The sequence below is a fragment of the Mucilaginibacter aquariorum genome, assembly GCF_024498135.1.
In the GTDB taxonomy this organism is placed as follows: Bacteria; Bacteroidota; Bacteroidia; order Sphingobacteriales; family Sphingobacteriaceae; genus Mucilaginibacter; species Mucilaginibacter aquariorum.
On sequence record NZ_JANHOH010000002.1, the window covers coordinates 519,044 to 576,714 of the forward strand.

The 57,671-nt window shown below is 42.9% G+C and carries 50 protein-coding genes and 1 tRNA gene (2 of these 51 running past the window's edge); 32 read left to right on the forward strand and 19 right to left on the reverse strand.

The window, feature by feature from the left end; all coding sequences use genetic code 11:
- Together bla and pgmB are read right to left on the reverse strand one after the other, a co-directional pair.
- Positions 1 to 722, reverse strand: partial view of a subclass B1 metallo-beta-lactamase gene (gene bla / locus NPE20_RS13380; protein ID WP_256539170.1) — the 5' portion only. Its footprint begins 4 nt before the window's first position; 722 of the gene's 726 nt are visible here — the first part of the coding sequence; it begins with the start codon at positions 720 to 722; the stop codon falls past the left edge of the window.
- 2 nt (positions 723 to 724) lie between these two features.
- The gene (gene pgmB / locus NPE20_RS13385; RefSeq protein WP_256539171.1) at positions 725 to 1,411 is read right to left on the reverse strand and encodes a beta-phosphoglucomutase; all 687 of its coding nucleotides are present in this window, start codon (positions 1,409 to 1,411) and stop codon (positions 725 to 727) included.
- Between the two features lie 63 nt (positions 1,412 to 1,474).
- On the opposite strand from pgmB, the gene NPE20_RS13390 reads away from it, so the two are divergent.
- Positions 1,475 to 1,843: a hypothetical protein gene (locus tag NPE20_RS13390; protein ID WP_256539172.1), complete on the forward strand. Its 369-nt coding sequence runs from the start codon at positions 1,475 to 1,477 to the stop codon at positions 1,841 to 1,843.
- A gap of 122 nt (positions 1,844 to 1,965) precedes the next feature.
- On the forward strand, positions 1,966 to 2,496 hold the full coding sequence (locus NPE20_RS13395) for a ferritin (protein ID WP_256539173.1): 531 nt from the start codon (positions 1,966 to 1,968) through the stop codon (positions 2,494 to 2,496).
- On the opposite strand, the gene NPE20_RS13400 is transcribed toward NPE20_RS13395, so the two are convergent.
- On the reverse strand, positions 2,493 to 2,747 hold the full coding sequence (locus NPE20_RS13400; RefSeq protein WP_256539174.1) for a (2Fe-2S) ferredoxin domain-containing protein: 255 nt from the start codon (positions 2,745 to 2,747) through the stop codon (positions 2,493 to 2,495). The two genes, NPE20_RS13395 and NPE20_RS13400, sit on opposite strands and share 4 nt — an antisense overlap.
- 98 nt (positions 2,748 to 2,845) lie before the next feature.
- Here NPE20_RS13400 and NPE20_RS13405 point away from each other — a divergent pair, with 98 nt between their 5' ends.
- The 6 genes from NPE20_RS13405 to NPE20_RS13430 all read left to right on the forward strand — a co-directional run bounded on the left by NPE20_RS13405 (position 2,846) and on the right by NPE20_RS13430 (position 8,087).
- Positions 2,846 to 3,199, forward strand: a complete 354-nt coding sequence (locus NPE20_RS13405) for a VOC family protein (RefSeq protein WP_256539175.1) — start codon at positions 2,846 to 2,848, stop codon at positions 3,197 to 3,199.
- Positions 3,200 to 3,374: 175 nt separating this feature from the next.
- Positions 3,375 to 3,944 (forward strand): thermonuclease family protein, encoded by a 570-nt coding sequence (locus tag NPE20_RS13410; protein ID WP_256539176.1) that lies wholly within the window; start codon positions 3,375 to 3,377, stop codon positions 3,942 to 3,944.
- Positions 3,945 to 4,010: 66 nt separating this feature from the next.
- Positions 4,011 to 6,443: a penicillin acylase family protein gene (locus tag NPE20_RS13415; RefSeq protein ID WP_256539177.1), complete on the forward strand. Its 2,433-nt coding sequence runs from the start codon at positions 4,011 to 4,013 to the stop codon at positions 6,441 to 6,443.
- Positions 6,444 to 6,447: 4 nt separating this feature from the next.
- The gene (locus NPE20_RS13420) at positions 6,448 to 6,795 is read left to right on the forward strand and encodes a hypothetical protein (RefSeq protein ID WP_256539178.1); all 348 of its coding nucleotides are present in this window, start codon (positions 6,448 to 6,450) and stop codon (positions 6,793 to 6,795) included.
- 2 nt (positions 6,796 to 6,797) lie between these two features.
- Entirely contained in the window at positions 6,798 to 7,673 is an 876-nt protein-coding gene (locus tag NPE20_RS13425; protein WP_256539179.1) for a DUF7003 family protein, read from the forward strand.
- Between the two features lie 63 nt (positions 7,674 to 7,736).
- Positions 7,737 to 8,087, forward strand: a complete 351-nt coding sequence (locus NPE20_RS13430) for a cupin domain-containing protein (RefSeq protein WP_256539180.1) — start codon at positions 7,737 to 7,739, stop codon at positions 8,085 to 8,087.
- A 24-nt stretch (positions 8,088 to 8,111) separates the two neighbouring features.
- On the opposite strand, the gene NPE20_RS13435 is transcribed toward NPE20_RS13430, so the two are convergent.
- Positions 8,112 to 8,438 (reverse strand): hypothetical protein, encoded by a 327-nt coding sequence (locus NPE20_RS13435; protein WP_256539181.1) that lies wholly within the window; start codon positions 8,436 to 8,438, stop codon positions 8,112 to 8,114.
- A gap of 159 nt (positions 8,439 to 8,597) precedes the next feature.
- Between NPE20_RS13435 and NPE20_RS13440 the strand changes: the two genes are divergently transcribed.
- Positions 8,598 to 9,098 (forward strand): RNA polymerase sigma factor, encoded by a 501-nt coding sequence (locus NPE20_RS13440; RefSeq protein ID WP_256539182.1) that lies wholly within the window; start codon positions 8,598 to 8,600, stop codon positions 9,096 to 9,098.
- Between the two features lies 1 nt (position 9,099).
- Positions 9,100 to 9,771 carry a hypothetical protein gene (locus NPE20_RS13445; RefSeq protein WP_256539183.1) on the forward strand — a complete coding sequence of 224 codons (672 nt, stop codon included), beginning with the start codon at positions 9,100 to 9,102 and terminating at the stop codon, positions 9,769 to 9,771.
- 54 nt (positions 9,772 to 9,825) lie between these two features.
- Here the strand turns inward: NPE20_RS13445 and NPE20_RS13450 are convergent, their stop codons facing one another.
- Together NPE20_RS13450 and NPE20_RS13455 are read right to left on the reverse strand one after the other, a co-directional pair.
- Positions 9,826 to 10,500 (reverse strand): lipid-binding SYLF domain-containing protein, encoded by a 675-nt coding sequence (locus NPE20_RS13450; protein WP_256539184.1) that lies wholly within the window; start codon positions 10,498 to 10,500, stop codon positions 9,826 to 9,828.
- Positions 10,501 to 10,588: 88 nt separating this feature from the next.
- The gene (locus NPE20_RS13455) at positions 10,589 to 11,068 is read right to left on the reverse strand and encodes a DUF1203 domain-containing protein (protein WP_256539185.1); all 480 of its coding nucleotides are present in this window, start codon (positions 11,066 to 11,068) and stop codon (positions 10,589 to 10,591) included.
- Between the two features lie 234 nt (positions 11,069 to 11,302).
- On the opposite strand from NPE20_RS13455, the gene NPE20_RS13460 reads away from it, so the two are divergent.
- From NPE20_RS13460 to NPE20_RS13470, 3 genes are all read left to right on the forward strand, one after another.
- Complete coding sequence (locus NPE20_RS13460; RefSeq protein WP_256539486.1) at positions 11,303 to 11,968, forward strand: Type 1 glutamine amidotransferase-like domain-containing protein; 666 nt, start codon at positions 11,303 to 11,305, stop codon at positions 11,966 to 11,968.
- Between the two features lie 97 nt (positions 11,969 to 12,065).
- The gene (locus NPE20_RS13465) at positions 12,066 to 13,052 is read left to right on the forward strand and encodes a LuxE/PaaK family acyltransferase (RefSeq protein ID WP_256539186.1); all 987 of its coding nucleotides are present in this window, start codon (positions 12,066 to 12,068) and stop codon (positions 13,050 to 13,052) included.
- 64 nt (positions 13,053 to 13,116) lie between these two features.
- The gene (locus NPE20_RS13470) at positions 13,117 to 13,770 is read left to right on the forward strand and encodes a PH domain-containing protein (protein ID WP_256539187.1); all 654 of its coding nucleotides are present in this window, start codon (positions 13,117 to 13,119) and stop codon (positions 13,768 to 13,770) included.
- Positions 13,771 to 13,816: 46 nt separating this feature from the next.
- Here NPE20_RS13470 and NPE20_RS13475 read toward each other — a convergent pair whose 3' ends face one another.
- From NPE20_RS13475 to tyrS, 4 genes are all read right to left on the reverse strand, one after another.
- A complete protein-coding gene (locus NPE20_RS13475) occupies positions 13,817 to 14,701 on the reverse strand; it encodes a GLPGLI family protein (RefSeq protein ID WP_256539188.1) in 885 nt (294 codons plus the stop codon).
- 88 nt (positions 14,702 to 14,789) lie between these two features.
- Positions 14,790 to 15,242, reverse strand: coding sequence for an RES family NAD+ phosphorylase (locus NPE20_RS13480; RefSeq protein WP_256539189.1), 453 nt, complete (start codon positions 15,240 to 15,242; stop codon positions 14,790 to 14,792).
- Complete coding sequence (locus tag NPE20_RS13485) at positions 15,243 to 15,737, reverse strand: Xre family toxin-antitoxin system antitoxin (protein WP_256539190.1); 495 nt, start codon at positions 15,735 to 15,737, stop codon at positions 15,243 to 15,245.
- 37 nt (positions 15,738 to 15,774) lie between these two features.
- Positions 15,775 to 17,058 carry a tyrosine--tRNA ligase gene (gene tyrS, locus NPE20_RS13490; protein WP_256539191.1) on the reverse strand — a complete coding sequence of 428 codons (1,284 nt, stop codon included), beginning with the start codon at positions 17,056 to 17,058 and terminating at the stop codon, positions 15,775 to 15,777.
- 179 nt (positions 17,059 to 17,237) lie between these two features.
- Between tyrS and NPE20_RS13495 the strand changes: the two genes are divergently transcribed.
- The 5 genes from NPE20_RS13495 (at position 17,238) to NPE20_RS13515 (ending at position 22,583) form a co-directional block, all read left to right on the forward strand.
- Positions 17,238 to 17,915 (forward strand): hypothetical protein, encoded by a 678-nt coding sequence (locus NPE20_RS13495; protein WP_256539192.1) that lies wholly within the window; start codon positions 17,238 to 17,240, stop codon positions 17,913 to 17,915.
- 213 nt (positions 17,916 to 18,128) lie between these two features.
- Entirely contained in the window at positions 18,129 to 20,138 is a 2,010-nt protein-coding gene (gene rpsA, locus NPE20_RS13500; protein ID WP_256539193.1) for a 30S ribosomal protein S1, read from the forward strand.
- A 232-nt stretch (positions 20,139 to 20,370) separates the two neighbouring features.
- The gene (gene pyrR / locus NPE20_RS13505; protein WP_256539194.1) at positions 20,371 to 20,916 is read left to right on the forward strand and encodes a bifunctional pyr operon transcriptional regulator/uracil phosphoribosyltransferase PyrR; all 546 of its coding nucleotides are present in this window, start codon (positions 20,371 to 20,373) and stop codon (positions 20,914 to 20,916) included.
- A gap of 96 nt (positions 20,917 to 21,012) precedes the next feature.
- A complete protein-coding gene (locus NPE20_RS13510) occupies positions 21,013 to 21,936 on the forward strand; it encodes an aspartate carbamoyltransferase catalytic subunit (protein WP_129875537.1) in 924 nt (307 codons plus the stop codon).
- On the forward strand, positions 21,933 to 22,583 hold the full coding sequence (locus NPE20_RS13515; RefSeq protein WP_256539195.1) for a DUF3885 domain-containing protein: 651 nt from the start codon (positions 21,933 to 21,935) through the stop codon (positions 22,581 to 22,583). The genes NPE20_RS13510 and NPE20_RS13515 overlap by 4 nt, the downstream gene beginning before the upstream one ends.
- 74 nt (positions 22,584 to 22,657) lie before the next feature.
- On the opposite strand, the gene NPE20_RS13520 is transcribed toward NPE20_RS13515, so the two are convergent.
- A complete protein-coding gene (locus NPE20_RS13520; protein ID WP_256539196.1) occupies positions 22,658 to 23,959 on the reverse strand; it encodes a flavin monoamine oxidase family protein in 1,302 nt (433 codons plus the stop codon).
- A gap of 258 nt (positions 23,960 to 24,217) precedes the next feature.
- On the opposite strand from NPE20_RS13520, the gene NPE20_RS13525 reads away from it, so the two are divergent.
- The 7 genes from NPE20_RS13525 (at position 24,218) to NPE20_RS13555 (ending at position 35,310) form a co-directional block, all read left to right on the forward strand.
- Positions 24,218 to 26,539, forward strand: a complete 2,322-nt coding sequence (locus NPE20_RS13525) for a glycoside hydrolase family 65 protein (RefSeq protein WP_256539197.1) — start codon at positions 24,218 to 24,220, stop codon at positions 26,537 to 26,539.
- Positions 26,540 to 28,249, forward strand: coding sequence for an alpha-amylase family glycosyl hydrolase (locus tag NPE20_RS13530; RefSeq protein ID WP_256539198.1), 1,710 nt, complete (start codon positions 26,540 to 26,542; stop codon positions 28,247 to 28,249).
- 193 nt (positions 28,250 to 28,442) lie between these two features.
- Positions 28,443 to 30,887, forward strand: a complete 2,445-nt coding sequence (locus NPE20_RS13535; protein WP_256539487.1) for a glycoside hydrolase family 31 protein — start codon at positions 28,443 to 28,445, stop codon at positions 30,885 to 30,887.
- A gap of 265 nt (positions 30,888 to 31,152) precedes the next feature.
- Positions 31,153 to 33,330, forward strand: a complete 2,178-nt coding sequence (gene glgB, locus NPE20_RS13540) for a 1,4-alpha-glucan branching protein GlgB (RefSeq protein ID WP_256539199.1) — start codon at positions 31,153 to 31,155, stop codon at positions 33,328 to 33,330.
- A gap of 1 nt (position 33,331) precedes the next feature.
- Positions 33,332 to 33,523 (forward strand): hypothetical protein, encoded by a 192-nt coding sequence (locus NPE20_RS13545; RefSeq protein WP_256539200.1) that lies wholly within the window; start codon positions 33,332 to 33,334, stop codon positions 33,521 to 33,523.
- A 113-nt stretch (positions 33,524 to 33,636) separates the two neighbouring features.
- Positions 33,637 to 34,536 carry an AraC family transcriptional regulator gene (locus tag NPE20_RS13550; protein ID WP_256539201.1) on the forward strand — a complete coding sequence of 300 codons (900 nt, stop codon included), beginning with the start codon at positions 33,637 to 33,639 and terminating at the stop codon, positions 34,534 to 34,536.
- A gap of 51 nt (positions 34,537 to 34,587) precedes the next feature.
- On the forward strand, positions 34,588 to 35,310 hold the full coding sequence (locus NPE20_RS13555) for an SDR family oxidoreductase (RefSeq protein WP_256539202.1): 723 nt from the start codon (positions 34,588 to 34,590) through the stop codon (positions 35,308 to 35,310).
- Between the two features lie 391 nt (positions 35,311 to 35,701).
- Here the strand turns inward: NPE20_RS13555 and NPE20_RS13560 are convergent, their stop codons facing one another.
- The 4 genes from NPE20_RS13560 to pfkA form a co-directional block, all read right to left on the reverse strand.
- On the reverse strand, positions 35,702 to 35,971 hold the full coding sequence (locus NPE20_RS13560; RefSeq protein WP_256539203.1) for a hypothetical protein: 270 nt from the start codon (positions 35,969 to 35,971) through the stop codon (positions 35,702 to 35,704).
- Between the two features lie 115 nt (positions 35,972 to 36,086).
- Positions 36,087 to 37,082, reverse strand: coding sequence for a type I glyceraldehyde-3-phosphate dehydrogenase (gene gap / locus NPE20_RS13565; protein WP_256539204.1), 996 nt, complete (start codon positions 37,080 to 37,082; stop codon positions 36,087 to 36,089).
- A 6-nt stretch (positions 37,083 to 37,088) separates the two neighbouring features.
- Entirely contained in the window at positions 37,089 to 37,937 is an 849-nt protein-coding gene (locus NPE20_RS13570; protein ID WP_256539205.1) for a hypothetical protein, read from the reverse strand.
- Entirely contained in the window at positions 37,938 to 38,924 is a 987-nt protein-coding gene (pfkA, locus tag NPE20_RS13575) for a 6-phosphofructokinase (RefSeq protein WP_256539206.1), read from the reverse strand.
- Between the two features lie 129 nt (positions 38,925 to 39,053).
- Here pfkA and NPE20_RS13580 point away from each other — a divergent pair, with 129 nt between their 5' ends.
- Positions 39,054 to 39,749 (forward strand): NUDIX hydrolase, encoded by a 696-nt coding sequence (locus NPE20_RS13580; protein ID WP_129875548.1) that lies wholly within the window; start codon positions 39,054 to 39,056, stop codon positions 39,747 to 39,749.
- A 121-nt stretch (positions 39,750 to 39,870) separates the two neighbouring features.
- On the opposite strand, the gene NPE20_RS13585 is transcribed toward NPE20_RS13580, so the two are convergent.
- Positions 39,871 to 40,731 (reverse strand): N-acetylglucosamine kinase, encoded by an 861-nt coding sequence (locus NPE20_RS13585; RefSeq protein ID WP_256539207.1) that lies wholly within the window; start codon positions 40,729 to 40,731, stop codon positions 39,871 to 39,873.
- A 502-nt stretch (positions 40,732 to 41,233) separates the two neighbouring features.
- On the opposite strand from NPE20_RS13585, the gene NPE20_RS13590 reads away from it, so the two are divergent.
- Together NPE20_RS13590 and NPE20_RS13595 are read left to right on the forward strand one after the other, a co-directional pair.
- Positions 41,234 to 41,307: transfer RNA gene (locus NPE20_RS13590), tRNA-Arg, on the forward strand.
- Positions 41,308 to 41,478: 171 nt separating this feature from the next.
- Positions 41,479 to 42,735 carry a DUF4062 domain-containing protein gene (locus NPE20_RS13595; RefSeq protein ID WP_256539208.1) on the forward strand — a complete coding sequence of 419 codons (1,257 nt, stop codon included), beginning with the start codon at positions 41,479 to 41,481 and terminating at the stop codon, positions 42,733 to 42,735.
- A 253-nt stretch (positions 42,736 to 42,988) separates the two neighbouring features.
- Here NPE20_RS13595 and NPE20_RS13600 read toward each other — a convergent pair whose 3' ends face one another.
- Complete coding sequence (locus NPE20_RS13600; RefSeq protein ID WP_256539209.1) at positions 42,989 to 43,150, reverse strand: hypothetical protein; 162 nt, start codon at positions 43,148 to 43,150, stop codon at positions 42,989 to 42,991.
- A 119-nt stretch (positions 43,151 to 43,269) separates the two neighbouring features.
- Here NPE20_RS13600 and NPE20_RS13605 point away from each other — a divergent pair, with 119 nt between their 5' ends.
- The 4 genes from NPE20_RS13605 (at position 43,270) to NPE20_RS13620 (ending at position 55,383) form a co-directional block, all read left to right on the forward strand.
- Positions 43,270 to 43,611, forward strand: coding sequence for a hypothetical protein (locus tag NPE20_RS13605; protein ID WP_256539210.1), 342 nt, complete (start codon positions 43,270 to 43,272; stop codon positions 43,609 to 43,611).
- A gap of 300 nt (positions 43,612 to 43,911) precedes the next feature.
- Entirely contained in the window at positions 43,912 to 50,583 is a 6,672-nt protein-coding gene (locus NPE20_RS13610; RefSeq protein ID WP_256539211.1) for a polyketide synthase, read from the forward strand.
- Position 50,584: 1 nt separating this feature from the next.
- A complete protein-coding gene (locus NPE20_RS13615) occupies positions 50,585 to 54,610 on the forward strand; it encodes a non-ribosomal peptide synthetase (protein ID WP_256539212.1) in 4,026 nt (1,341 codons plus the stop codon).
- Positions 54,611 to 54,642: 32 nt separating this feature from the next.
- Positions 54,643 to 55,383: a 4'-phosphopantetheinyl transferase family protein gene (locus NPE20_RS13620; RefSeq protein ID WP_256539213.1), complete on the forward strand. Its 741-nt coding sequence runs from the start codon at positions 54,643 to 54,645 to the stop codon at positions 55,381 to 55,383.
- Between the two features lie 150 nt (positions 55,384 to 55,533).
- Here the strand turns inward: NPE20_RS13620 and NPE20_RS13625 are convergent, their stop codons facing one another.
- Together NPE20_RS13625 and NPE20_RS13630 are read right to left on the reverse strand one after the other, a co-directional pair.
- On the reverse strand, positions 55,534 to 56,934 hold the full coding sequence (locus NPE20_RS13625; RefSeq protein WP_256539214.1) for an alpha-L-fucosidase: 1,401 nt from the start codon (positions 56,932 to 56,934) through the stop codon (positions 55,534 to 55,536).
- Positions 56,935 to 57,415: 481 nt separating this feature from the next.
- On the reverse strand, positions 57,416 to 57,671 hold the 3' end of the coding sequence (locus NPE20_RS13630) for a ClpP family protease (protein WP_256539215.1). 434 nt of this gene lie beyond the right edge of the window; only the last 256 of its 690 coding nucleotides appear in the window; its start codon lies off the right edge, out of view; it ends in the stop codon at positions 57,416 to 57,418.

Genomic DNA, 57,671 nt, shown 5'->3' on the forward strand with positions numbered 1-57,671 from the left:
TTTTTACTAAGGATCTGTAGCGTGTGGCTTAGCTGTTTTGTGCCACCCTGCCATCCCAGGTGCCCGGGAATTAAATACCGCGCGGTTTTATATCGGGAAGCGACATTTTTAATGGTTATGGGCCATTGCGTAAGGTCGGCATCGCCGGTAAAACCTTTTGTAGTGGCCTCTAAACTTTTAACCAGGCAGCCACCAAAAAGTATCCGCTCGTGCGGCAGCCAAACCACAATATTATCCTGTGTATGGCCTGCACCCGGGTAATAGGTTTGCAAGGTTAAGCCGGCAATATTAAAAGTGGTATCGCGGGCAAAGATGTATTGCGGCAGCTCGTTATTTTCTTTTTTGGCAAGCGCATAGGTTTGTTTGCTGCTATAGGTTTTAGCCCCCTGTTTTTTTAACACATCTAAGCCACCTACACAGTCGTCATGAAAGTGGGTTGCAACACAAAAAATTATCTTTTTGTTAAAGCGCTGTTTAACGCTATCTATCAGTTGTTGGGTTTGTTCATCGCCCCAGGGAGTGTTAACCAAAACAACGCCTTTGTCGGTAACTGCAAATAAACTGTTGGCAGGGTACGCAGGCGATTTATCATCTGGATAACCGTATGATGTGCACACGTAAAAATTTTTGGTTAAATGTGTTATGCTGATCTTTTGTACGGGCTTCTGGGCAAAAGCTATAGCCGAAACAAATAAGCATATTATAAACATCCTGATCTTCATCCTTACAATTTATCTAATATATCCAACGTCATTTTATCTAAACCGCTTACCACCATATCCGCGCGGGTAAGCATGTCCGGCGAGCCTATTCCCACGGTTTTCATGCCTCCGTTTATGGCTGCTTCTATACCGGCAAGGGCGTCCTCAAAAACTACACAAGCCGATGGTTCAACGTTTAATTCTTCGGCACCCTTCAAAAATACTTCAGGATCGGGTTTGGGGATGCTTACACTGTTGCCATCAACAACGGCGTCAAACAAAGGCAGTAGTTCCAGTTTAGCCAATATAGTAGGGGTGTTTTTACTGGCCGAACCAATGGCTGTTTTTAAACCGGCATCGCGGCAGGCCTGTACAAACTCACGGGCACCGGGTAATATTTCGGCAGGTGTCATCTGGCCAATCATCTCGGTATACCAGTCGTTTTTGCGGGTGGCCAGCTCCAGCTTTTCAGCTTCGGTTTTATTGGTAACGTTTCCCCAACCCAATATTAGTTCTAACGATGCCATACGGCTTACACCTTTCAGCTGCTCGTTCTGGTGTTCGGTAAAATCAAAGCCCATTTCATTGGCAAGGCGTTTCCATGCTTTATAATGATACACTGCTGTATCTACAATTACACCGTCGAGATCAAATAGGCAGGCTTTAATATTCATGGCGATAAAGGTATAAGTTGCCTTGTTAATAATCATTATAAATAAATTTCTAATATTATTTGGATTAATTATAAATAATACCCTCTTTTGTAACGTCAAATGGTTACAACTCTAATAGATCCGCAAACAAGTACCTGGGTAGATGTATTCAGCACCAAACAAGGCGCTGTTTATCAAAGTGATGCTGAACGTTGCTGGTATGTTGATTTTGCCGGTAAAGTTGCCAAATTTGATTATCGTTGTTTACTTAAGCTTAAAAAAGCGGTATATAATGTAGATATCGAAGCAAAGCTGCTCGAAACCTCTAAAGACCCCGACGTAGAAATTATCTTTATCTGCGCCTGCGACCACACTTACATTCTTACTTTGATGCAGATCATCGCTCTTAAAGAGTTGATGGAAGGCACATTTGTAATGCTGCAATTGAACAGCATTTTACAAGATCGCCTGTATCGTATTGCTGTTTAGTAATTTAGACTGAATTCATATTGCCTTTATTTTCTCTATCCGCTACTTTATAGGCGTATATTGTATCATTATTTAAGTCGGCACGTTTGTTGTCTATCTTAATAGTCCTAAAAATATATTATATGAAAGATCTTATCCGCGTAAGAAGCCTTATTTCTGCAGAAGTAGAAATGCTTTTAAATCAGCAAGTTAAAAAAGAAGCATACTCGTCATCAATTTATTTATCAATGGCATCATGGTGTAACCGCAATGGTTTCGATTACTCGTCTGATTACTTTTTTAAACAAGCCGAAGAGGAAAGACAACATCAGCTAAAATTTTACAAGTATATATTGGATATGGGCGGCAATGCCGTATCACCCGAAGTTACCGGCATTAAACAGGAGTACAACTCATTCCGCGAAGTGTTTGAAGAAGCGCTTGACCAGGAAATCAGCGTTACCCAGTCAATCAAAAATATTTATGCCCGCTGCTTAAAAGAACAGGATTTTGTAACCAACGAATTTTTAAACTGGTTCCTGAAAGAGCAACGCGAAGAAGAGTATAAAGCACGCCGCGCACTGGAGCTGTTCGAAGTTATTGGCGAAGAAGGTACCGGCAGATGGCAGATTGATAAGCACGTTGGCGATATCAAATACAACAGCGAGGCTTAATCTTTAGCTAACAAAAGCTTTAAAACATCTTTCTCCGAATATTCCTTCAACCAGATATTTCCCGGAGATATAGTACAGACCGGTGCATAATCACACCGGTCTGTGCATTCTATACGTATCACTTCAATATCCCCCTTGCTGTGTTTGGCAAACTTTTCGGCAATTTTATACATGCTTTTACCGCCACGTTTTGCGCATTTACTCCCTGTACATACAAACAGCACTTTATCCGGTACGGTAAATTTACTCATGTAAAAAATATCGTTTTTATTAGATAACTTACAAATATCAGCTTTATTTTTGATACAAGTTGTTATTACACAAGCATGAATATTAAACCTATAATTTTATGAGATCTATAGAAATAATTTCCATCCCGGTTACTGACCAGCAGGTAGCAAAAGAATTTTACCTGAACATGGGCTTTAGTTTAATTGTTGAAGCACCGTTTCAGGGTGGCAGCAATTGGATCCAGCTGGGCCTGCCTGATGGTGGCACAACCATAACATTGGTAAACTGGTTCCCCGAACTAACCCCCGGCAGTATACAAGGGTTTGTTATAAAATGCGACGACATTGACGCATCCATAGCAGACCTCGCAGCGAAAGGCATAGAAACAGGCAAGGTTGATAAAACCCCATGGGGCCGTTTCGCTACTGTAAAAGATCCGGATGGTAACTCGTGGAGCCTGCATAGCAATTAATACTTTAATTGGTAACAAAAAAGCCATCCCTGGGATGGCTTTTTTGTTTGTAAACAACGCTATGTATCATATGATTTTTGCGTCTTAACCTCTTTGCGTAAAAAACTCTGTGTACTCTGTGCTTTTCTCTTTGTGCCCTCTGTGGTAAAATAACACAAATTGATATCTTAGCCCCATGCTCAAAAAGTCCTTTCTCCTTTGCCTTTTCGTCTTTATCCTTTCTATCGGCTGTAATAAAAATGAAACTCTTTATAAAGTTGTGGGTGTAAAAGATGGCGATACTTTGGTACTGTTATCGCCCGATAACCAAAGCATCACCGTAAGGCTATCAGAAATAGATTGCCCCGAAAAAAGCCAGGCGTTTGGCCAGGCGGCAAAGCAGTTTACATCCGACCTGTGTTTTGGTAAAAGGGTGAAATTGACAGGCAATCAGCACGATAGGTATGGCCGCACAGTAGGACAGGTAGAACTGGAAAACGGGGTTAACGTAAACTACGAGATCGTAAAGCAAGGCTACGCATGGCAATACCGGGCTTATTCAAAAAATATGGAACTGGCTTCATTGGAGCAGCATGCCCGCGAAAGCCACTTGGGTTTGTGGCAGGATGCTAACCCAACCCCGCCATGGAACTTTAGAAAGGAAGCTAAAACCCAGCGGGTAGAAAAGAAAGTGAAGAAAGCCAAAAGGCCATACAAAAAACGCAGGTCAAGAAAGCAGCGCGATACGGTGGCATTTGAGATTTAACAACTTTTTGAATTTGTAAAATCTTTAGGTGCGTTTTATGTAACTTGCTTGCAAATACCCAACCTAATGAAAGTATTTAAAGCCATCCTTTCTATCGTATTTACCGTGGCGCTTATCTGGGCCTTACAAACAAAATTTGGCGATGTACCGCCGCTTGGCGAGTTCTTAAATCCATCAACCGGTTTCTGGCAAAATGCCGAAAGTAAGAACATCATTCCCACAGAAAAATTAGAGCTTAAGGGCTTGCAGGGCAAAGTGACCATCAAATACGATGAGAACATGGTGCCGCATATTTTTGCAGAGAACGATCACGACCTTTACTATGCGCAGGGATATTTAACCGCCAAAGCCCGCCTTTGGCAAATGGATATCCAAACCCGCAGCGCTGCAGGCAGGTTATCAGAAGTTGTTGGCCCTAAAGCTTTAGAACTCGACCGCTACCACCGCCGAATGGGCATGACCTATGGCGCAGAACATACACTGCAAGGCATCATGAAAGACCCGGTGATGAGCAAGGTGATCAACGCCTATAGTGATGGCGTTAACGCTTACATAAAACAACTTAAACCCGGCGGTTATCCTATTGAGTTTAAATTATTGAATTATGCGCCCGAAGAGTGGAAACCTATTAATTCGGCATACCTGTTAAAACTAATGTCGGAAACCCTGGCAGGCGGTTCTAACGAATTGGCCATGACCAACGTGCTTGATAAATTTGGCGCACAGGTAACAAAAGATCTGTTCCCCGATTATCCAACCCGCGAGGATCCCATCATCCCCGCAGGGACAAAATGGAATTTTAAACCTTTGCCCATACCCGCACCACCCGCCGCCTTTAAAGCGCAGATGCTGGCCAGTATGAAAGATAAGGAAAAGATAGAGGGCATTGGCAGTAATAACTGGGCGGTTAGTGGTTCAAAAACGGCAAGTGGTTACCCTATTTTAGCGAACGACCCGCACCTGGACCTCACGCTACCATCCATTTGGTATCAAATGCAAATGTCAGCCCCCGGAGTAAATGTGTATGGGGTTACCTTACCGGGCGCGCCTTGTGTTGTTATTGGTTATAACCAAAAAGTAAGCTGGGGCGTTACCAATGTAGATGCCGATATACTGGATTGGTACCAGGTGAAATTTAAAGATGCTAACCGCAACGAATACTGGTACAACAATAAATGGAATAAGGTTAATCGCAAGGTTGAAGTGATAAAGATACTTGGCCAAAAGCCCCAAACTGATACCGTTTTATATACGCATCATGGCCCGGTGGTATATGACAATGCCGATATGGCTAAAAAAGGTCGGATAAATGTACCGGTGGGCAATGCCCTGCGATGGATAGCGCACGATGAAAGCGACGAGTTTAAAACCTTTTACCTGCTTAACAGGGCAAGCAATTATACCGATTATCGCGAAGCCTTAAAATATTATACCGCTCCGGCGCAGAACTTTATTTTCGCTTCCGCGGACAACGATATTGCCATTACACCAAATGGTAAATTGCCGCTGAAGTACAAGGATCAGGGTAAATTTATTATGGATGGCGGCGATCCGGCAAACGATTGGCGCGGCTGGATCCCATTTGAGCAAAACCCTACGGTGAAAAATCCGCCGCGTGGTTTTGTAAGTTCGGCCAACCAATCATCAACAGATCAAACTTACCCGTATTATATTAACTGGAAGTTTGAGGGCTATGAACGTGGCAAGCGCATAAACGACCGCCTTACCGCCATGAGCAAAGCCACGGTTGACAGCTTGCGCCTTTTACAAATGGACGATTACAGCATCCGTGCGCAGGATATACTGCCCACTATGGTAAAATATTTGGATGCCAGTAAATTGGATGATACGCAGCTGGCAGCCTTAGATAGCCTAAAAAAATGGGATAAATATTGTGACGCCAAATCTGTTGGGGCCAGCATTTTTAGCAGCTGGTGGATTAAGTTTTACAACTTTACCTGGCGGGATAATTTTGAGGATAAGAAAACACTGTTGTATTATCCTACAATGGACAGGACAGAAACATTATTGATGAAAGAACCAAATTCCAAATGGTTTGATAATAAACGTACCCCAATTGTAGAAACCGCTGCCGATGTATTAAGCAGTTCTTTTAATGCCGCTGTTAACCAACTGGCAAAAGAGCATGGTAAAATTGGAGAAGGTTGGCAATGGGGTAAAGTAAAACCCTTTGAAGTTACTCACCTTGGCCATGTGCCGGGCTTTGGTTCAGGTAATTTCGTATCGGGTGGTACAGGCTCAACTGTAAACGCGCTGATAGACGGGCACGGTCCCTCGTGGAGAATGGTGGTGCAATTGGGGCCGCAGGTAAAGGGTTATGGTATTATCCCCGGCGGGCAGTCTGGTAACCCGGGCAGTTTTTATTATGACGATATGTTAAAAACCTGGCAGGATGGTAAGCTAAAAGAATTGCTGTTCCTGCAATCGGCCACAGAAACATCGCCCCGAATTAAAAAGACGTTAACCTTAAGCAAATAAACTTATGCTGTTCCCTGTAATATTGTTATTGGCATTTATAAGCGGTTACCTTTTCCCGTGGTGGGTGGGTTGTATACTGGCCTTTGGCGCCGCCCTCATCTTCGGCAAAAGATCAAGCTGGGCATTTTGGTCGGGCTTTGCGGGTTTGTCATTGGCCTGGATAGCGTTGGCCTTATTAAAAAGCTTCCCTAACGAACATATACTGGCTACACGCGTGGCACATATGTTTCATTTACCAAACTGGGGTTTGTTGCTGGCTGTAACCGCTTTAATTGGCGGCTTGGCGGGCAGTATGTCGGCGTTGTCGGGTTGGTTGGTTAAGAGGGCATTTGAGAGAGAAAAAACCACATAAGCATGCTAACGGAAAAACAAATACTGTCTAACCTTGATGATACTTACAAATTTGGAGATTATTTTCAATTTATTCAGCTCGGACATCCTTATTCATGCCTGATAGATAGTCGATTAAATGTTTTTCGGGGCGATGATGACAGGTGGGCAATTGCTGCAGAGCGGTTAGGTTATAATGAACGGGCAAGCGAAATTGAACTTGAAATTTATTATTACGGCAATTGCCTGGTAAATTTGGAAGAGTATAATAACCAGCAAACTAATTATTACACCTTACGCAATATTGATTCTGATAGTTTTTTTAAAACCACAGATGGGCCAGACCTACTTCCCGATGCAAAATACTGGTTGCTAAAAAGCGAGAAAGTTAACTTATCTGTTGATGTGTCAACTTATGCGGTTAATGGAATAAAATTAAAAGAGTACGAGCCCGGTCAAATTGGTGTTGAAGATGCAGCCAGATTGGCTGTTATTTCGCAAGGCGATCTGTTTAGAGCGAGTGATGACGAACTTAATAAATCTCTTCCCACAGGTTTAAAAAAAATTTTAGTGTTAAATGAATGGCATCATAAAGACTTTTTAGAGGTAAACCATCCCGTAATATCAGATGAGCATTTAAAATACACTTACGAGTATAATAAAGAACTTAACGGAAGTGTGGCGGATGTGGACTTTGAGACATTTGCTAAGTTGTTACGACAACAGGAACAGCGCACGGCAAATAGCAATAAACGCAATAGAAATAAAAAAAGGCCGGGTTCTTATGAGACATGGAAACAAATAGCCAAAGTAATTATTACAGGAAATACTTCATTTTATGAACCTACATTACCGGCAAATACGCATTGGAAAAACTGGCCCGATTCAGGGAGTTTATAATTTCCATCCTCGTTAATGTTGTCCCCAACTACCCGTTACGCATCAGCACAAATTATTAATCAAATGAACACGCAAAATTTAACCATAATTGATATTACCAAAGAGGCCATAACAAACGAGGCATACAAAAATATACCTGTTGCCAAAGTGAATGATCATGTTGTTAGAATGGGCGTAATGACGGAGCCTTATTTTTGGCATTTGCACCCGGAATCTGATGAGAGTTTTTTAGTGATTGAAGGCTCCTTATTTATTGATCTGGAAGACAGAACTGTTGAGTTGTTTCCCAATCAGTTATTTACCATACCCAAAAACGTGATCCATCGCACCAGGCCAAATGGGGATAGATCTGTTAACCTCACCTTTGAAAGCAGCAATATGACAACAGTGAGGGTTGAGAATTTGAGCACCTAAAATATTGACCAAGTAAACGCTATATTACCTGTTAAAGTATATCGTATCTTTTGAGTTCCTCCTAATCAGCATTAATCTATTATCACCCTTGTACTTTATAAGCGTGTCGCCAATATGAATTTTGGTCCCAACATTCCATATCATGTGAAAAGCATTATATTCTTTTCTATCTATTGTAAATATTGGGCGATATTGAGGACTGTATTTAATGGTTTGAACCGGCCCATTAAATTGCCATTCAACAGTTTCTTTTCGCGCATGTCTTAAAGCAATAGGTGTACCTATTGCCATTGCTATTAATAGGATTAAACCGCTAAATTTCCAAGGAATCTTATTTATTAAAAGTGTCATTGGGTATAAAGTAACCAAACCAATAAATTAAAAACTATTTGGTTGACTAATGTAAATAAAAAGCTCTGGTAACCATCAATGCGCTTCCCGAAAAACTTTTTTATATTGTTTGTGATTATTCGCCCCCTTTAGCGAATAATGGTGTAAATAATAATCGCAATGAGTTTGCAGGCAAACAAAGACCAGTTTTTACACCTTATACAGCACAATAAAAAGCTCATTTTTAAAGTATGCAATACCTATTGCAGCGACCCCGAAGACCGTAAGGACCTGGTTCAGGAAGTGATCATTCAGCTTTGGCGCTCATATGCCAATTACAACAACAAGTACAAGCTATCTACCTGGATGTACCGCATCGCGCTTAATACTGCCATCTCTTTTTATCGCTCCAATAAAAAACACAGCCAAACTTCACCCATCAGCGATTTTATACTGGAGATCCCCGAGGACGCAAGCTCTCATGATCTGGATGATAAGGTTATGCAGTTATACCAGTTCATTAATCAGTTAAACAAGCTGGATAAAGCCCTGATGATACTTTATCTGGATAATAACAGCTATAAAGATATGGCCGAAATATTAGGCATCAGCGAAACCAATGTGGCAACCAAAATAAGCAGAATTAAACAACATCTTAAACAACAATTTATACATCAATAAAATGGAATTACAAGAATTAAAAGACATCTGGAGCGAGTACGACCGCAAGCTTGACAGAAACCTGCAGTTGAATATGCAGTTATTAAAACAACTAAACCTTGATAAAGCAAAAAATAAGCTAAACCGGTTATTATGGTTTAAAGGGATAGAAGTGGCGGTATTCATACTGATAGCCCTTTGCATGGGTAGCTTTATCGCTAATAATTGGCCCGCTTTGCAATTTACCATACCGGGCTTGATTTTAGCCGCGATATTAATTATGTGGATCATATCTGTAGTAAAGCAATTAGCCATTATTGCCGATCTGCAGATGGGTTATGCCGATGCTATTGCACCTGTTCAAAAGAAAATAGAGCGACTGAAACTGCACATCGTAAACTATACAAAATACTCGTTTGTGCTTTTACCACTTTACCCGGTAATGATGCTGGTTGCCGGCAAAGCATTTTTACATGTGGACTTTTTTGCAGCACAACACAGGTTATATTTCCTGTCGAACGTGGCAGTAGGCCTGGTTTTAATACCCGCAGCATTGTGGTTTTTTAAACTGCTCAGCGCAAAAAATATTAGCGAAAGCGTGAGTAAAAACCTGCTGGTAGGCACTGGTTGGCGGCAGGCAGATTCGGCACATAGCTTTTTAAACGAAATAGAAAAATTTGAAAAGGAAGCATAATAAAAATCCCCTGCCATTATCTGACAGGGGATTTTTGTTAAATCTGTTTTTAAATTACAATGCCTTCAAAGCTGCTTTTAACGCTGTAACGGCTTCGCTTTTATCTGTCGATCTTGCAAAAAGATCGGCAGAGGCAGAGCTATCACCATAGTAAGAAGCATTAGCGCTTTTGTTAATAGCCAGGTTTGAACCGTTTATGCTGATACCGGCAAACAAACCTTTACTGCGCGAGTAAGAATAAACTTCTGCCTGTAGTTTGTAATCGGTGCTGGCGGTAGAGCTTCGGCCAACCGGGCCTGCTGCTGCAGATACATCACCACCAATAGTAAAATCGCCGTTTTCAACTTTAGCCAGTACGCCTTTATTGCGGAAAACCAAAACCATATCAACAGATTGTACGCCTATTTGGAAGCCGATACTGCCACCTGTTAAGGTTATAAATACAGGGTCGCTCCATTGGCCGTTTTCCAGTTTAACCATAGCAACGCCTTGCCCGCGTTTGCCGCCGATACCAAAACCGGCATTGATCAGTTTTGGAATAATAACAATACCCTCATACTCTTCAATCAGCTGATGCGGGATGCTTTCTTTCATTTTACTAAACTCTTTTAAAACCTTGGTAGCATCGTTTATTTTGGCGGTGCCTTTATCGTCAACAGGCTTTGCTGATGCAAGTATAAAAAACGCGCTCAGCAGCAGGGGGAAGCTTAAAAATTTTAATGTTTTCATGGGATAGATATATTATGATTGTATTATTTATACAAGCAAATATAACTCCAAAATGAAATATTTATTTCGGTCTTACTGCAGGTGATTGTCAAAATCTTTCAATTTTACATATAAAGCAGCAGGCCTGTGCGTTACGCGCATGCAGGTATTCAATATCTGCCCGTTGGTCAAATATTGTTGTTATCAGTTCATCAACATCGTTATCGCCCACGGTTTCTGTTAAAACCATCATTTGTTGTTTATTGTAGCCAATAAGTGTTAATGGGAAACTCTTTTTATTGGCCTTTATCTCTGGCGGGAAACGGTGAACATCGCTATATTCTTCCACGTCATCCCCATTTATAAATACCGGGCCGGGTTGGTTGTAAGCATTTTCGATATCAAAAGGCGAGTGCTTAAACAAAAGGCGTTTATCAACTCCTTTTTTAAACGGTTTTAACGATACCCTACATGGGCCAAGGCCGGTAGCTAATTGTTCAATAACCGGGTTGCCAAAATCATCAACCCTTGTTGATCTTATTTTTTGCACGAATGATTTTGAAAGCGGTACAATTTTAAATGTGTTCATGATATTTTTATTTTCTTCAAATCTCCGCCAAATTCACCTCCGGCAAAACCCGATACTTGCGCACTTAATTAATTAACCTGTTGCGCCGTTTATCCGGCGGGTGCTTTGCATGGTTGACCTAAATACTTTTGAGAGTTATAAATTTAATTTCAACCTTTGAGTTAATACTGGTATTAACAACTATAATAAACAGGCTTATCACGCAGGGCGATGATATGGTCAATGAAAGAAATCATGAAACTTCTTCTCACTTCCGCAGGCATCAGTAACACAAGCATCCGTAACGCACTGGTTGAACTTCTGGGCAAACCGATTGCCGAGGCGAGCGCTCTTTTCATACCTACTGCGATATACGCCATACCTAACGGTGCTGACCTATCACGTAGAGTAATTCGCGGATCATTGGGTGACCCTTTCTGCGAGTTAGGGTGGAAGTCGCTGGGAGTGCTGGAGCTAACGGCCTTACCCAGCATCAAACAAGAACTTTGGGTTCCTATGCTCCGGGAAACTGACGCCTTGCTGGTTGGGGGCGGCGATTGCCAGTATCTGTGCTATTGGATGCAGCAGTCTGGCCTTGCAGATCTGTTGCCATACCTATTGCAGAAGACGGTCTACGTAGGCCTAAGCGCCGGTAGTATGATCATGACCCGCTTTGGAACCACCTATGGTAACCATACTCTGCCGGCAGAAAGCGACAAGTCGTTGGGGCTGGTTGATTTTGCACTTCATCCGCATCTGGATCATGAGTGGCTTCCGGATAACTCTCTGGCCAGCCTGGAAAAATTGGCCGCTACGCTACCCGTGTCGTCATACGCGATTGATGACCAGACCGCCATTAAAGTTACCGACGGCACCGTCGAAGTTATCTCCGAGGGCTATTGGAAGCTGTTTACACACTAAACGCATTACCAAGTTGCAAAACGGTTAAGTTACATTTTACATTCATCTGCAATTTGCATATCTGCACATCTGCATATTCGCATTATCTTTGCTTTGTATGATACAGCCGGATAAACAACAGGTATTCACTTTAAATGACGAGCAAGATTTTATCGAAACTACTTTACAGGTATTCCAGCACCAGGCGGCTAATTGCGGTGTTTATAAAGAGTTTATTAACGGTTTAAAGATTGTTACTGCTGATATTGAATCGATTGAACAGATCCCATTTTTACCTGTAGAGTTTTTTAAATCGCATACGGTTGTTACATCCACTAAGCCCGACGAGGTTGTTTTTACAAGCTCGGGTACTACAGGGATGATCACCAGTAGCCACTACGTTACCGATGTAAGCTGGTACGAAGAAAGTTTCCGCAGGGCGTTCAATTTGTTTTATGGCGATATAAAAGATTATAACGTATTGGCCCTGCTGCCTTCATATCTGGAGCGCGAAGGTTCATCGCTGATCTATATGGCACAAGATCTGATCACGCAATCGGGTAACCCAAATAGCGGCTTTTTTCTATATAATCACGAAGAACTTTACAAAGTGCTGCAAGTGCAAAAACAAGCCAATAAGCCAACCTTACTGATAGGTGTCACCTTTGCTTTGTTGGATTTTATTGATAATTATAAAATTGATTTTCCTGAACTGATCGTGATGGAAACGGGAGGTATGAAAGGCCGCCGTAAGGAAATGATCCGCGAAGAATTGCATGCTGCCTTGTGTGCTGGGTTTGGTGTTAACGCTATTCATTCGGAATATGGTATGACGGAACTTTTATCGCAGGCTTACTCAAAAGGAGAGGGTATATTTAATTGCCCGCCATGGATGAAGATCATCACTCGCGATACCAATGATCCTTTTACATTGGTGGGTGCCGGCAAAACGGGTGGCGTAAATATTGTCGATCTGGCAAATATTAACTCCTGCTCGTTCATAGCCACGCAAGACTTAGGAAAAGTTTATGAAGATGGATCCTTTGAGGTATTAGGCCGTTTTGATAACTCCGATATCCGGGGCTGTAATTTGCTGGTAAGCTAAAAGTTAAATTTACAAAGTGTTATAATAATATTCTTATTTTTGCCCAATAAAGAACATTAATATCATGATCGATAAATTCTTACGCGACGAACAAGATCCCAAAGCTGTTGAAAAAGTTTACAGCCGATTGGTTGATCTGCTTACAACAGGCGAGGAAATAATATATATAGCGGTACAAAAAAAACCTATTGTTAACCTTTTTCCTGACTGCATAGCGCTTACTAACAAGCGTATCCTGTTCTTTACCCCGGCCAACCTGGGGCTATCCATCAAGTTTGTTGATTTTGTATGGAAAGATATTGTTGACGTTTACACCAAAGAAGAAATTATAGGTGCTGTATTCAGCGCTAAAACTACCATAGGTACCGAAATGGGAGTAGATTACCTGCCTAAAGTACAAGCCCGTAAGCTATACCAATACGCCCAGGAACGTAAAGAGGCCGAGCGTGAAGCCCGCCGCCTGCGCGAACTGGAAGAAAAACGTGCCGAATCTGGTTCAGTACAAATTGACCATGCCCAACAAGCCACGCATCAGCCGTTTACACAACAGCAACAGCCCGTTGTGCCAACCCCACCGCCCGCTCCTGTGGTTCATGAAGAACCCAAAAAGGACGAGCTGACAGAAAAATTGAAAAGACTTAAAACCCTTTTCGAAAGTGGGCTAATCTCGCAGGAAGAATATAACCACAAAAAACTGGAGCTGTTAAGCGACTTTTAAGTCGATACCAAGACCTTAAATATTAAAATAGGCCTGCATTGTGGGCCTATTTTTTTTCGGGCAATTCTATCGGGTTATTGTTAACCTTCGAATTACTATCAGTCGCTTTTACAACATTAATACTTGATATCTTACTGGGGTCTATATTATCCATCGCCGTTGCTATTCCCCTTCTTTTTCCCGTGCTACCGCCGCGAGATGCCTTGTTAAATCCGGCAGGGTCTTTAGCTCTTGCTTCCTTTAACCTTGCAAGGTCTTGCGGAGTAGTTTTAATATCATCTACAGGGGGGGAAATGGTTTGATTTAGGTTACTGATATCTTCAAAGCTGTTAAACTTAAATATCACCTCCTTTTTAGTGTCCCATGCTTCTATGATCAGTCCCGGTAAGCCATTAAGTTTCCATGGGCCGGCATGAAAGGGCAGATCTGTACAAAACCAGGCTTCATAATCCCGGCCTTTAAAATGCCCGGTTGCTTTCTGGCAATGCAATGCCCCAATGCTTAAAGTGTCTTTTAGTATTATCCATTTAATAACCGGTAAAGGTTCTTCCACCAAATAATAGTTAACTATCTGTTCTTCGGTATACAGCTTTTTATCATTTGTATATTGATAATATTCCTCGCTGCTTACCACACCACTGCCGGTAATAGTAAGGTTAAGATGGTTGGGATCGGTCGCGCTCTTTACCTGGTTGGCTATTTGGTTAGCAAGCATTTCTTCCTGCTGTTGTTTGGTAATGCTGCGGTAGGCACTTGCATTGCGGCCCAATATCAAAGCCATGGTTTCTTTGTATGGCTTATCGCGGTTAGCAGTGTCGCGAACGTGGATAAACTCGTAGGTGGCTTTACCAATAGCAACATCCGCCTTTTGCGCTACAGAGTTAATGGTCAATAACAGTAAAAATGCGAAACTTAATAATAGCCTTTTCATAGATCACTAATTGGTATCCGGTAAAACTAAATATTTAGTTTATAATAAGAAGGGCTTTACTATAATTTATTTATTACGGATGGTATGGCTAAAGCAGCCTGTCGTCGAAGCTAAAAGGGTAGTTGTTTAAAATTTTAACCTTGCTAATATCGGTATGTCGGGGGTTAAGCAGGTAGTTATGTTCCTCGGGCACAACCGATGATGGCACCTTCATCAATAAGTATTTCGTTTCCTTAATAAATTGATTGCCTAAAGTTTTTAATTGGGTGGGGGATGAGGCGTCCTGCCAGTTATTTGGCAGTGATTTAATATCGAGGGTTAAAATACTATTATCGGGTACTTCAATTTCGGCAAGGCAAAAATTGGATGGGGTAAATAATGGCTGCAGGTGTACTAAAACTTCTAACACTGCCAAAGCCCGGGATGATGCAAGGTATACAACCGCGTTACCCTTACTGTTCCAACGCGCGCCGTACAAGCGCGCACCCATCCCATCAAGGTTGGTAATATAATTACAATTAGCAATACGATAAAGAATCATTTATACAAAAATGCCATGCTCTATGCGGCCCAGTTCGTTAAAAACCATATCAAAGCCTGCAGAAGTATCTAAAAATGTAACCGGTGCCTCGCCATTAAATATAATGCTTGGGGCTTTTATCCAAAGCTTAAACTTATCCATTGACCCAAAAACCTCTTCGCCGCGGGTATACAGGCGGGCAAGCTCAACGGCCTTTTCGGCGTACTCGGTTTTGATGATGGCATCATCCTCGTAACGTTGCAAAGTACGCTCAGATATGTGCAAAATGCTGGATAACTCCTGGATGTTTAAAGATATTTTTTTTGCTAAAGCCAAAAGGGCCTTTTTAGGAAAACCCTGGCGTGCCAAATTAATGAAGTCAAAATCAGAAGAAGATTTTGCTGCTTTGGCACCGCCTAACAAATTATAAAACGGGGTTGATGAAACCTGGGTAATGTACATTGCCATAGGTTCATTAACCTCGCTTTTTACTGTATGTTTTATTTTGTACGACATTTATACAAATATAAATACCATTTGTCGGATAATCAAATTATTCAACAACAATTAAAAAATAATTTCTCTTACCTTTTTGCGCCACTAAGTACTTGTTATTTATCAGTTTATCGCTTGCGTAAATATCATCGGCTGTTGTTACTTTTTCTTTGTTTATAAATACGCCGCCACCTTGTATCATTTTTTTTGCTTCGCCTTTTGATGGGAATATTGTGGTTTTTGTTGCTAATAAATCTGAAATATTTACCCCTGCTTCAATTTCACTTTTAGCTACAGCAAAGTTTGGTACGCCGCTAAATATGGCTAATACTTCTTCGTCATTCAGCTCACTCAAAAACTCGATGCCGGTGTTCCCAAATAAAAACTCGGTTGATTTTATCGCTTTTTCAAATCCGGCTTCGCCATGTACACGCAGGGTTATATCTTTCGCCAAAGCTTTTTGCAATACACGCGTATGCGGTGCTGCATCGTGCTCGGTTTCCATAGCTTCGATAACCTCACGATCAAACAAAGTAAATATGCGGATGTATGCCTTAGCATCAACATCAGTAGTATTTAACCAAAATTGGTAAAATTGGTATGGTGATGTACGCGCAGGATCAAGCCAAACCGCGCCGCTCTCGGTTTTACCGAACTTGGTGCCATCCGCTTTTTTTATTAACTGTGTTGTTAAGGCGTAAGCCTCGCCTGCATCTTTACGGCGGATAAGCTCGGTGCCGGTAACAATGTTACCCCACTGGTCGCTGCCGCCCATTTGTAATACGCAGTTTTTGTTTTTCCACAGGTAGTAAAAATCGTATCCCTGTACCAGTTGGTAAGTAAACTCGGTGAACGACATGCCGGTTTCACCCTCCAGTCGTTTCTTAACCGAATCCTTAGCCATCATATAATTAACGGTAAGGTGTTTGCCTACATCACGTATAAAATCTAAAAAGGTGAAGTTTTTAAACCAGTCGTAATTGTTCACCATTTCTGCGCTGTTGGCGCCGCTGTTAAAATCCAGGAATTTTTCCAGTTGTGCCTGTACCGATTTAAGGTTGTGGTTCAACACATCCTCCGATAATAAATTACGCTCGGCCGATTTGCCCGATGGATCGCCAACCATACCGGTAGCGCCGCCAACCAGGGCATAAGGTTTATGGCCCGCACGCTGGAAGTGTATCAGCGTCATTATCTGGGTTAAGTGGCCCACGTGCAACGAATCGGCAGTAGGGTCAAAACCAATATATCCCGAAGCCATGCCTTTATTCAACAGTTCTTCGGTGCCGGGCATGATATCGTGCAGCATGCCTCTCCAGCGTAATTCTTCAACAAAATTCATCTTGTATACTTTTAAAACCGATTTTATCGGGATGGCAAAGATAATAGAATAATTATTTGATGGGATAGTTGTTAAAATAGAGTTATTAAACGGTCATTATATTATAATATCTGTTGCCCATCCATAATTTTTAGCCCGATTTTTGTAATTTGTTCCGAACAGACGTACCAGCATCGCCTATGAATTTTCTTTCGCACTATTATTTTGACCGGGATACCACCGATTGCTACTTTACATTAGGCACCGTATTGCCTGATCTGTTAAAGAATGCAGACAAAACTATAGTGCTGCACCCCGAGAAACTGGTGCATGCCGATCCAAAAGTTAACTCGATTATACAAGGCTGGAACAAACATTTGCTGGTTGATAAACACTTCCACTCTGCCGATTTTTTTCTGACCCACTCGCATAACCTGAAAAACCTGCTTGCACCAGTTATTGTAGAGTCGCCGGTTAAGCCTTTCTTTTTGGGGCATATCGCCATCGAGTTGATATTGGATAACCTGCTTATCACCACAAATGAGATAATTGTAAGCGATTTTTACGACCACCTGGATAATTGCGAATTAGCAATTATTCGTGAGTTTTTGGTTTTTGCAGAAATGAAAAACCCGGATGTGTTTTTTAAATTTTATGAAGAGTTTAAACGCAGCCGCTATTTAAACACCTATATTAATATAGATCAAATAACTTACGCCCTTAAACGTATTTGCATGCGGGTATGGCGTAATCCTTTTACCCTGCAGCAGGAAGCCGAAATGACAGGTATTTTACTTGATTACCGCTTAGGATTGATAGCAAATTTCATGAGCATATACAACGAGATAGGGGCGAAGCTGAATAATCCGGAAGCATAATCAGGAAAATTACTAAAAATGATGCCTTGCATTTGCAAAAAGTTGGGGCTATAATTACATATCTGCATCAACATCTTCTCAAAATCATTAACTTTTTTAATAAAAGTGCTTAAAAACCAATATTTAACATTAAATATATTTTTATAGATAAAAATTATATCCGTACCTTTGCAGTCCCAATTAAGTGTTGGGAAAAAGGAGTAAAATTTATTAATGGCAAAAAAACAAGAAGCAGAAAAAGAATTAAAAGCTAAGGAAGCTGAGCTGGGTACAGTTACGGCAACCGCAGAAAAAGAAACAATTGAGTCAGAAGCTGATTCAATATCAATCGAAGAGATCAAATCTCAAATTGCAACTACACCTGATCAGGATTTTGACTGGGATGCAGATGACAAAAAATTTGGTAACTACAGCGATAGCGACCGCGAGAAATTAGAAAAACTTTACGACGGAACATTCAGTTCAATCACCAAAGGCGAAATTATCTCAGGTATTGTTGTAAATATCAATAACAAAGATGTGGTATTAAACATCGGATTTAAATCTGACGGTTTGGTATCTGTTTCTGAGTTCCGTGATACACCAGACCTTAAAGTTGGTGATAGCGTTGAAGTATTTGTAGAATCACAAGAAGATGCTAACGGTCAGTTAGTACTTTCTCGTAAACGTGCAAAAACTCAAAAATCATGGGAGCGTATTAATTCGGCACTGGATAACGATGAGATCATCACAGGTTTTGTTAAGAGCAGAACTAAAGGTGGTTTAATTGTAGATATAATGGGCGTTGAAGCCTTTTTACCAGGTTCACAAATTGATATCAAACCTATCAGGGATTATGATATCTATGTGGGTAAAACAATGGAATTCAAAGTTGTTAAGATCAACCACGAGTTTAAAAACGTAGTGGTATCGCACAAAGTGCTGATCGAAGATGATTTAGAAAACCAAAAAACCGAAATTGTGGCCAAACTTGAAAAAGGCCAGGTATTAGAAGGTACCGTTAAAAACATTACCGACTTTGGTGTATTTATTGACCTTGGTGGTGTTGACGGTTTACTACACATTACAGATATATCTTGGGGCCGTATCGAGCATCCAAGAGAAGTTCTTGCATTGGATCAGAAGATCAACGTTGTTGTTCTTGATTTTGATGACGAGAAAAAACGTATCGCTTTAGGCTTAAAACAATTAACTCCACACCCTTGGCAGTCATTAGATGAAAATCTACAGATCGGTTCAAAGGTTAAAGGTAAAATTGTAACTGTTGCTGATTACGGCGCATTCTTAGAGATCATCCCGGGTGTTGAAGGCTTAATTCACGTGTCAGAAATGTCATGGTCTCAAAACCTGCGTAACCCTCAGGAATTCCTGAAAGTTGGCGACGAAGTTGAAGCTCAGGTATTAACCTTAGATCGCGACGAGCGCAAAATGAGTTTAGGTATTAAGCAATTAACTCCTGATCCATGGCAAAACGCTGGCGAGAAATACGCCATTGGTACTCAGCACATCGCTACAGTTAAAAACATGACCAACTTTGGTGTGTTTGTTGAACTGGAAGACGGAATTGACGGCTTGATCCACATCTCTGACCTATCATGGTCTAAAAAAGTAAACCACCCTAACGAATTTACTAAGGTTGGCGAGAAATTAGACGTAGTAGTATTAGAGCTTGATATCGATAACCGTAAATTAAGCTTAGGCCACAAACAACTTGAAGAAAACCCTTGGGATACTTTTGAAACCATCTTCACTATTGATTCAATACATGAAGGTACCGTGTTAAAAGTAACTGATAAAGGTGCTATCGTAGCTTTACCTTATGGTGTTGAAGGCTTCTGCCCAACCAAACACCTGGTTAAAGAAGACGGTAAATCTATCAAAGCTGAAGAAACTGCTGAATTCAAGATCATCGAGTTCAACAAAGAAAACAAGCGTATTGTAATTTCACACTCACGTATATGGGAAGAAGCTCGTACTGATGCTCGTGTACAAGAATTCGAAAACCGTAAAAAAGAAGCAAAATCTGCTAACAACGCGGTTAAGAAAGTGAAAGAATCAGTGGAGAAATCAACTTTAGGTGACCTTAGCGTTCTTGCTCAGTTAAAAGAGCAAATGGAAGGTGCAGAAAACAAAGCGGCTAAAAAAGCCCCTGTTGCTGCTGCCCCAGCTAAAAAAGCAGAGCCAGAAGCTCCTGCTGCTGAAACTGAAGAAGAAGAAGCATAAGCTTTTCAGATATTCAAATACCAAAGCCCTTCCGAATAAACGGAAGGGCTTTTTTTGTACACCTCTTTTTATATCCCCTTTTGGCGGTGTCCTCACCGCCATTATACCAGGCGTCATCGACACCGACGGTATTATCACCGCATCATCCTTAATATACTTCCCGTTTTTTATTAACTAATCACTATTCTCTACTTACAAATTTTTTTTACCTTTGCCCAAATCCACCCATACGATGCAAAATCTAACGCTGCTCGACGGTCAAAAATTTCAAATAACAATTCAGCGTTTATGTCGTCAATTAATTGAAAATCATAACGATTTTTCCGGCTCGGTTTTAATTGGCATACAGCCCCGGGGAATTTACCTGGCCCAACGCGTAGCCGAAGAACTGAGAAAAATATTACCCGATAACAAAATTGAACAGGGCGACCTGGATATTACGTTTTACCGAGACGATTTTCGCAGGCAGGGATCACCGTTGGTGCCCAACCAAACTAAAATAAATTTTATTATAGAAGGTAAAAAAGTGATCATGATGGATGATGTGCTGTGGACAGGCCGTACTATCCGCGCCGCTATGGATGCCATGCAGGCATTTGGCAGGCCCGAAAAGGTAGAACTGCTGGCACTTGTAGACAGGCGGTATTCACGGCATATTCCGGTATCGGCAGACTATGTAGGCATTGAGGTTGATTCTATCGCATCGCAAAAAGTAGTAGTGAGCTGGAAAGAAACCGACGGCGAAGACAGGATAGTATTAGTATCGGAAGCTAAGTAACAAAGCGTCATTGCGAGGAACGAAGCAATCTCACGATAGACGATAATGAATAGGGCAAATAGAAAATAAATAAATTCGATATCCGAAATAAATAAAATGGCATTAAGCACAAGGCATCTGTTAGGAATTAAGGACTTAAATAGGTCAGATATTGAATTGATATTTGAAACAGCCGATAATTTTAAAACGGTGTTGAACAGGCCTATAAAAAAAGTGCCCTCGCTGCGCGATGTAACCATTGCCAACATCTTCTTCGAAAACTCTACCCGTACCCGTTTATCATTTGAACTGGCCGAAAAAAGGCTTTCTGCAGACGTAGTAAACTTCGCGGCTTCATCATCATCGGTAAGCAAGGGCGAAACCCTGATAGATACCGTAAACAACATACTGGCCATGAAAGTGGATATGGTAGTGATGCGCCACCCTTATGCAGGGGCGGGTATCTTCCTGTCAAAACACGTAAAGGCTCAGATAGTAAACGCCGGCGATGGTGCTCATGAGCACCCAACCCAGGCATTACTGGATGCTTTCTCTATCCGCGAACGTTACGGTGATGTAGCAGGCAAAAAAGTGGTGATAGTAGGGGATATCCTGCACTCGCGCGTAGCACTTTCCAATATACTTTGCCTTAAACAATTAGGTGCCGAAGTAATGGTTTGCGGCCCAACAACGCTTATTCCCAAATACATTGGCTCGCTTGGTGTTAAGGTAGAACATAACCTGGTAAAAGCACTCAACTGGTGCGATGTTGCCAATATGCTGCGCATCCAGCTGGAACGCCAGGATATTAAATACTTTCCATCATTGAGAGAATACACCATGATGTACGGATTAAATAAACAGATCCTCGATTCACTCGACAAAGAGATAACCGTTATGCACCCCGGCCCTATAAACCGCGGCGTGGAAATTACCAGCGATGTAGCCGACAGCAAACAATCTATCATATTAGATCAGGTAGAGAATGGCGTAGCTATACGTATGGCGGTGCTGTACCTGCTGGCTGGGCAAACGCCATGAAAGATGGCATAAAAGAATATCATCAGTTTTTGGCCGACAATTTTCCGGGCTTGAAACTTAATAAACCTTTATTTTATAATTGGGGTAAAGCTTTACGTTTTGATCTTGAACGTAACTTTGATAATGATTCCAATTCGGTATTATATTTTGACGAAGTTATCAAAAGAGCTGTCACACTTTATGAAGCATCTTTTAAGCCTAACGACAACGCTTTTTTTATTTTGAGGCAGTACAAATTTAAGAAGGGTAAAATAAGGACTGGTAATTACTTTTTTAAACAATTAACGGGTTTAAACAAAGTTGATGTAAGTTATTGCTCTATCAAATCTTTTAATTACTCAAAAGATACATTTAACATAGCCATAGGTGAAACGTTGGTCAAGCAAATAAATATCAGCAATATTTTATCGGCAATTGCGCTTTCTAATATGCCTCGTATTAAATCGTTCGAAAAATTTTATAACATCGATTTGCCGTTTGAAATATATTTTATCAATAAAGATAAAAAGCTAATTTTTCACATGTATGATAATCGTGGACTTGATATTCTGGGCGACAATGTTGAAGCTATCAGACCAATGTATACAACCTACAACAATTGGATATTGGATTATGATAGGAAGCAAATGAACAGTTTATTTGAATAACGCAGATTTAAACGTTTAACACAGCCCATCAAATAAATCTGCTCACTCCTGAGTTTACAAACGGAACAAACCAACTACTTCAGCATTCTTTTCGCAACATCCAATCCGCTTGTTAAAGCGGCTTCAACTGTGCCCATTTCTGCACCTTCGTATAGATATTCGCCTGTAAAGAATAGGGTATCCTCAACAGGGGTATTCAATGTTTTTCGGGCGGCTGGAGCTTCAACAGTATCATAAGCATACGAGCCGCGGGCAAATGGGTCGGCCGTCCAGTTCATAATGCGATAGGCTATCAGTTTGCTTTTCAATTCCTCAAAATCTATCTTAAAAATATTAGCTAACGATTGCAGGCCCTGTTCCAATACATCAGTATCGGGCGTATTAGTTTTATCGGCAGCTGCCGGGCCGCCTATCCATCCGGTTAGCATGGTAGATTCATCGGGTACCTGCGTCCACCAGGTTGGTATTTCTTCATCGCTGAACAGGTAGCCCATCTTGCCTATGTTTTTGCCGGCCAGAATGCGGGTTTTATCATCCAGCCAAAAAGCGGTGTCAAACTCAAACAAAAGTTTTATTACCGCTCCAAAGCCCATTTGCTGTATAGCCTTTGCATGAACGGGTATTTGCGGGTTAAACGTAACAGCGCCTGTTTCGCCCTCTGGTGCCTGTAATACGCCCAGTGGTATGGCTATCAGCAATTGTTCTGCTTCGTAAGTGGTGCCATCTTCAGTTATTGCTTTTACGCTGCCGTTTTGCCACTGTATCTCTTTTACAACCGCGTTCAGGAAAACCCGCCCGCCCTTGGCTTTACACTCATTCGCCAGGTAATTCATCATGGAACAATAGCCGCCGTTAATGCGGTGTTGGGCGTCCTCCTGCTCGTGCTGCCACTCGTTGCGCAGGGCAAACGCGCTGGCATCGCGCGGGTCGGCAGTATCATAGCCGGATACATATGCCCATGCTGCATTGCGCAGTTCTTCATACTTATTCCCGGGGAATTCCTTTTGTAAAAAATCGTAAATATTGGTATCCTGTTCCAGTTCGTTCAGACGTTTTATCAGCAGGTCCCAATCTTCTATGATCATGCTGTTTTCTTCAAACTTACCCTTCTCATAACGCCACATCTCGGCATTGGCGCTTCTATAGCCAATTTTGGCTCCTTTTAAAAGTTGCAGGGTAACAGGCAGGTCGCCATGAATAAATTCGGCCCCCAGTTCGGTATTTGTAAAAAAAGAAGCATCGCTTAAACTATGGATACGGCCACCCATACGGTTGCGTGCCTCCAGCACGGTAACTTGTTTGCCGGCATTGCTGAGGGTACGTGCGGCCATTAAACCGGCTGCACCAGCCCCAATAATTAAGATGTTGTTTTTCATAAACAGGTACTGCAAGGTAAAAGTTATGGGCGGAAGATGCAAGGATTTACTCACCCGCTTTGCTTCGCTCGCGGCCCTCCCTGCTTCGCAAAGAAGGTGAAAATTGCAAAGCCCTCTTTGCGCGCAGCGAAGAGAGGGCAGTCGAGCGTAGCGATGACGGGTGAGTAAATTTACCGCCGTGTAATTTCTACACCTACTTATAAATGTTTCTCTTATTTTAGCCAAAACTATTGTAGGCTGGTACTGTATCCATAAAGCATGAAAGAATATTTTAAGGTTGACGAGTGGAAGATCATAGAAGAGGGTTTCGATCCACATTACAACATGGTTGCCGAAAGCGTTTTTAGTTTGGGCAACGGCCGTATGGGGCAGCGCGCCAACTTCGAGGAAGCGTACAGCGGGGAAACCTTGCAGGGCAACTATGTGGCCGGTGTTTATTATCCCGATAAAACCCGTGTAGGCTGGTGGAAGAACGGTTATCCCGAATATTTCGCCAAAGTTTTAAATGCTGCCAATTGGATTGGTATCGACATATGGGTAGACGATGAACAACTCGATTTGGCCAAATGTGATGTGCTGAGTTTTCGTCGCGAGTTGAATATGAAGGAAGGTTACCTGCAAAGGAATTTCCGCGCTAAAACAGCATCAGGAAAAGAAGTTGAGGTAGAAGCTATCCGTTTTTGCAGTATGGTTGATGACGAGGCCGGCGTAATAAAGTATAGCATTACCCCGATAAATTTTGAGAGTGAAATAACCATAACCCCATTCATCGATGGCGACATCATGAACAAAGATTCTAACTACGATGAGAAGTTTTGGGATGAGGTAAGCAAAGCAATTGATGCAGATAACGGCTATGTGCAATTGCGCACTAAAAAAACAGGTTTCGAGGTAGCTACCGCGATGAAATTCACCATTGAACAAGATGGCAAACCACTGGAGACAAAATCAAACCCCATCCAAAAGAAAAAATATATAGCAGCTGAAATTAAATTGCAGGCTAAGCAGGGGCAAGATATTACGCTTACCAAATATGCGGTGAATGTGTCCTCGCAAAATTATTCCGCTGCTGACCTAGTAGCGCGCTCGACGGATGTGCTTGCTACCATCAGTGCCAAAGGTTTTGATACGATGCTTGCCGAGCAAGCCGCTGCCTGGGCCGAAAAATGGAAACATAACGATATTATTATTGAGGGCGACGCTGCCGCTCAGCAGGGTATTCGTTTCAATATATTCCAGTTGAATCAAACTTATACAGGTGAGGACGACCGCCTGAACATTGGTCCTAAAGGTTTTACAGGCGAAAAATATGGTGGATCTACCTATTGGGATACAGAGGCATATTGTGTGCCTTTTTACCTGGCTACCGCCGAACAAAAGGTAGCCCGTAACCTGCTTTTATACCGCTACAAACAATTGGGTAAGGCGATAGATAACGCCAAACTTTTAGGTTTTAAAGATGGCGCGGCATTGTACCCCATGGTTACTATGGATGGCACCGAATGCCATAACGAATGGGAGATAACCTTCGAGGAGATTCATCGTAATGGAGCAATTGGTTTCGCGATATTTAATTATGTACGCTATACCGGGGATGAAGCTTACCTGACTGATTACGGTCTCGAAGTGCTTATAGCTATTTCTCGTTTTTGGGCGCAGCGGATCACCTGGTCGGCCGAGCGGCAACAATATGTTATGCTGGGCGTTACCGGGCCAAACGAATACGAAAACAACGTTAACAACAATTGGTACACCAGCACCATTGCGGTTTGGTGTTTAAAATATACGCTTGAGGTTATCGGAAAAATGAAACAAGCTAATCAGCCTAAATACAACGACCTCACTGTTAAAATAACCTTCAAAGAAGAGCAGGAGTGCGAAAGATTCGCGGATATCATTGGCAAGATGTATTTCCCTCACGACGATAGACTGCAGATCTTTTTACAACAGGATGGCTACCTGGATAAAGAACAGATCCTGGTAAAAGACCTGCCCGCATCCGAGCGCCCGCTGGTGCAAAAATGGAGCTGGGACAGGATCCTTAGATCCGTTTACATTAAACAGGCTGATGTGTTACAGGGACTATATTTTTTTGAGGATAACTACGATATAGATACCATCCGCAGGAATTACGATTTTTATGAACCGAGGACGGTGCATGAGTCATCGCTCTCGCCCTGCGTACACGCTATATTAGCCGCTAAGCTGGGCGATATCGACCGGGCCTACCAGTTTTACCTGCGCACGTCAAGATTGGATATAGACGATTATAACAACGATACCGAGGATGGCTGCCACATCACCTCAATGGCCGGTACGTGGATGAGTGTAGTGGAAGGTTTTGGCGGTATGCGGGTTAAGGATGGCGTGCTGTCGTTCAATCCACTGTTACCTCATCAATGGCGGGCGTTCTCTTTCCAGGTTGGGTTTAGAGGGGCGTTGCTGAATGTAAGGGTGAGTGGGGATGGGGTTTCTATTAAAAATACATCGGCACAAAATATTGCCGTAAAGGTTTACGATGCCAGCCATGCAATTAATGCCGGTTCCGAAGCACTTATTAAATCAAATTCTGCAAGCTAAATGCCCAATCATAAATTAACTATATACCAGTTGCTGCCGCGATTATTCGGCAATAAAAATACCACCAATAAGTTTTACGGTTCGGTTGAAGAGAACGGCGTTGGTAAACTAAACGATATTACCGATAAAGCCCTTGCCGGGATCAAAACAATGGGTTTTAGTCACGTTTGGTATACGGGTGTTATTGAGCACGCCACCATGACGGATCACTCCGCTTATGGCATCAAAACCGATGATCCGGATGTGGTGAAAGGTCGCGCCGGTTCACCTTACGCCATAAAAGATTATTATGATATAGCGCCCGATCTGGCTGTTGACGTTCCTACTAGGCTGAACGAATTTCAGGACCTGGTAGCCCGTACGCATCAAAACGGGTTAAAAGTGATCATTGATTTTGTACCCAACCACGTGGCCCGTACCTACGCCTCGGATGCCCGCCCGCAGGGTGCACGCGATTTTGGTGAGGACGATGATAAAACGCAGAACTTCTCCCAGCAGAATGATTTTTACTATATCCCCCGTCAGCCATTTGTAGTGCCGGGCGGTTACAACCCGGGTGGCGATGAATTTACCTCGCCGTTAAAAGATGGCAAATTTGACGAGTTCCCGGCTAAGGCAACAGGTAACGATGTGTTTAGCCCCGCGCCATCCATAAACGACTGGTTCGAAACCATTAAGCTAAACTATGGCGTTTACTATCTGGATGGTAAAAAAACTTACTTTGGCCATGTGCCGCCACTTTGGTATAAAATGCACCATATCTTAACTTATTGGGCCGAAATGGGTGTAGATGGTTTCCGTTGCGATATGATAGAGATGGTACCGGTTGAATTTTGGGCATGGATAATCCCTAAGCTTAAAGTTACCTATCCCGATTTGATATTTATTGGTGAAGCTTACGATAAAGACCAGTATTACAATTATATTCACAATGGCGGGTTCGATTACCTGTACGATAAGGTGGGCCTTTACGATGCCATCCGAAGGCTAACCTGTAACGAGCCGGGCGCATCCACCTGGGAAATAAACGCGGTTTGGAACTATCAATGCAAAGGTATTGACCAGCACATGCTGCGTTTTATGGAAAACCATGACGAACAACGCATTGCCAGTCGTTTTTTTGCAGGCGATGCTAATTTGGCCATCCCGGGTATGATAGTGAGCGCTACTTTGGCCACCGGCCCGGTAATGATCTATTCGGGGCAGGAAGTAGGCGAACCAGCAGAAGGCGCATCTGGCTTTAGCGGTGACGACGGACGTACCACCATTTTTGACTACTGGGGAGTTCCGGCCCATCAGCAATGGATGAACAATGGCAAATTTGATGGCGCCAACCTTTCATCGGCACAAAAAGAACTACGAGGTTTTTACAGCAAACTATTAAACATTGTAAAAGACAGCGAAGCGCTAAGCACCGGCGGGTTTTACGAACTGATGATAGCCAATGAGCACCAACCCGGTTTTGATACCATGTTATATATTTACATGCGCTATACACAGCAGCAAAAGGTATTGGTAATTACTAACTTTAACCGTACAGAACGTGCCATTAATATTAAAATACCTGTGGAACTACTTACACAGTTTGGCTTAACCGGAGAAGCGATCTTTACAGATTTGTTAACCGGGACTACTTTTAGCACAGCCGATATAAGCGCCGGTATACCTGTTATAGTGGGCGGCAGCACCGGTTTATTGCTAAATTTGTAATTCTGACTCAAAATCCAACTTTGGGGATAAATTGGCCTAATTATAGCTTGAAAATTCAGGAAATAATCGTTTATTAGCTGTTACGAAAAAATTAGCTGATATAATTGTTATGCTTATTAGCTTTTGCTGTAAGGCATATTGAATTTGAATTTTAAAAATGGCAGAAAATATACCTGACCCCAACCTGGAACTGATGACAGCTAAATTGCTGCTAGTGGAGGATATGATTGTTGAGGATGAAGAATTTCACCACTTAAATAACCCCGCTGATGGCATAAAACCCATCGTGAAAAAATACCTGGGCACGCCCAACCACGCAGAACAATTAGGAAATAAAATATTTTTTACTGATGGCGATGCCAAAGTAGAGGTACTAATAGTTACTAACGAAATAATACGCGTACGTTTAGCACCGCATAGCGTTTTCCTTGAAGAGTTCTCTTACGCGGTGCCCGAGTTGCCCGAAACATCTGTTGAGTTTACTTTGCTGGAAAATGAGCAGGAGTTTCGTGTAACCACACCCGCTATAAACTGCCATATACGCAAACAGGATTTCTTTATCTCCTTTTCGGATAAGAACGATCACGTTACCAGTTCTGACGCGGTGCCGATGCACTGGGAAGAGAATACGCAATTTGGCGGATACTACGTATTTTGTACCAAAACCTGCGAAGAGCAGGAGAGTTTCTTTGGATTGGGCGATAAGGCCACCGAATTTAACCTGCGTGGCAAACGCCTAAAAAACTGGAATACCGATGCCTATTCTTTCGGGTATAACCAGGATCCGCTTTACCGCTCTATTCCGTTTTACATTAGCGTAAGCGATGGCATTGCCCACGGGATCTTCTTTGATAATACCTTTAAAGCACATTTCGACTTTGGCGGTGAAGACCCTACCAAAACCAGTTTCTGGGCAGATGGCGGCGAACTGCAATACTATTACATCCACGGGCCGCATATGATGGATGTGGTGAAAAACTACCATCTTTTAACCGGTACACACCCTATGCCGCCACTTTGGGCGCTGGGTTATCACCAATGCCGCTGGAGCTATTATCCCGAAAATAAAGTAAGGGTTATAGCCAATGGTTTCCGCCAAAACCGGATCCCGTGCGATGGTATTTACCTTGATATCGACTACATGGACGGCTACCGCTGCTTTACGTGGAGCCCAAAATACTTCCCTAACCCTAAAAAAATGATAGCCGATTTGGCTGCCAATGGGTTTAAAACCGTAGTGATAATTGACCCGGGTATCCGTGTGGATGATAACTATTCGGTTTTTAAAGAGGGTAAAGAGAAAAAATATTTCTGTCGCCGTTGCGATGATTACTTTATGGAAGGCCACGTTTGGCCGGGCCGTTGCCAGTTCCCTGATTTTACTAACCCTGAAGTGCGCGCCTGGTGGGGTGACCTGTTCGACGATTTGGTTGAAACAGGCGTTGCCGGTGTTTGGAACGATATGAATGAGCCCGCTGTTTTCGGTTCGGGTACCTTCCCTGATGATGTACGCCACCAATACGATGGGTACCGTGGGTCGCACCGTAAAGCGCACAACGTTTACGGTATGCAAATGGTACGTGCTACTTATGAAGGTTTGCGCAAGCAAATGAAAAACAAGCGCCCGTTCACAATTACCCGTGCAGGATATTCTGGCGTGCAGCGTTACTCATCTGTTTGGACGGGCGATAACGTGGCATCATGGGAGCATTTAAAATTGGGTAACATCCAGTTGCAAAGGCTTTCGGTTTCCGGCATATCTTTCTGCGGAACAGATATTGGCGGTTTTAGCGGCGAGCCGGACGGTGAGCTGTTTACCCGCTGGATCCAGATGGGGGCTTTCTCGCCGTTTATGCGTGCGCACTCTGCCGGTGATACCAAAGAGCGCGAACCATGGAGCTTTGGCGAACCATATACAGCTATTAACCGTAAATTTATTGAGCTGCGTTACCGCTTAATTCCATACCTGTATTCGGCGTTTTGGGAGCATCACCGTTATGGTTTCCCTATCCTGAGACCGGTTGTAATGCACGAGCAGGAAGAGGTTTCTAACCATTTCCGCCAGGATGAATTTACCTACGGCGATAAAATACTGATCTGCCCGGTGTTGGAGCCGGGTCAAAAAAGCCGGAGCGTGTATCTGCCTAAAGGCAAATGGTTTAATTTCTGGACACTGGAAATGGTAGATGGTGGTAAAGAGGTAGTTGTACCCACCCCGCTTGATATTATGCCGATATTTGTAAAAGCCGGTTCGGTTATCCCGGAATACCCGGTTATGCAATACACAGGCGAGAAGGAAATTGAAGAGGTAAAACTGAACATCTACTACAGCGATTACGAAGTAAACTCGTTCCTGTTTGAAGATTACGGTGAAACTTTTGCCTACGAGCAGGATATTTATCTGGAGAAAAAGTTTGTGGTAAAAGGAACGGCCGATAAGCTAACCATACAGCAAAGCATGGAAGGTTTGTACACTCCACGCTACGAAGGTTATCACATAAAACTAAATGGGTTGCCGTTTAAACCAACAAAAATTGTTGCTGATGGCAAGGAGATAGCAACCATCAGTTCCAACTCCGATAAAACCTACGAATTTAAGTTTAGTAAGAATTTTAAGAAGATAGAGATATTTAAATAGGCGCAATAGCGCGTTTTTGTTAACCACAGAGGACACAGAGTTTTTACACAGAGGATACGGAGATTTTCGCATCCTCGATAAAACTTTGTATACTTTGTGGTTTTTTTTGTGTGTGCCTCTTTGGTTAAAGCTTCAATATTCCCTTCTTTTATTTTAATTAATAAACATCTGCTGCTATTGTATGTTCAATAATTATATATTTGATACATCAGGAGCATATATCCTGCAAACCAATTAACCCTACGCATACCAACGGCTGCTTACTATGGCAAAGAAAACTTTAAACCCCGATACATCACTACCGGAATCGAAACCTATTAAGGCGAAAAAAGAAACTAAGCCTAAAGCCGCAGCCAAGGAGACCTGGCCGGAATCTGAAGAGGTATCGGTTTCAAAAAAAGCCGCTCCTAAAAAAGCGTCGGAAGAAAAACCTGCAGCCAAAAAAACGACGGCTGCTTCCAAATCAAAACCACTTGAAATTATAGCGAATAACGAATTGAAGGCAGTTGAGCCATACAGTCGTTTTACCGATTTTGATATCGACCTGTTTAAGTCCGGCAAACACTTTAAGTTGTACGAAAAGCTTGGTTCGCATGTGGTGGAGCATAAGGGTGTGGTAGGTACTTACTTTGCTGTTTGGGCGCCAAACGCCCAGTACGTGGCAGTGATAGGGAACTTTAATGGTTGGAACCGTGGTTCGCACTCGTTAAATTACCGTTGGGATGCCTCCGGTATCTGGGAAGGCTTTATCCCCAATATCGGCGTTGGCGAAACTTATAAATATTTTATAAAATCATCTACAGGTGAAGACCTGGAGAAAAGCGACCCATTTGCTTTGCGTTGGGAACTGCCTCCGCGTACAGCATCTATAGTTGCTGATACCTTTTACGAGTGGGATGATAAGCAATGGATGGCCGACCGCCATCAGTATAACGCTTTAGATAAACCATACTCGGTTTACGAAATGCATTTGGGCTCGTGGGCACGTAGCCCCGAAAGTCCGGAAGAGTTTTTAAGTTACAGGCAACTGGCCGAAACATTGGTGCCTTATGTAAAGGAAATGGGCTTTACGCACGTAGAGTTTATGCCGTTGATGGAACACCCTTATTATCCAAGCTGGGGTTACCAGATAACCGGGTTCTTCGCGGCATCGTGCCGTTACGGTACGCCGCAGGACCTGATGTATCTGATAGAACAGTTCCACAAAGAGGGGATAGGAGTGATATTGGATTGGGTACCTTCGCATTTCCCGGGCGATGCGCACGGGCTTTACAATTTTGACGGTACGCACCTTTATGAGCATGCCGATGTTCGCAAAGGCTTTCATCCCGATTGGAAATCGTACATATTTAACTACGACCGTAACGAAGTGCGCGCGTTTTTAATAAGCAACGCCCTGTTTTGGTTAGAAAGATTTCACATAGATGGTTTACGTGTAGATGCCGTGGCTTCTATGCTCTACCTGGATTATTCGCGTAACCACGGCGAGTGGGAGCCAAACGTTTTTGGCGGTAACGAAAACCTGGAAGCTATATCTTTCCTGAAAGAATTTAACGCCACCGTTTACAGTAACTTCCCGGATGTGCAAACCATTGCAGAAGAATCTACCTCATTTACAGGGGTGAGCAGGCCGGTGTATACGGGTGGCCTTGGCTTTGGCATGAAATGGATGATGGGCTGGATGCATGACACGCTTGATTATTTCTCGCATGATCCTATTCATCGTAAGTATCACCAAAACCAGCTAACCTTTAGCATGGTATACGCCTTTACCGAAAACTTTATGCTGCCTTTCTCGCACGATGAGGTAGTTTATGGCAAAGGCTCTATGTTAGGCAAAATGCCTGGGGATGATTGGCAAAAGTTTGCCAACCTGCGTTTGATGTATAGCTTTATGTTCACCCATCCGGGTACAAAACTATTGTTCATGGGTGGTGAATTTGGCCAAAGCGGCGAATGGGATTTCCAAAAATCGTTAGACTGGCACTTGTTGCAATATGATAGCCATAACGGGATAAAAGAGGCCGTTAAAGCTATTAATAAGCTATACAGATCTGAACCTGCGTTATACGAGAAAGCTTTTGACTGGACTGGTTTTGAATGGATAGATGCCAGCAATATGGACGACTCTGTAATCGTTTATACCCGTAAAGGTATCGACAGGGAAAACGACCTGGTAATTGTATTGAATATGACACCTGTAACGCATCATAACTATCGTATTGGTGTACCATCTGCAGGCCAATGGCGGGAAATATTTAACTCGGACAGTGAAAAGTTCTGGGGCAGCGGAGTGATCAACTTTGATCCAATCGCAACAGAAGAAACCAGCTGGCACGGAAAAGATAATTCGTTAAGTATTGCCGCACCACCATTAGGCGCGGCCATATTTAAGAAAGTATCCGGCAAAGCCGAAACAAAAAAAACAAAAAGCAGTAAATAATATGAGCGGTAAGTTTTTTTATTTGTACCTGGTAGGGGGCACTGTTGCACTGGCATTGCTGGTATATAGTATTATAGCCGCTTACCCCGAAGTTAACAGCAGCGGTGCGTTTTTTTACGTGATACCAACCCTGTTGCTTTATTACATGGCCTATAAAACCTGGCATGTTAAGAATGATAGCGAGCTGATGTAGAATAGATTTGTCATGCTAAGCGATAGCGAAGCATCTAATCGCCGACAAGCATGTTGTACATTAGATCCTTCGCTATCGCTCAGGATGACAAACGTAATTAATACCTTTGCATCATGTCGGTTTTAATAGCGCCCGAAAAAAATATCATCCCCAGTTACCCTTTAGTGACCATAAATGGCGGTAATCTCGCTATGATAGAAGTGCATGAAGCTAATGGCGTTGATATCATTATCGAAGATGCATTTCTGCTCCCTCACCGAAAAGATTATTACTTTTTCGCATTTGTTGAGCAAGGCGGCAGCCGCCATTGGATAGATTTTGTGCCCTATACTGTAAAGCCTGGGCATTTCTATTTTACCGTGCCACAGCAGGTGCATTTGAAGGAAGAAACCAAGCCCGTGAAAGGTTTTGTGGCCGGCTTTACGGAAGAATTTTTACTGCTGGAAGAGAACCGCATGCTTCGCCAGTTACCCATAATACAAAACCCGGCAGGTGCACATGAATTGATATTGAGCGATGACGATATTAGCTACATCGCAGATGTAATGCACAAAATGACCGCCGAGTTTAACACAGGCGGCAGCTGGCAAAATCAAATGCTTACTTCATGGCTGCGTGTGTTGGTGATATACCTTAGCCGGTTGTATACCGAACAATTTGGCGAGAGCAAAATAACCCAGAACCATTGCCTGCTAAAAAGCTTTCAGGAACTGATAGGCAAGCATCACACCGAACTGCATGATGTGGCCGCTTATGCCAACTTGTTGAATATATCGCCTGGTTATTTGAATGATGTGGTGAAACAGCAAAGCGGTAAAACGGCCATCAACCATATTCATAACCGTTTGGTGGTAGAGGCAAAACGTAAACTATTACATACCGACTTATCTGTTAAGCAAATTGCCGATGAACTTGGTTTTGAAGATGCGGCTTACTTTAACCGTTTCTTTAAACGCCTTACAGAGAGTACCCCAATCGCATTCCGTCAACAAATCCGTGAAATGTACAGTTAATGCCCTGCTATGTGCAGTGGTATTGTATTTGTAGCGCTGTAGTTTTGCTTTATGGAAAAACAGACAGTATTAATAACCGGCGCCAATAAAGGTATTGGCCTGGAAACCGCCCGCCAACTGGCAAATGCAGGCTATCATATTTACTTAGGTTGCCGAGATAAGGAACGGGGCTATGAGGCGGTAGAGCTACTGCACAGCGAAGGTTTGAATGATGTTGAACTGGTATTGATAGATGTTACCAGCGAAGAATCTGTACAACAGGCGTATAACGAGCTGGCTAAACGTATCAACTATTTAGATGTACTGATCAACAACGCAGGTATCCCCGGTGATTTCCCTCAGCCTGCCTCTAACACCCCTGATAAAACCTTTAAGGATGTTTTTGAAGTGAACTTTTTTAGCGTAGCGCGTGTAGTAAGGATCTTTGTACCGCTAATGCAAAATGCACCAAACCCAAGGATAGTAAATGTAACATCAGACCTTGGCTCGCTTACATTACACAGCGACCCTACCTGGAGGCATTACGACGTTAAAACCGCGGCTTACGGCCCATCAAAAAGCGCTTTAAATGCTTACACCATCGCTTTGGCTTACGAGTTGAAAAATTTTAGAGTAAATGCTGTAAACCCGGGTTATACTGCTACCGACTTTAACAACAACCAGGGCTATAAAACGGTAGAAGAGGGTGCTGCCCCAATTGTAGAAAACGCGATGATCGATAAAGATGGCCCAACCGGGAAGTATTTTAGCGATTATGGTGTTACGCCATGGTAAACAAATAAACTTGTCATGCTGAACGTAGTGAAGCATCTATTCACCGACATGCAATCGTTATTCACAGTTTGTTAATAGATCCTTCGCTACGCTCAGGATGACAGGGTCTATAATGAATCCTCTTCCAAAATCCTTTTTGTTTCTTCCAGTTTATCCATTTCTTCTTTTGGTAAGCTGGTAAGGTAGTTTGTCATCCTGAGTTTGTCGAAGGATTATACGCGAGGCAGATTCGCTAATGGTTCGACAAGCTCACCATGACATCCTAAAATTTTCCGTGTCATGAGGTAAAGTTTATTCCTTCTCCAAAATCCTGAATGTTTTAGTCGCCGTCTCAGAAAATCAGATTACTTATTGCGGTGTTGCAACCGGCATTAAAATCAAAAATAGAACGTTATCTGCCTAAATAAGCTTCATCAATAGCCTGCCCTAAGTTGTTGATATCAGCCTCAGTTAAGGTAACCTTGCTATCCCCAACTATTTGCCACTTGCCGTTTTCATGTTTTAAGGTAAAGTCTGGTTCACTTCCGGTTCCTTCAAATTCTCCACCATCAAAAAAGTCGGCCAGGTTTAAAGTGCAGTCAAAGCTATTGGCCATTAATGTTTTTACGGTGACATCTGTAGGGACACCACCCATTTTAAATTGTGTTTTAAATGTTTCCATATTAAATAAATACGGCACAAATAATAATGTTTTAAAAAAGTACAGCATTAACCACGCATAAAACAAAAAAAGCCCCGCGATAATCGCAGGGCTTTAATATTAGGGTTAGCTAAACTTACAGTTTGCCAATTTCCTGAACAAGGTCGATCAGTTTGTTTGAGTAACCCCACTCGTTATCGTACCAAGATACAACTTTAACAAAATTGTCATTTAAAGCGATACCAGCTTTTGCATCAAAAATTGATGTGCGTGCATCACCTTTAAAATCTTCAGATACAACTTCATCTTCGGTGTAACCTAAAATACCTTTAAGTTCGCCTTCAGATGCTTCTTTCATAGCGGCTTTAATACCTTCGTATGAAGTTGGAGTTTTTAAACGTACAACTAAGTCAACAACAGAAACGTCGGCAACCGGAACACGGAACGACATACCTGTTAATTTACCTTTTAACTGAGGAAGAACTAAACCAACCGCTTTAGCAGCACCTGTTGATGAAGGGATGATGTTTTGATAAGCACCACGGCCACCTCTCCAGTCTTTTGCAGACGGGCCATCAACTGTTTTTTGAGTGGCTGTTACCGCGTGTACAGTAGTCATTAAACCTTCTTCAATACCAAATTTATCATCTAATACCTTAGCAATAGGCGCTAAACAATTGGTAGTACATGATGCATTTGAAACGATAGTTTGTTCTGCTTTAAGCAGTTTGTGGTTTACACCCATTACAAAAGTAGGGGTATCATCCTTTGCAGGAGCGCTCATTACCACTTTTTTAGCGCCGGCATCAATATGTTTTTGTGCAGTATCTAAGGTTAAGAACAAACCTGTAGACTCAATAATAACTTCTGCACCTACTTCATTCCATTTAAGGTTTGCAGGGTCTTTTTCAGCAGTTACACGGATGGTTTTACCGTTAACTACCAAATGGCCACCTTCTACAGCAATTGTGCCTTTGAACTGACCGTGAGTTGAATCATATTTTAACATGTAAGCCATATAATCTGGCTCAACAAGGTCATTAATACCTACAACTTCAACATCTGGTCTTTCAATTGCGGCCCTAAAAGCTAAGCGACCGATACGGCCGAAGCCGTTGATTCCTATTTTCATGATTTTCTAATTTTTGTTTGAATAATACGTCAATAAATGGTTTATGGGTTCTTTTATAATATCTGCTATCTTAATTTCGGTACCCTGTGCAGCCTCATACAGGTATTCCTGAAAGTTGGCCGCTACCGTGCCCGCAAAATGTACTGATGCTTCCGGGTGCTGTTTATGCAGAGGTACCAGGTAAGTATCTATCAGTTTGCTAAAGCCGGTTGTGATAATGTTTTTAAGGTAGGTGTCTTGTTTGTTCTCCAGGTAAAAATCGCTGAACGAGCTAAGGAACAACGCAGGTTGTTTTTGCCGATAAACCTTCTCCAGCAAGGTTTTACGGTCGGCATCATACCGTTGTATAAACTTCTTGCGGATGTTAGCCGGTAACGTTTCGTTCATAAAGCCTTTTATGAGTTGCCTGCCCAGCCAGTTGCCAGATCCTTCATCTGCCAATATATAACCCAAACCGTAATTGTTTGGTTTTACCTTTTTTCCATCGTACCAGGCGGCGTTACTTCCGCTTCCGCAGATGCTTACTATGCCCGGTGTATTACGGCAGCAGGCAATGGCAGCGGCATCAATATCATGCGCTATGTTTATTTTAGCAAATTTAAAAAATGCCGCGAAAGCATTATATACAACTTGCTTAAGCTCGTCTGAGGATGCACCCGCACCAAAAAAATAAATTCGTTTTATTCCTTCGGCGTGGTGGATAAGGTTAATGTTTTTGTTGAACAGTTGTATGATGTATTTTTCATCGTTAAAATAGGGATTAATAGCATTGGTGTTGAACGAGGCAACCGTTCGTCCCTTATCGGCTAATCGCCAGCCGGCATTGTTTGATCCACTATAAACAACTGCAATCATTTAAATTGATAATATATCTGCCATCTGCATCAGGTCTTCTTCAAGTTTAAACTGATGCTGGGTTAGCGCCTCTTCAAGGCTTGTTAATTTTATGTGGTTAGCTTCAAGCCCAACCATCATTTGTGTGTTGCCTTTTATCATGGCATTAACAGCGGCATAGCCTAAACGGCTGCCCAAAATCCTGTCAAATGCCGATGGGCTACCGCCACGTTGCAAGTGGCCTAATATAGTAACTTTTATATCGTAAAACTTAACCTCTTTTCTAACAACTTCGGCAAGGTCATAAGCGCCACCGCTTTTATCCCCCTCGGCCACAATTACAATACTCGATGATTTTTTATTGTACTGGCCTGCTTTAAGGTTCTCTATCAGGTTATCAATAGCAGTGTCGCGTTCTGGTAGCAGAATAGCTTCGGCGCCGCAGGATATACCCGCCCGCAGGGCAATAGCGCCCGAATCGCGGCCCATCACTTCGATAAAGAATAAGCGGTCGTGTGCATCGGCAGTATCGCGTATTTTATCAATAGCCTCAATCACAGTATTAGTGGCCGTATCAAATCCTAAAGTATAGGTAGAGCCGTAAAGGTCGTTATCAATAGTGCCGGGTACGCCTATTACAGCTATATCCGGATATTTTCTTGAAAAGCGTAACGCACCGGTAAAAGTACCGTCACCACCAATAACCACAATGCCATCAATACCGGCAGCTTTAAGATTCTGGTAGGCCAGTTCCATTCCTTCTTCTGTACGGAAGGGCAGGCACCTGGCGGTTTTTAAAATGGTGCCACCAAGATTTAAGATATTACTCACCGAGCGGGTGTTCATATCGTACATGTTATTGTCGATAAGCCCTTGGTAACCCTGGCGAACACCTGCAACCTGCAGGCCATTATAGATAGCGGTACGTACTACAGCCCTTATACATGGGTTCATGCCCGGGGCATCACCACCTGAAGTAAGAACTGCTATTTTTGAAATTTTATGCATCTTTACACAAGTAAATTTGTAGCTGCGAATATAGTGTGTCAAATTTACACCATTAAATTTATTTATATATTTTTACATTAAAAATTAAGGATATATATTTAGACACAATTAACCTAACAGATTAATCCCTTGGAAGTAAAGTTACCTACATTTAACTCAGTTTTTTCTATAGACTGTGTCATATTTGGTTTTGAAGCCGGAGAACTTAAAATATTACTTATAGAACGTAATGAGGAGCCTTTTAAGGATTGGCTTGCCTTACCGGGATATATTGTTGAACAGGATGAGAGCATTGATGATGCTGCCGAGCGTATTTTATATGAGCTTACCGGCCTGCGCGACCTGCATATGCAGCAGTTTCACACCTTTGGCGAAGTTAACCGCCACCCGCAGGGGCGCGTAATAACCGTTGCTTACTATGCGCTGATACGTATAAACGGGCAAAAAGAAGTGAAGCCGGTAACGCAGTATGCTAAAAACGCGTTTTGGCACCCGGTAAACGATCTGCCTAAACTGGCATTTGACCACAGCGAAATATTTGAGACCGGATTTAACAAGATCCGCCGCAGGCTAAACTATCAGCCTATAGCTTTTGAATTACTGCCAGAGAAATTTACGCTTACACAATTACAATCGTTATACGAAGCGGTGCTAAACAAAAAGCTGGATAAACGTAACTTCCGCAAAAAAATGCTGAGCTATGGCTTTTTAAAGGAGCTGGACGAAAAACAAAAAGGGGTATCGTATCGTGCAGCCAAGCTGTACAAGTTTGATCGCCGCAAATACACCAAAATCTTTCAGAACGATCTGAACCTGGACAAGTAGTTTGCAGTGGGCGGTTTGCAGTTAGCAGCCCGCTTCTTAAAATATATAAACAAGAAAGCCGGTAAGTTACTTACCGGCTTTCTTTATGTTTTGCTAACTGCAAACTAACAACTGCCAACTGTTACAACTGGCTTGGCGCTAATTCTAAGTGGTATTTAACCAGGTTATCTATAGGCGAGCGGATAATGTTACCAACGGTCATGCCGTTTTCGGTACAAACCTCTTCCAGTACATTACGGAAGTTATAACCTACAGATCCGATACAGTTAAAAGTATATTTCTGATAGTCGGGGTAGTGTGTAACCAGGTTACGGAAAAAATCTTCAAAAGAAGTACGCACCAGGTTGCGCGAATATTCAATGTTTACAATGTTATCATAAACAAACTTGCTGAAGCTTGCGCAAAAGCGGTTAGCCCTTGGCTGTGTGTAAACAATTTCGTTTATATCATCAGGCGTAAGCTTAAAGGTTTCCCAAAAGTTTTTGCGTACAGCCTCTGGCATGTAGCCGCGTAAATAATCAACCAGTAACTTTTTACCAATATGGCAGCCGCTACCTTCATCGCCCAGTATGTAAGCACCCGAATCAATGTTGTTGATAACCTCGCGGCCATTGTATAAACATGTGTTGGTGCCGGTACCTAAAATGGCTGCAAAGCCTTCGTTGTTACCTAACAGGGCACGCGCTGCAGCAAGCAGATCGTGGCCAATATAAATTCTCGATTTTGTAAAAACTGCCTGCATGGCATCCTCAACAATCTTTCGCATTTCAGGAGTTGAACAGCCTGCGCCGTAATAGTTAACTTCTGTAATTTTATCCTTTTCCAGGTCGGTAGGCAGGCTTTCCTTTAACGATTGAATGATGTAATCAGTGCTTGAAAAATAAGGATTATAGCCTTCAGTGTTAAAATACACCTTTTTACCATCTTCGGTAACTAAACACCAGTTTGTTTTGGTGGAGCCACCGTCAGCAATTATGATCATAAAATAAGTTTTTAAAAAAAAATTGGGTTAAAAGTATGATTAACTTATTGTAAAAAAAACACTTCTTAGTTTTAAAAAGTAAAAAAGCAATATTAAACAAGTCAAAACCTTGTTTTTATATATAGATTTCAACTTTTTTATGCTAAAATAAAATTTAGCCAAAAGGTGTAATTAATAAGTTTTTCAAAAAAATAATATCTGTCTGTTGTACATGTAAAGCACTATTTTAATTGATAGTGCCGGTTTATAATCAGATACAATTATATGTAAATTTTAACAAAAATTTATTGATGGTGTTTTTTGTAGCGCTAAATATATTTGCGGGCAATAAATGCTGTTTAGAAAGCGCAATTGCAATCCATCATTGGCAGCCGGCCAGTTTCTTATCCGCTTTAATAAATTAAGACCTTTTAAGAATAAAAAATGTAATTTCAGTTTAATACGATAGCTATTGCCTGTTTCATCCAAAATTCGCATATTTGCACCGCGAAAAAATCGCGATGGTCCCATAGCTCAGCTGGATAGAGCAACTGATTTCTAATCAGTAGGTCTCAGGTTCGAATCCTGATGGGATCACGAGCAAAGCTCTTCTAAGTAATTAGAGGGGCTTTTTTTATGGTTTGTGCGAAATTACTGCGCCTATTATTTTGGATTACTTCCATCGGTTCTTAGCCTCATCCATCAAGAATTGCGATATTCCACTTAATCCGGTAGCTTTGCCGTTGCCAATTTTAATACCTAACATGTATGGATCAATCAAGTGAATATCACTTCCCAATATTTATTAGTTCGACAGATTATAATTTGAAAGATTTACGTGCCGAACTCGCTCGATTTTTAAGTGAGCTCGGATATCGCCCAATACTAAGCTCTGCCGAAGGATTTCCAGACAGTTCCCCCAATCTTGAACCATGGGAATCTTGTATCCCGGTGCTTGAACAATCATTTGTAATGGTTTTAGTGATTGATGGTAGATATGGCACTGCTTTAGATTGGAAGAATAGCCACACATGCCTTCAAGAGAAGAATATTTCTCCTACCCACGGAGAGTATATTTATGCGCACCACTCACGGAAAAGAATGCTGGTCTTTATTCGAGATGAAGTGATGACCTATTATCAGTCCTATCGTACTGCTTTTAAAAAGTGTGGAAAGGATTTTGAGAAAACGAAGGAGGTTATGGAACAAACATTGCCGGAATACATTGACTTTGAGACCTTGCAGTTCGTACACCAAGTCAAGACAACAAAACCTATCCCATGGATAAAGGAATTTAAAGATATCACCGAAATTAAGAAAGAGGTGCAAAAGAAAATGCTTAATGAACTTGCAGAGTTGTTTTTGATCAAAAACGCCCGCTTAGAAACCGTTGTCAGTTCCTTCGACAAGGTAATGCATACACTTTCCATAGATGAACAAAGGAACGTTTTAAACCGAATAGGTGCTACTAAACAATTGATAGGTACCGTGGAGGAAATCGCAACTTATGAAAAAGAACTGCAAGAAAAAACAGAAGCGCTAAGCAAAATAGAAGGCCAAAATAAACAGGACAAGGATAAGTACGAAAAATCGATCATCGATCTTAAACAAAAAATTAAAAAGCTGGAGGCAAAAAGCCAAGAGTCATCGGATGATAGTTACTATATCAGAAATGGAAGCGTGCAGGTCAATCCCAATTACGTTCCGCCCGTTAGTGGTTATTCAGGCATAACAGGCAGTACAATAAATGTTGGAGGGACGGGTGCCTATACGTTGTACGGCGCTACTCCAACACCACGCTGTAACAAATGCCAAATGCCTCAAATGGCAAATGTTGGTCTGATTTATGGTCATTCATTGCGCAAATGTCCTAAATGTGAAAGAATGTTGTGCAACTCGTGTTGGCCGAGTAATAGCTTTGCTTTAAACATTGCAGCTATAACATCGCCTGTATTACTAACGGATAGACTTGAATCAGCCAAGCCCAAAGAGGAAGTTTGTCCAGAATGTGTAAGAAACAATTGATAAACTATTTGTAAAGATATTAGATATTAAATGTCGCTACTCTTAAATAAACGACATCTAATATCATAAAAAGCACATTATAGCACAGGTTGCTTTCGTTTTCGATTTACAATTATACTAAATGACCTTGGTTCGAACCTTTCTCGTGCTTGTCTGTGACGAGTGTGTAATATGGCTTAGCATTTGCAGTGCGATTATAGAACCCAACTGTCACAAGTATGGAGCCAAGGATGACATGCCCTCAACCCTTGCTTTATTCATCTTCCTCAGGCGGGATCTCATCAGGTAATTCATCAGGATTTTCCTGTGGTACTTCGGGTACCTTGGGGTCGATAGGCTGCTCTATTTCGGGCTTGTCTTCTTTTACAGGCATTTCCTCCGGTTCGTTGGGTATGGTCTGGTGCTTCTTGCTCATGCGTAAATAACATAGCGGCTAATCAGATTGTTTTTTATGCATTAATTAAGCAGCTTCAAACAGGAAGATAAAGCAAACATTAAATTTTCTGTTTTGTAATAATTAATATATCTTAAGGCATGAAAAAACTACTACTTCTTTTCATCATATCGGGTGCTTTTACACTTAAAGCATCGGCACAAACCTTTAATGCCGAAGAGTTTAAAAGCAACCTCGGTAAAACCAGTACCCTTTGCGATGTAGTATCTTCCGTAAAGATCTTTAGTGATACGCTTACCCTGATAAATATGGGTGGTAATTATCCAAACCAAAAGTACACCATAGCCGTAAAAGGAAATAAAATAACGCTGGATTGGGCTAATTTAAAAGGGAAAAATATATGCGTTACCGGTGTGTTCGAAATGCACAAAAATCGTCCTGAAATTGTGGCGGCACAACCCGACCAGATAGTAATTAAGTAGCAAATGGGTAATTTGCCCCATCAACATTAGCTATAGCGTAATCCAGGCTTTATATATAAAATAACTATAACTTCATTTTGATGGAATTTAGTTGCTTTAGCGGGACGTGTGTTAACCCATAGTTATGCAATTGAGGGTTCTATGAACAAATAAAAAAAATCATTTAAATGAAAATTAAATGATTTTTTTTGACTTTTCCTTACAAGTCCATAAGGTTTAATTTTATAACTTATACCCGATTTTTAAACTTGCGCAGCAACTATAAAGGTTAGGTGAAACCTAATCTACTTTTTTAGCTTAATGGACATTCTTACCGATAATAAGTATAATAATATTGTAACTGATGATGTGCTTATTCAGCACTTGTTTGAACAGCAATCGCAGCAATACCCGGCGGTTACAGCAGTACAGTTTGGCGATAATAAAATTACCTACGCCGAACTAAACGCCAAAGCTGATGAATTGGCCAAAGTTATCTTGTCAGTTTCTCCGGACTCGCTTGTTATTGGTGTAAGTGCCACGCGTTCTATAGAGACCATTATTAGCCTGTTTGCTATTTTAAAAGCAGGCAAGGCTTATCTGCCTCTCGATCCAACCTTCCCGGCTGAACGCCTGCGGGATATTGTTGCCGATTGTGGTATGGATACTATTTTGGCGCCTGAAAAAGACAGGTCGATTTTTGAGCCGATAATTAAAAATGTTATTGTTTCTGATAAGCCGGTAAATTCGCCTGCATCTGTGGGCGACTGGGCTAAAACTAAAGTGGCCTATATCATTTACACATCCGGCTCCACAGGTAAGCCTAAAGGGGTTTGCGTTGGGCACGAGGGTGTGGTTAACTTAGTAAACTGGCATAAACGTATCTCGCCTTATTTGGGTGTGGGTCACAAAACACTGCAATTTTCTCCGCTGGTATTTGACGTTTCGGTAATGGAGATCTTTTGTACGCTGTGCATAGGCGGTACCTTGGTTTTGGTAGATGAGGAAACCCGCATAGACCCATTAAAACTTTTGCGTTATGTAGACGGGCAAAAGGTAAATCGTATAAGCGTTTCTTTTGTAGCCCTGCAATATTTTACCGAAGCTGCCGATGCCGAGCAGTATTTCCCGCAATCGCTGCAGGAAGTAATAAGCGCGGGCGAGCAGCTAAAGATCACGCCGCAAGTATCAAGATTTTTTAAGGCCTTGCCGGGATGTGTATTTTACAACATGTATGGCCCAACAGAAGCCACCGTTTTCGCTACAGCCCTAAAAATGGAAGGCCCCGCCGAAAACTGGCCTTTATTGCCAACCATTGGTAGTGCAATGGATAACGTAACTATTCATGTACTGGATGAACAGCTCAACGAGGTTGTCAAAGGCGAACAAGGCGAGCTTTGCATCAGCGGCATAAACCTGGCTTATGGTTATTTGAACCGCCCCGACCTGACCGACGAGAAATTCATCAACTGGACAGATGCTGCAGGCAAACCAACCCGCATTTATCGCAGCGGTGATCTGGGCAGATGCCTGCCTGATGGTAATATAGAATACCTTGGCCGCCTGGATATGCAGGTCAAAATTCGTGGTAACCGGGTAGAAATTGGCGAGATAGAAGTATTACTAAATCAACTGGAAGGGATCCAGCAATCTGTAGTAGTAGCCCGCGAGGATGTGCCGGGGCAAAAACGTTTGGTGGCTTATCTGGTATCATCAGGTGCAAAAAAGGACATTGCCTTTCTTCGCGATAGCATAGAACAAAAACTGCCCGACTATATGATGCCCTCGGCATTTGTTTGGGTAGATGGCTTTGCCAAAACAACCAGTGGTAAGATAGACCGAAACGCCCTGCCTGCCCCGGATCTGCAAAGGCCCGAACTTTCTGTACTCTACAAAGCCCCCATAACCCCTGCCGAAAAGCATGTCGCTGCCTTATGGGCCGAATTGCTGCAGTTGAATAAGGTGGGTATTTACGATAACTTTTTTGAGCTGGGTGGTAACTCCATATTGGCCCTTAAAACTGTCGCGGGCTTAAAAAAGCTGCATAATTATACCCTGCCAATAACCAAGCTATACCAGTACCCAACAGTTAACGGTATAGCCGCTTACATTGGAGGCGACAAAATAGTAGCCAAAGTAATGGCTAACAAACCCAAAAAAGATAAAAGCAACAACGATATAGCCGTAGTAGGTATGGCCGGCCGTTTTCCCGGCGCCAATAATATTTATGAGCTTTGGAAGGTGCTGACCGAAGGGCGGGAAACCATCTCTTTTTTTACTGATGATGAGCTCGATCCAAACATTCCGTTTGGTATTCGCAATGCGCCAAACTATGTTAAGGCACGTGGTATAGTAGAAGATGCGGAAGGTTTTGACGCGACGTTTTTCGGTATAAGCCCCAAGGTGGCCGAACTGATGGATCCGCAGCACCGGGTGTTCCTTGAACTGGCCTGGGAAGCTTTAGAAACCAGCGGGCATTTGCCGGCTAAATATTCAGGATCGGTAGGGGTGTTTGCAGGCACAGGCAACAATACATACTATACCAACAACGTACTTTCCAACACCGAAAAGATAGAGAATGTTGGCAGTTTCCTGGTATCAACCATAAACGAAAAAGATTACATAGCCACCCGCACCGCTTACGAACTTAACCTGAATGGCCCGGCAGTGAGTGTGCATGCGGCATGCTCTACCTCATTATTAGCCATTGCACAAGCTGCAGATAGCATCCGTAACGGCCAATGTAATGTGGCGCTGGCGGGTGGTGCATCTATCAGTTCGCCAATAAAAAGCGGGCACTTGTACCAGCAGGGCACTATGCTTAGCGCCGATGGACATTGCCGGTCGTTTGATGCGGAAAGCGACGGTACAGTATTCAGCGATGGCGCGGGTGTTGTGGTACTAAAAAGCCTTGAAGAAGCCGAGCGCGACGGCGATACCATTTATGCTGTTTTAAAAGGCGTTGGCTTAAATAACGATGGCGGCGGCAAAGGCAGTTTTACCGCGCCAAGCGCAACCGGACAGGCAGGGGCCATTGCAATGGCTATTGCCGACGCGGATATCGACCCATCGACAATCACCTATGTGGAAGCCCATGGCACAGCCACATCGTTAGGCGACCCGATAGAAATTGAAGGATTGAACCTTGCCTTTGGCAAACAGGATAAAAACCAGTATTGCGCCATTGGGTCTATAAAAAGTAATATGGGCCATTTGGTGGCCGCGGCAGGTGTGGCTGGTTTCATTAAAACTACTCTGGCATTGTTCCATAAACAGATCCCGGCTACGCTACACTTTACCAAAGCCAACCCGAACATTCATTTTGAGGATAGTCCATTTTACGTAAACACCAGGCTTACTAACTGGGAAAGCGAAGGTAAACGCAGGGCAGGAGTAAGCTCATTTGGGGTAGGTGGTACAAACGTGCATACCATACTGGAAGAGTATTACAGGGAGGAACAGTCGGTAGTTGAGAGCCGCCCGGTACAATTGATCAGCTGGTCGGCTAAAACGGCAACCAGCGCGTCTCAATGGGCCGATAGGTTATTCCACTATATACAGAAGAACCCGGAAGCACAGATAGCAGATATTGCCCACAACCTGCATACTACCCGTGTAGATTTCAAGGAAAGAAATTTTATATTGGCTACCAATAGGGAAGACCTGCTGGATAAGCTGACTAAGTTTAAGCGTGATCCATCCAACTCAAAAATGCTCAAAGAAAAGGCTACCGAAATAGTATTCATGTTCCCCGGGCAGGGTGCGCAATACCTGAACATGGGCCGCGAGCTTTATGAGCAGGAACCCGTTTTTGGCGATGCGGTAAATGAGTGCGTTCGCCTTTTGGAAGGTACAGGTCACCAGGATATTCTCGATATTATTTATGCCGATGATTCAGCAGAAGCCAACGATAAACTAAAAAATACTTTCTATACCCAACCAGCAATCTTCATTACCTCTTATGCTATGGCTAAGCTGTGGATAAGCTGGGGCGTCGAGCCATCGGTATTTACAGGACATAGTATTGGCGAATTTGTGGCCGCGCATTTTGCCGGGATATTCAGCCTGCCGGATGCCCTGAAACTAATTACTGAACGTTCCAGGCTGGTGAGTGAAGCAGCTGAAGGCGATATGTTATCGGTACGTATTAATGCAGCCGAGTTAGAAAAGATCTTACCGGATAACCTTTCCATTGCAGTTATCAACAGCAATAAACTTTCTGTTGTGGCCGGCGAAAAAGATGCTGTGGCCGCCTTTGCAAAAACACTGGAAGAAAAAGGCATCCCCGGGAGATTGTTGCAAACCAGCCATGCTTTCCATTCGGCCATGATGGATGGCATTGTGGCGCCATTTGAGGCGATTGTTAAATCGGTGAAACTAAACGCGCCGGTTAAACCCGTTGTATCTACCGCCACAGGTAAATGGCTAAGCGAAGCCGAAGCTACCGACCCTGCATACTGGGCAGCGCACCTTCGTAAAACAGTCCGCTTTGCTGATGCTATTGATACATTAACGGAAGATAGCGGCCGCTTATTCTTAGAGGTTGGCCCCGGCCGTACGCTGGCTACGCTGACCGCGCAGCAAACGGCAAATAACCCTGCCGCTACTGTTGCCGGTATCGAAATGACTAACGATCAGCCCGAGTATCAATCAGTAATAAAAGCCCTTGGTCAGTTATGGCTAAACGGCGTGGAGCCGGATTGGAATGCGTTTTATACAGACCGACGTAAAAAACTAAGGCTGCCATCTTATGCCTTCGACCATAAAAAATATTGGGTTGAACCTGTTGCACTTAATCAAGCAGGGGTAGTGAACTATCAGCCGGAAGAAATATTACCTAATACACCACAAACCCTTACACAAGAAAATATTGTCCAAAATAATATAATGAGAAAAGATTTGCTGGCGGATAAACTGCATGAAATTTTCGAAGATACGTCGGGTATCGAAATAGATAAAACATCTGCAGATCTGAGCTTTCCCGAGATTGGTTTTGATTCGTTATTACTAACGCAAATTGCCACCAATCTTAAAAAAACGTTCAATATACCTATCACCTTCAGGAAACTGTTTGAAGAATATAATTCTATCAATCTGTTAGCCAATTTTCTGGATAAGAACCTGCCTGCGGGCCAGTTTGAACCAGCAGCTGCGCAACAGCCCGTTTATCAATCGGCTACAGCTCAGCGTTCGGTACAAATACCAAACATGCAATTTGCGTCAAACGGCAGCAGCGATGCGGCATTGAATATCATTTCGCAACAGTTGCAACTCCTGGCAAGCCAGATCGCTCATTTACAGGGTGGTGCACCGCAGCCCTACACCAATGGTGCAGCATATCCACAATTAAATGGCAAACAGGCATCCCCGGTAATACCAAACCACGAGTCGGATATTTCTCCGGAAGAGATGGTAGAGATTAAAAAACCGTTTGGCGCTACCGCCCGCATAGAAAAGGTGGTACGGGGGCTGGACGATAAGCAAATGGCTTTCCTTGCCAACCTTACCCAAAAATACAACGCTAAAACCCAAAAAAGCAAAGAACAAACCCAGCAGCATCGTGCCTATATGGCCGACCCGCGCGTGGTGAGCGGCTTTAGGCCATTAACCAAAGAGGTGGTTTATCCCATAGTTATCAATAGATCAAAAGGCAGCCGCCTTTGGGATGTTGATGGTAATGAATATATAGACGCGTTAAACGGCTTCGGTTCTAATATGTTAGGTTATCAGCCCGATATTTTGAAGGAGGCTATAAAAGCACAAATTGACCTGGGTTATGAGATTGGCCCGCAGCACGAACTGGCCGGCGAGGTTTGCAAAATGATGTGCGAGTTTACCAATTTTGACCGTGCCGGTTTGTGTAATACAGGCTCGGAAGCGGTATTGGGCGCTATGCGCATAGCAAGGACGGTAACCGGCCGGGCGCTCATTGTCGCCTTTAGCGGCTCGTATCACGGCATTATGGACGAGGTAATTGTTCGTGGTACCAAAAAATTGAAGACTGTTCCTGCCGCATCAGGCATTTTGCCCGATAACGTGCAAAATATGCTGATCCTGGATTATGGTACCGATGAATCCCTGCGTATTATCAAAGAACGTGCGGACGAAATAGCGGCTGTATTGGTAGAGCCGGTACAAAGCCGCAGGCCGGAATTTCAGCCAATAGATTTCCTTAAAGAACTAAGAGCGGTTACCGCAGATGCCAAAATAGCTTTGGTGTTTGATGAAGTGATAAGTGGTTTCCGGTTCCACCCGGGCGGGGCGCAGGCGCTGTTTGGCGTTAAGGCTGATATTGGTACCTATGGTAAAGTTATTGGTGGTGGAATGCCTGTTGGCGCCATTTGCGGTATAGCCGAATATATGGACGCGCTTGATGGTGGTTACTGGGAGTTTGGTGATGATTCGGTGCCGGAAGTAGGGGTAACCTATTTCGCCGGAACGTTTGTGCGCCATCCTCTTGCCCTTGCCGCCACAAAAGCCTCCTTGCAATACATGAAAGACCGCGGCCCGGCCTTGCAGGAAAAACTAACAGGTTTGGCTACCCGCTTAAAAGATGGCATGGATGCTATCTGTAAAAAGGAGACCCTGCCATTAACGGTGGTAGGTTACGGCTCGTTATGGCGTTTAAAGTTTTTGCAAGATATCCCTTACAGCGAATTACTGTTTACGCTGATGCGTTTAAAGGGTATTCATATTCTGGATGGCTTCCCTTGTTTTATGACGGATGCGCATACCGAAGAGGACGTGGGTACCATGATCTCGAAATTTAACGAGAGCATTGCCGAAATGATAGAAGCAGGTTTTTTTAAAGCGCAAGCTAACCCGCCTGTTATTTCTTTGGCTACGCCGACTGCCCCGGCAATAATAAATGCGGACAAGCCGCCTATAGAAGGTGCTAAGCTTGGTCGTGATAAAGATGGCAACCCTGCATGGTTTATAAAAGATGAAAACAGCCCGGGCAGGTATTTACAATTTAATTTAAACGGCAAGTAAATTGGATCAGACAGCTACATATATACCAGAAGTTAGTCACAATGAATTTGACCCATTTGCGGGGCCCGAGATCTTATTGGTTGCTCCTGCTACCGAGCCGCAGATAGAGATCTGGACATCCTGCCTCATAGGGGGGAACGATGCTAATTGTGCTTATAACGATTCTGCATCCATTGTACTAACCGGCAATTTTGATAAAGAAGCCATGCTTAAGGCATTGCAGGCGTTATCAGACCGCCATGAAGCATTGCGTACCGTTTTTAGTGCCGATGGCGCGAATATCATTGTTTACAACAATCCCGAAATAAACGTTGAGTATCACGACCTATCCTTACAAAACGATGAGCAGAACAAACTTTTTATAAAAAACTATAACCGCCAGCTCGCTATTACGCCGCTTGACCTGGTTAACGGCCCCTTATATAAGGTCGCTATATTAAAACTAAGCCATGATGAGCACCATGTAGTAATGCTGATGCACCATATTGTATGCGATGGCTGGTCGGTAGGTATCATTATGCAGGATTTGAGTAAGCTATACTCTGCATTCGCGCAAAATACAACGCCGGAATTACCGCCTGCACCACAGTTTAGTCAGTACGCCATAGAAGAAATTGCAGCTTCGCACGGTGTTGAGCACCGGGAAACAGAAGGATATTGGATAAATCAATTTAAAGGCAGCAACCACTTGCTGGATGTGCCTACAGACAACCCAAGGCCATCGCCACGAACCTACAAAAGTAACCGGGCCGATTTTAGCCTTGATGCCGTTTTGGTTAATGATTTGAAGTTGTTGGCCCGCAAAGCCGGCAGCAGTTTTGTTACTACTATTTTAGCCTCGTTCGAAGTTTTTCTGCACCAGTTAACAGGGCAGGAAGAAATTATAATAGGGTTACCAGCCGCGGGGCAATCTGCTACCGGTAATTTTGGTCTGGTTGGGCATTGCGTCAACTTGCTTCCCTTAAGAAGTTTCACCAAAGGCGACCAATCGTTTGTAGAGTACCTGAAGGCACGCAAAAGTACCGTGCTGGATGCGTACGACCATCAGCAATATACCTTTGGCAGCCTGCTTAAAAAGCTAAACCTTGCCCGCGACCCATCGCGTTTGCCACTGGTGCCGGTGGTGTTTAATATCGATATTGGGATGGATGAGGGGATAGGTTTCTATAACCTGAAACATCGTTACATCAACAATCCGCGCGAATACGAAACATTTGAGATCTTCCTGAATATTACCGATCATAAGGGTACATTGACTTTTGAATGGTCATACAATACGCAGCTGTTCGAGCTGGCCACCATAAAGCGTTTTATGGAAGAGCTGGAGCATTTGCTGCGAGAGGTAGTGAAGTCGCCGGATACGCTTATCGGCAAGATCCCGGTGATGAATGCTGCCATGATACAGGAGCAACTGAATAAATGGAACAATACTAAGGTTGACTATCCAAAGGAGAAATCACTCCACCAGATCATCAGCGAAACCGCGGCGCTGTATCCGGATAACATCGCCCTGAAATTTAATAACGAAGAATTTACCTATACGCAGCTAAACCAAAAGTCAAATCAACTGGCGGCTGTACTGATAGAGAATGGCGTAAAAGCGGGGGACAAGGTCGCTATATCGCTGGACAGGTCGGCGGAGTTGGTAGTGGCTTTGCTGGCTATCATCAAGGCAGGCGCAACCTATATCCCGCTCGACCCGATATTCCCGATCAACCGCATCAATTACATGCTGGAGGATTCGGCCGCGGTGGTATTGCTTACGTCGGATACTTATAAAGGCCAGTATGTATCAAACGCCAAAGAGATTATCCTGGATGATATCTGGGCAGAACTAAGTAATTACCCAGCCACTGACCCTGACGTTAAAGTAAAAGGGGAAGACCTGATCTATATCCTGTATACATCGGGTTCTACAGGCCAGCCAAAAGGGGTACAGATAAAGCACCGTAACGTGGTTAACTTTTTGTACAGCATGCAAAAAGAACCGGGGCTTACCGCTGCGGATAAGCTACTTGCTGTAACCACCATCAGCTTTGATATTGCCGGACTGGAACTTTGGCTCCCGCTGATAACCGGCGCGCAAATAGTACTGGCCGATGCTGCAACCGCGAAAGATGGCAATGCGTTGCTGGATATCATCAAAAAAGAAAAGGTAACCGTAATGCAGGCCACTCCCTATACCTGGCGTATAATGCTGGAAGCGGGTTGGAGTAATGAGAAGATAAAAGTGATTTGCGGGGGCGAGGCCTTACCGATGGATCTGGCGCAGCGTATACTGGGCAGGGCAACTTCGTTATGGAATGTGTATGGTCCGACAGAAACCACCATTTGGTCGACACTCAAACAGATCACTGCGAGCGATGGCTTTATCAGCATTGGTAAACCCATTGATAATACGCGGATCTACATTTTAGATAAGTTCCAAAATCCGCTGATTGCTGGTGCCGCCGGCGAAATTTATATTGGCGGTGAGGGCATTGCCCAGGGCTACCTGAATCAACCCGAACTAACAACCGAAAAGTTCGTTTCAGATCCGTTTTTGGGCGAACCAGGGACGAAAATGTACCGCACCGAAGACCTCGGAACGTTCACCCCGGATGGTGATCTGATGTACCTGTCGCGTATCGACGCGCAAGTGAAAATTCGTGGATATCGGATAGAAACTGGCGAGATAGAATTTAACCTGGCCAAAGAAGAAAGTATAAAACAAGCGGTTGTTATTGCCCGTGCCGATAATAATGGCGTTGATAAACTGGTGGCCTATATTATTTTGAAAGAACCTCATAATCAGGATAATAGAGAACTGATACAACAATGGCGCAACAACCTGCGCTTGTTGTTGCCGGACTATATGGTGCCCGATAACTTTGTGCTGATAGATGCCATGCCAATGACCCCGAATGGTAAAGTGGATAAAAAAGCGCTGGCTAATCAGGACATTGCATCGGTTGAGACTGTAAAATACATTGCCCCGCGTACAGATATTGAAAAACTCGTTGCCGACATCTGGATAGATCTTTTGGGAATTGAAAAGGTTGGCATCCACGATAACTTTTTTGAGCTGGGTGGGCATTCGCTGATAGCTGTACAGGTTATGGCGCGGATAGAGAAAGAAACAGGTAAACGCCTGCCTCTGGCTATTTTGTTCGAGAATTCTACAGTAGAAAAACTGTCGCTGATGCTGGAAATGGATGGCAAATCTATTACCTGGGATTCATTGGTGCCAATAAAGCCGAATGGTACTAAAGTGCCCATATATATTGTGCATGGCGCCGGTTTAAATGTACTGTTGTTTAACACCCTTGCCAAACACATGGACAAGGACCAGCCGGTTTACGGTATGCAGGCTAAAGGCCTAAACGGCGTTGACGAACCCCTAAGTCGGATAGAAGATATCGCAGCGCACTATATATCAGCTATAAGGGCGCAAAACCCGGATGGCCCGTATGCCTTGGCCGGATTCTCTTTTGGAGGAATAATTGCTTACGAAATGACCAGGCAGCTGGAAGCGCTTAATAAAGAGGTGCGGATGCTGGCCATGTTTGATACTTATGCTTACCGTACCCCGTTTTACGACCCCTGGTTAGTGAAAAATGTTAAACGTGGGTTATATTTTGGCCGCAAGGTATGGCACGCGCTATTGTTTAAGGATGGATTTAAAAAAACCATTAAAACCCGTTCAAAGGCTGTCAAACGCGGCGTAACCAGGCTTTTGTGGAAAGTGAAATTTGGCAAACAACAGCAACAGATCGGCTTTTTTGGTTATGCCAATAAAATAGACGAGATGAACGACATCGCGCAAAAGCATTATAAGATACAACCGTATAATACTTCTATCGAGCTTTTCAGGGCCGAAGTAAGATCGTTTTACCTGGATGATTATGAGTATATGGGCTGGAAACCTTATGCTTTAAAAGGGGTAAATATTCATAAGATCCCGGGTGAGCATAATACCATATTTAAGGAGCCAAACGACAAGGAATTCGCGAAAATATTACAAGGTTGCCTTGATAAGATCAATTAAAACAGAGGCAGTAAACTGTAACACAAAAGGTTTTGGGCAAGATAGATAACCGGTATTTAAGTAATGTTAACTGGCAAAAGGCCTTGCCCGGCCTTGCTATCAACATCAGTGAAGTGCATATATGGCGAATCAATATTCGCCAGAATTTAAGTTTATTAAATCAATTTAAGGCCTTGTTTAACGTGGCAGAACTTGTACGTGCAGGTAAATATCTGCAACGGAAAGATCACGACAGGTTTATTGTTAGCAGGGGCGCACAGCGGATAATATTGGGTCGATATTTAAGTACACCACCTGAACAGCTCGAATTTGTTTTGGGTGATAATAAAAAACCGCATCTTTTTGGTAAAGATGGCAATTCGCTCCATTACAACCTTTCACATTCCGGCGATTGGATAGTATTGGCTGTTGCTTCATCACAGGTAGGAACCGACATTGAATTTATTGACGACGCTTTTAAATTTCAGGATATCCTACTGGATAATTTCAGCAAAGAAGAAGCCGCTTACATCAATCAGGAAAACTCCACAGAAAGGTTCTTCACCCTATGGACGCGTAAGGAAGCCATTCTGAAAGCAACAGGACAGGGTTTGGGCGAGCATTTGCAAATAACCCCGGTGCTTAACGGCGACCATCCGCTCCACTCTACATTAACAGGGGCTGATAAAAACTGGGTATCGAATAGTTTCAATATCCAACACGGGTATATTGGCAGTGTAGCTGTTGATGATGCCGGGCAATCCTTTAAATTTTTTGATGCAGATCTTACTTGATGTAATTGTTACGAAATAGGCAACAACGTGCCATTGCAAGCGATAGCCGCGGCAATCTCGTTGTAAGCAAAGCGATTATGCATTGGCTATAGAGATTGCCACGTCGCTACGCTCCTCGCAATAATACGGTATTTAATATGTGATGGATTACTACCTTCTTTCGTTATAAACCCCAAATTCGGCTATGGAAACCTGACTGTCGGCTTTGTCGATAGTTACCCGTATTTTGGTACCCCAAACACGGTTAAAGCGGTGGATTTTTACGCGGGAAGTTGTATTGCCGTTCAAAATAGGTTTCCAAACGCCATTGTGCAGATATTCTAAATGATAGCCGGTTATGTTGGGTTTTGCCTCAGTTAGGGCAATGGTATTAAACTCGGTATCGTGGCCAAAATCAATCTCGTACCAGGGGGTTTTGATAGCTGCATTTGATGTCCACGAGGTGGTGAAGTCGTCATCATTGGCAAAATCCATAATATTCATATCATCGCTCCAGCTGGAGTTTGATGGTTTGTTTTTGGCGATATTAGAAGATATAATTGGCGAACCTGTTGCTGCCAGTTTTGGCGCAGGGCCATCGTTTTTCCAAAGTTTGCCTATCTCTTTAAGCGCGGCTAAAGCGTTATCGTCAAACAAACCATCGCGGTTTGGGGCAACGTTCAGGATAAAATTGCAATCTGCCTTGTTTAGCGTGGTTAGCTCGGTCACCATTTTGGGTGCATCTTTTACAGGCGTGGTTGGGAAATTTGTTTTCCAGAACCAGCTGCTTTGCAGTGGTAAGCAAGCCAACGACGGCATAATGTTATTTTCCTTAGAGATACGCTGACCGGCACCCATTTCGTAGGTTTTAATATCGCTGTAAAATAAACCTTCGGCAGGGTATTTGGCGCCGTTTAAGTCCATTAGCACACAATCCGGCTGGATAGATTTTATCAGGTGGTACACATCCTCAAAATTAATATCGTCATAACTGATCCTAGACCATGGGGCATCCCAGCCGTCAATAATAATGGCTTCTATTTTGCCGTATTTGGTAAGCAATTCGGTAAGCTGCGCCTTCACCATTTCAAAATGTTTTTGGGTGATGGTATGCGGGCGTAGTTTGTGGTGGGTATCCAGTATGCTATAGTAAAGCATCACTTTCAGGTCGTTCTTGCGAAATGCGTCTACATATTCCTTTACCACATCGCGTTTCAGCGGACTGTTCATTACGTTATAATCAGTTGTTTTGGTATCCCAAATACAAAAGCCGCTATGGTGTTTGGTGGTTAGGCAACCGTAGGTCATGTTAGCGCTTTTTGCCGCTTTAGCCCATTGGTCGGCGTTTAGTTTTTTAGGGTTGAAGTTGGACACGGCCGCTTCGGGATCAGGCCAGTCGGCATCCATATAGGTAGGCATGTTAAAATGGATGAACATGCCAAATTTCAGGTCGACAAATTTTTGCTGTAGTTCGGAGTAATTGGCAGTTGTGGTAAGCACACTGTTGTTTTGCGCCGATGTTTTATAAATGATGCAAGTTAGCAGGAGGGCAGCGGTAAGAATTCTCTTCATAATAAACGCAGATAGTAAACCCAAAGTAAGCGATTATTTTTTGAAGAAAAAGTAAAGGTAATTGTTAAATTATTAAGGGAAATTGGCATGGCGATTTATTTGTCATCCTGAACCCGGTGAAGATGATAAGTGTTCACGTTCACGGCCGTGAACGCTTGCGTATTTAACTAAACATCTGATAATCAGCCAATTTTTAAATTAGCTACTGACAGAACACAGTCACCATTACCTATAATTTAATTATTAGGCAGAGAAGATTGCGGCTTTATTGCTGATAACATCAAAAACGGCAAATAACGGCAAAAATCGCCCTTCGTTAAGATTGGAAATTAAACGTCCTAATAGTTGTTGGTGACAATACCAACAACGGCGAAAAGAATTGACATTTTTTTTGTCATCCTGAACGTAATGAAGGATCTATTCGCGAACTGTGTATGGCGGCGAATAGATGCTTCGCTATCGCTCAGCATGACAGTTTAATTTAAATCTTCTCCTTAGCACCCAATATCTCATCTATCATACCAAATTCCTGCGCTTCGGCGGCTATCATCCAATGGTCTCGGTCGGATAAGCGGTAAACAGTTTCGTAATCCTGCCCGGTATGTTTGGCGGTGATCTCGGAAAGTTCCTGTTTCATTTTGGCAATTTGCAGGGCAGCTATTTCGATATCTGATGCCACACCCTGCGCACCACCCGACGGCTGGTGCATCATTACCCTGGAGTGGGGCAGGGCTGCT

What these genes read in the sequence shown, in the direction of transcription:
- NPE20_RS13400 (WP_256539174.1), bottom strand. Translation starts at nt 2,747, where the DNA reads ATGAGTAAATTTACCGTACCGGATAAAGTGCTGTTTGTATGTACAGGG.
- NPE20_RS13530 (WP_256539198.1), top strand. Translation starts at nt 26,540, where the DNA reads ATGCCCAATCATAAATTAACTATATACCAGTTGCTGCCGCGATTATTC.
- NPE20_RS13405 (WP_256539175.1), top strand. Translation starts at nt 2,846, where the DNA reads ATGAGATCTATAGAAATAATTTCCATCCCGGTTACTGACCAGCAGGTA.
- NPE20_RS13600 (WP_256539209.1), bottom strand. Translation starts at nt 43,150, where the DNA reads ATGAGCAAGAAGCACCAGACCATACCCAACGAACCGGAGGAAATGCCT.
- NPE20_RS13465 (WP_256539186.1), top strand. Translation starts at nt 12,066, where the DNA reads ATGATACAGCCGGATAAACAACAGGTATTCACTTTAAATGACGAGCAA.
- NPE20_RS13445 (WP_256539183.1), top strand. Translation starts at nt 9,100, where the DNA reads ATGGAATTACAAGAATTAAAAGACATCTGGAGCGAGTACGACCGCAAG.
- NPE20_RS13515 (WP_256539195.1), top strand. Translation starts at nt 21,933, where the DNA reads ATGAAAGATGGCATAAAAGAATATCATCAGTTTTTGGCCGACAATTTT.
- NPE20_RS13440 (WP_256539182.1), top strand. Translation starts at nt 8,598, where the DNA reads ATGAGTTTGCAGGCAAACAAAGACCAGTTTTTACACCTTATACAGCAC.
- NPE20_RS13525 (WP_256539197.1), top strand. Translation starts at nt 24,218, where the DNA reads ATGAAAGAATATTTTAAGGTTGACGAGTGGAAGATCATAGAAGAGGGT.
- NPE20_RS13435 (WP_256539181.1), bottom strand. Translation starts at nt 8,438, where the DNA reads ATGACACTTTTAATAAATAAGATTCCTTGGAAATTTAGCGGTTTAATC.
- NPE20_RS13485 (WP_256539190.1), bottom strand. Translation starts at nt 15,737, where the DNA reads ATGTCGTACAAAATAAAACATACAGTAAAAAGCGAGGTTAATGAACCT.
- NPE20_RS13585 (WP_256539207.1), bottom strand. Translation starts at nt 40,731, where the DNA reads ATGATCATAATTGCTGACGGTGGCTCCACCAAAACAAACTGGTGTTTA.
- NPE20_RS13605 (WP_256539210.1), top strand. Translation starts at nt 43,270, where the DNA reads ATGAAAAAACTACTACTTCTTTTCATCATATCGGGTGCTTTTACACTT.
- NPE20_RS13410 (WP_256539176.1), top strand. Translation starts at nt 3,375, where the DNA reads ATGCTCAAAAAGTCCTTTCTCCTTTGCCTTTTCGTCTTTATCCTTTCT.
- glgB (WP_256539199.1), top strand. Translation starts at nt 31,153, where the DNA reads ATGGCAAAGAAAACTTTAAACCCCGATACATCACTACCGGAATCGAAA.
- NPE20_RS13415 (WP_256539177.1), top strand. Translation starts at nt 4,011, where the DNA reads ATGAAAGTATTTAAAGCCATCCTTTCTATCGTATTTACCGTGGCGCTT.
- gap (WP_256539204.1), bottom strand. Translation starts at nt 37,082, where the DNA reads ATGAAAATAGGAATCAACGGCTTCGGCCGTATCGGTCGCTTAGCTTTT.
- NPE20_RS13390 (WP_256539172.1), top strand. Translation starts at nt 1,475, where the DNA reads ATGGTTACAACTCTAATAGATCCGCAAACAAGTACCTGGGTAGATGTA.
- NPE20_RS13625 (WP_256539214.1), bottom strand. Translation starts at nt 56,934, where the DNA reads ATGAAGAGAATTCTTACCGCTGCCCTCCTGCTAACTTGCATCATTTAT.
- NPE20_RS13460 (WP_256539486.1), top strand. Translation starts at nt 11,303, where the DNA reads ATGAAACTTCTTCTCACTTCCGCAGGCATCAGTAACACAAGCATCCGT.
- tyrS (WP_256539191.1), bottom strand. Translation starts at nt 17,058, where the DNA reads ATGAATTTTGTTGAAGAATTACGCTGGAGAGGCATGCTGCACGATATC.
- NPE20_RS13610 (WP_256539211.1), top strand. Translation starts at nt 43,912, where the DNA reads ATGGACATTCTTACCGATAATAAGTATAATAATATTGTAACTGATGAT.
- pgmB (WP_256539171.1), bottom strand. Translation starts at nt 1,411, where the DNA reads ATGATTATTAACAAGGCAACTTATACCTTTATCGCCATGAATATTAAA.
- NPE20_RS13555 (WP_256539202.1), top strand. Translation starts at nt 34,588, where the DNA reads ATGGAAAAACAGACAGTATTAATAACCGGCGCCAATAAAGGTATTGGC.
- NPE20_RS13395 (WP_256539173.1), top strand. Translation starts at nt 1,966, where the DNA reads ATGAAAGATCTTATCCGCGTAAGAAGCCTTATTTCTGCAGAAGTAGAA.
- NPE20_RS13545 (WP_256539200.1), top strand. Translation starts at nt 33,332, where the DNA reads ATGAGCGGTAAGTTTTTTTATTTGTACCTGGTAGGGGGCACTGTTGCA.
- NPE20_RS13550 (WP_256539201.1), top strand. Translation starts at nt 33,637, where the DNA reads ATGTCGGTTTTAATAGCGCCCGAAAAAAATATCATCCCCAGTTACCCT.
- NPE20_RS13520 (WP_256539196.1), bottom strand. Translation starts at nt 23,959, where the DNA reads ATGAAAAACAACATCTTAATTATTGGGGCTGGTGCAGCCGGTTTAATG.
- NPE20_RS13510 (WP_129875537.1), top strand. Translation starts at nt 21,013, where the DNA reads ATGGCATTAAGCACAAGGCATCTGTTAGGAATTAAGGACTTAAATAGG.
- rpsA (WP_256539193.1), top strand. Translation starts at nt 18,129, where the DNA reads ATGGCAAAAAAACAAGAAGCAGAAAAAGAATTAAAAGCTAAGGAAGCT.
- NPE20_RS13480 (WP_256539189.1), bottom strand. Translation starts at nt 15,242, where the DNA reads ATGATTCTTTATCGTATTGCTAATTGTAATTATATTACCAACCTTGAT.
- NPE20_RS13570 (WP_256539205.1), bottom strand. Translation starts at nt 37,937, where the DNA reads ATGATTGCAGTTGTTTATAGTGGATCAAACAATGCCGGCTGGCGATTA.
- NPE20_RS13475 (WP_256539188.1), bottom strand. Translation starts at nt 14,701, where the DNA reads ATGAAAAGGCTATTATTAAGTTTCGCATTTTTACTGTTATTGACCATT.
- pyrR (WP_256539194.1), top strand. Translation starts at nt 20,371, where the DNA reads ATGCAAAATCTAACGCTGCTCGACGGTCAAAAATTTCAAATAACAATT.
- NPE20_RS13420 (WP_256539178.1), top strand. Translation starts at nt 6,448, where the DNA reads ATGCTGTTCCCTGTAATATTGTTATTGGCATTTATAAGCGGTTACCTT.
- NPE20_RS13430 (WP_256539180.1), top strand. Translation starts at nt 7,737, where the DNA reads ATGAACACGCAAAATTTAACCATAATTGATATTACCAAAGAGGCCATA.
- pfkA (WP_256539206.1), bottom strand. Translation starts at nt 38,924, where the DNA reads ATGCATAAAATTTCAAAAATAGCAGTTCTTACTTCAGGTGGTGATGCC.
- NPE20_RS13560 (WP_256539203.1), bottom strand. Translation starts at nt 35,971, where the DNA reads ATGGAAACATTTAAAACACAATTTAAAATGGGTGGTGTCCCTACAGAT.
- NPE20_RS13425 (WP_256539179.1), top strand. Translation starts at nt 6,798, where the DNA reads ATGCTAACGGAAAAACAAATACTGTCTAACCTTGATGATACTTACAAA.
- NPE20_RS13595 (WP_256539208.1), top strand. Translation starts at nt 41,479, where the DNA reads ATGGATCAATCAAGTGAATATCACTTCCCAATATTTATTAGTTCGACA.
- NPE20_RS13470 (WP_256539187.1), top strand. Translation starts at nt 13,117, where the DNA reads ATGATCGATAAATTCTTACGCGACGAACAAGATCCCAAAGCTGTTGAA.
- NPE20_RS13450 (WP_256539184.1), bottom strand. Translation starts at nt 10,500, where the DNA reads ATGAAAACATTAAAATTTTTAAGCTTCCCCCTGCTGCTGAGCGCGTTT.
- NPE20_RS13455 (WP_256539185.1), bottom strand. Translation starts at nt 11,068, where the DNA reads ATGAACACATTTAAAATTGTACCGCTTTCAAAATCATTCGTGCAAAAA.
- NPE20_RS13535 (WP_256539487.1), top strand. Translation starts at nt 28,443, where the DNA reads ATGACAGCTAAATTGCTGCTAGTGGAGGATATGATTGTTGAGGATGAA.
- NPE20_RS13495 (WP_256539192.1), top strand. Translation starts at nt 17,238, where the DNA reads ATGAATTTTCTTTCGCACTATTATTTTGACCGGGATACCACCGATTGC.